This is a genomic window from Candidatus Protochlamydia phocaeensis, assembly GCF_001545115.1.
Lineage (GTDB): Bacteria > Chlamydiota > Chlamydiia > Chlamydiales > Parachlamydiaceae > Protochlamydia_A > Protochlamydia_A phocaeensis.
This window is the reverse complement of sequence record NZ_FCNU01000021.1, coordinates 115,343-164,580: the sequence shown is the minus strand read 5'-3', so window position 1 is coordinate 164,580 and position 49,238 is coordinate 115,343. Positions and strand designations below refer to the sequence as shown.

The 49,238-nt window shown below is 42.4% G+C and carries 38 protein-coding genes and 1 rRNA gene; 18 read left to right on the top strand and 21 right to left on the bottom strand.

All coding sequences use genetic code 11. The annotated features are described in order from the left end of the window. The first annotated feature begins 58 nt into the window (after nucleotides 1-58). Nucleotides 59-173: ribosomal RNA gene (gene rrf / locus BN3769_RS07490) — 5S ribosomal RNA — on the top strand. A gap of 491 nt (nucleotides 174-664) precedes the next feature. On the opposite strand, the gene BN3769_RS07480 is transcribed toward rrf, so the two are convergent. The 7 genes from BN3769_RS07480 to BN3769_RS07450 form a co-directional block, all read right to left on the bottom strand. After that, nucleotides 665-2,263, bottom strand: a complete 1,599-nt coding sequence (locus BN3769_RS07480; protein ID WP_068469141.1) for a coiled-coil domain-containing protein — start codon at nucleotides 2,261-2,263, stop codon at nucleotides 665-667. 262 nt (nucleotides 2,264-2,525) lie between these two features. After that, nucleotides 2,526-2,783: a hypothetical protein gene (locus BN3769_RS07475; RefSeq protein WP_068469139.1), complete on the bottom strand. Its 258-nt coding sequence runs from the start codon at nucleotides 2,781-2,783 to the stop codon at nucleotides 2,526-2,528. 308 nt (nucleotides 2,784-3,091) lie between these two features. After that, nucleotides 3,092-5,293 carry a hypothetical protein gene (locus tag BN3769_RS07470; protein ID WP_068469137.1) on the bottom strand — a complete coding sequence of 734 codons (2,202 nt, stop codon included), beginning with the start codon at nucleotides 5,291-5,293 and terminating at the stop codon, nucleotides 3,092-3,094. Nucleotides 5,294-5,539: 246 nt separating this feature from the next. Further along, nucleotides 5,540-6,244 (bottom strand): hypothetical protein, encoded by a 705-nt coding sequence (locus tag BN3769_RS07465; RefSeq protein WP_068469135.1) that lies wholly within the window; start codon nucleotides 6,242-6,244, stop codon nucleotides 5,540-5,542. An 11-nt stretch (nucleotides 6,245-6,255) separates the two neighbouring features. Next, nucleotides 6,256-6,711: an ExbD/TolR family protein gene (locus BN3769_RS07460; RefSeq protein ID WP_068469133.1), complete on the bottom strand. Its 456-nt coding sequence runs from the start codon at nucleotides 6,709-6,711 to the stop codon at nucleotides 6,256-6,258. Next, nucleotides 6,711-7,373, bottom strand: a complete 663-nt coding sequence (locus tag BN3769_RS07455; RefSeq protein WP_068469131.1) for a MotA/TolQ/ExbB proton channel family protein — start codon at nucleotides 7,371-7,373, stop codon at nucleotides 6,711-6,713. The genes BN3769_RS07460 and BN3769_RS07455 overlap by 1 nt, the downstream gene beginning before the upstream one ends. Then, the gene (locus BN3769_RS07450; protein WP_068469129.1) at nucleotides 7,363-10,083 is read right to left on the bottom strand and encodes a tetratricopeptide repeat protein; all 2,721 of its coding nucleotides are present in this window, start codon (nucleotides 10,081-10,083) and stop codon (nucleotides 7,363-7,365) included. Before BN3769_RS07450 ends, BN3769_RS07455 begins: the two co-directional genes overlap by 11 nt. Before the next feature lie 598 nt (nucleotides 10,084-10,681). Between BN3769_RS07450 and hctA the strand changes: the two genes are divergently transcribed. The 4 genes from hctA to yajC all read left to right on the top strand — a co-directional run bounded on the left by hctA (nucleotide 10,682) and on the right by yajC (nucleotide 14,602). Then, nucleotides 10,682-11,125 (top strand): histone H1-like protein HctA, encoded by a 444-nt coding sequence (hctA, locus tag BN3769_RS07445; RefSeq protein ID WP_068469127.1) that lies wholly within the window; start codon nucleotides 10,682-10,684, stop codon nucleotides 11,123-11,125. A gap of 181 nt (nucleotides 11,126-11,306) precedes the next feature. Then, nucleotides 11,307-12,740, top strand: a complete 1,434-nt coding sequence (gene rlmD / locus BN3769_RS07440; RefSeq protein ID WP_068469125.1) for a 23S rRNA (uracil(1939)-C(5))-methyltransferase RlmD — start codon at nucleotides 11,307-11,309, stop codon at nucleotides 12,738-12,740. Between the two features lie 38 nt (nucleotides 12,741-12,778). After that, complete coding sequence (tgt, locus tag BN3769_RS07435; RefSeq protein ID WP_068469123.1) at nucleotides 12,779-13,888, top strand: tRNA guanosine(34) transglycosylase Tgt; 1,110 nt, start codon at nucleotides 12,779-12,781, stop codon at nucleotides 13,886-13,888. Between the two features lie 321 nt (nucleotides 13,889-14,209). Beyond that, nucleotides 14,210-14,602, top strand: a complete 393-nt coding sequence (gene yajC / locus BN3769_RS07430; RefSeq protein WP_068469121.1) for a preprotein translocase subunit YajC — start codon at nucleotides 14,210-14,212, stop codon at nucleotides 14,600-14,602. A gap of 556 nt (nucleotides 14,603-15,158) precedes the next feature. Here the strand turns inward: yajC and BN3769_RS07425 are convergent. The 4 genes from BN3769_RS07425 to BN3769_RS07410 all read right to left on the bottom strand — a co-directional run bounded on the left by BN3769_RS07425 (nucleotide 15,159) and on the right by BN3769_RS07410 (nucleotide 23,843). Next, complete coding sequence (locus tag BN3769_RS07425; RefSeq protein ID WP_068469119.1) at nucleotides 15,159-17,495, bottom strand: hypothetical protein; 2,337 nt, start codon at nucleotides 17,493-17,495, stop codon at nucleotides 15,159-15,161. A 308-nt stretch (nucleotides 17,496-17,803) separates the two neighbouring features. Next, nucleotides 17,804-18,265: a type III secretion system chaperone family protein gene (locus BN3769_RS07420; protein ID WP_154017855.1), complete on the bottom strand. Its 462-nt coding sequence runs from the start codon at nucleotides 18,263-18,265 to the stop codon at nucleotides 17,804-17,806. 223 nt (nucleotides 18,266-18,488) lie between these two features. Continuing rightward, entirely contained in the window at nucleotides 18,489-21,023 is a 2,535-nt protein-coding gene (locus tag BN3769_RS07415; RefSeq protein WP_068469114.1) for a hypothetical protein, read from the bottom strand. A gap of 180 nt (nucleotides 21,024-21,203) precedes the next feature. Continuing rightward, a complete protein-coding gene (locus BN3769_RS07410; RefSeq protein WP_154017854.1) occupies nucleotides 21,204-23,843 on the bottom strand; it encodes an SUMF1/EgtB/PvdO family nonheme iron enzyme in 2,640 nt (879 codons plus the stop codon). 397 nt (nucleotides 23,844-24,240) lie between these two features. Between BN3769_RS07410 and BN3769_RS14715 the strand changes: the two genes are divergently transcribed. Beyond that, nucleotides 24,241-24,453 (top strand): hypothetical protein, encoded by a 213-nt coding sequence (locus BN3769_RS14715; RefSeq protein ID WP_154017853.1) that lies wholly within the window; start codon nucleotides 24,241-24,243, stop codon nucleotides 24,451-24,453. Nucleotides 24,454-24,758: 305 nt separating this feature from the next. On the opposite strand, the gene BN3769_RS07400 is transcribed toward BN3769_RS14715, so the two are convergent. From BN3769_RS07400 to BN3769_RS07385, 4 genes are all read right to left on the bottom strand, one after another. Continuing rightward, entirely contained in the window at nucleotides 24,759-26,030 is a 1,272-nt protein-coding gene (locus BN3769_RS07400) for a purple acid phosphatase family protein (protein WP_068469109.1), read from the bottom strand. Nucleotides 26,031-26,200: 170 nt separating this feature from the next. Beyond that, on the bottom strand, nucleotides 26,201-26,959 hold the full coding sequence (locus BN3769_RS07395; protein ID WP_068469107.1) for a hypothetical protein: 759 nt from the start codon (nucleotides 26,957-26,959) through the stop codon (nucleotides 26,201-26,203). A 479-nt stretch (nucleotides 26,960-27,438) separates the two neighbouring features. Further along, complete coding sequence (gene htpG / locus BN3769_RS07390) at nucleotides 27,439-29,286, bottom strand: molecular chaperone HtpG (protein ID WP_068469106.1); 1,848 nt, start codon at nucleotides 29,284-29,286, stop codon at nucleotides 27,439-27,441. Nucleotides 29,287-29,349: 63 nt separating this feature from the next. Then, on the bottom strand, nucleotides 29,350-29,742 hold the full coding sequence (locus tag BN3769_RS07385) for a RidA family protein (protein WP_068469105.1): 393 nt from the start codon (nucleotides 29,740-29,742) through the stop codon (nucleotides 29,350-29,352). A 311-nt stretch (nucleotides 29,743-30,053) separates the two neighbouring features. On the opposite strand from BN3769_RS07385, the gene BN3769_RS07380 reads away from it, so the two are divergent. The 4 genes from BN3769_RS07380 (at nucleotide 30,054) to BN3769_RS07365 (ending at nucleotide 34,235) form a co-directional block, all read left to right on the top strand. Then, nucleotides 30,054-30,257: a hypothetical protein gene (locus BN3769_RS07380; RefSeq protein ID WP_068469104.1), complete on the top strand. Its 204-nt coding sequence runs from the start codon at nucleotides 30,054-30,056 to the stop codon at nucleotides 30,255-30,257. A 90-nt stretch (nucleotides 30,258-30,347) separates the two neighbouring features. After that, entirely contained in the window at nucleotides 30,348-31,688 is a 1,341-nt protein-coding gene (gene nqrF, locus BN3769_RS07375) for an NADH:ubiquinone reductase (Na(+)-transporting) subunit F (protein WP_079989465.1), read from the top strand. 234 nt (nucleotides 31,689-31,922) lie between these two features. Then, nucleotides 31,923-33,560, top strand: a complete 1,638-nt coding sequence (locus BN3769_RS07370) for an NAD+ synthase (RefSeq protein WP_068469165.1) — start codon at nucleotides 31,923-31,925, stop codon at nucleotides 33,558-33,560. Between the two features lie 102 nt (nucleotides 33,561-33,662). Then, nucleotides 33,663-34,235 (top strand): DUF2231 domain-containing protein, encoded by a 573-nt coding sequence (locus BN3769_RS07365; protein ID WP_068469103.1) that lies wholly within the window; start codon nucleotides 33,663-33,665, stop codon nucleotides 34,233-34,235. Nucleotides 34,236-34,268: 33 nt separating this feature from the next. On the opposite strand, the gene epmA is transcribed toward BN3769_RS07365, so the two are convergent. From epmA to BN3769_RS07350, 3 genes are all read right to left on the bottom strand, one after another. Beyond that, nucleotides 34,269-35,255 carry an EF-P lysine aminoacylase EpmA gene (gene epmA, locus BN3769_RS07360; protein WP_068469102.1) on the bottom strand — a complete coding sequence of 329 codons (987 nt, stop codon included), beginning with the start codon at nucleotides 35,253-35,255 and terminating at the stop codon, nucleotides 34,269-34,271. Then, entirely contained in the window at nucleotides 35,233-35,808 is a 576-nt protein-coding gene (gene efp, locus BN3769_RS07355) for an elongation factor P (RefSeq protein ID WP_068469101.1), read from the bottom strand. The genes epmA and efp overlap by 23 nt, the downstream gene beginning before the upstream one ends. 217 nt (nucleotides 35,809-36,025) lie before the next feature. Beyond that, on the bottom strand, nucleotides 36,026-36,844 hold the full coding sequence (locus BN3769_RS07350; RefSeq protein WP_068469100.1) for a hypothetical protein: 819 nt from the start codon (nucleotides 36,842-36,844) through the stop codon (nucleotides 36,026-36,028). 707 nt (nucleotides 36,845-37,551) lie between these two features. On the opposite strand from BN3769_RS07350, the gene BN3769_RS07345 reads away from it, so the two are divergent. The 3 genes from BN3769_RS07345 to BN3769_RS07335 all read left to right on the top strand — a co-directional run bounded on the left by BN3769_RS07345 (nucleotide 37,552) and on the right by BN3769_RS07335 (nucleotide 38,876). Then, nucleotides 37,552-37,755, top strand: a complete 204-nt coding sequence (locus BN3769_RS07345) for a hypothetical protein (RefSeq protein ID WP_068469099.1) — start codon at nucleotides 37,552-37,554, stop codon at nucleotides 37,753-37,755. After that, the gene (locus BN3769_RS07340; protein ID WP_068469098.1) at nucleotides 37,748-37,966 is read left to right on the top strand and encodes a hypothetical protein; all 219 of its coding nucleotides are present in this window, start codon (nucleotides 37,748-37,750) and stop codon (nucleotides 37,964-37,966) included. Before BN3769_RS07345 ends, BN3769_RS07340 begins: the two co-directional genes overlap by 8 nt. A 76-nt stretch (nucleotides 37,967-38,042) precedes the next feature. Further along, nucleotides 38,043-38,876 (top strand): AMP nucleosidase, encoded by an 834-nt coding sequence (locus BN3769_RS07335; protein ID WP_195155563.1) that lies wholly within the window; start codon nucleotides 38,043-38,045, stop codon nucleotides 38,874-38,876. Nucleotides 38,877-38,985: 109 nt separating this feature from the next. Here the strand turns inward: BN3769_RS07335 and BN3769_RS07330 are convergent, their stop codons facing one another. Beyond that, the gene (locus tag BN3769_RS07330; protein WP_068469096.1) at nucleotides 38,986-41,160 is read right to left on the bottom strand and encodes a hypothetical protein; all 2,175 of its coding nucleotides are present in this window, start codon (nucleotides 41,158-41,160) and stop codon (nucleotides 38,986-38,988) included. A gap of 36 nt (nucleotides 41,161-41,196) precedes the next feature. Beyond that, nucleotides 41,197-41,760 carry a SycD/LcrH family type III secretion system chaperone gene (locus BN3769_RS07325; protein ID WP_068469095.1) on the bottom strand — a complete coding sequence of 188 codons (564 nt, stop codon included), beginning with the start codon at nucleotides 41,758-41,760 and terminating at the stop codon, nucleotides 41,197-41,199. A gap of 236 nt (nucleotides 41,761-41,996) precedes the next feature. On the opposite strand from BN3769_RS07325, the gene BN3769_RS15135 reads away from it, so the two are divergent. The 5 genes from BN3769_RS15135 (at nucleotide 41,997) to BN3769_RS07305 (ending at nucleotide 45,562) form a co-directional block, all read left to right on the top strand. Then, nucleotides 41,997-42,128 (top strand): hypothetical protein, encoded by a 132-nt coding sequence (locus BN3769_RS15135; protein WP_255354188.1) that lies wholly within the window; start codon nucleotides 41,997-41,999, stop codon nucleotides 42,126-42,128. A 66-nt stretch (nucleotides 42,129-42,194) separates the two neighbouring features. Continuing rightward, nucleotides 42,195-43,328, top strand: a complete 1,134-nt coding sequence (locus BN3769_RS07320; protein WP_079989464.1) for a branched-chain amino acid transport system II carrier protein — start codon at nucleotides 42,195-42,197, stop codon at nucleotides 43,326-43,328. A 12-nt stretch (nucleotides 43,329-43,340) separates the two neighbouring features. Beyond that, on the top strand, nucleotides 43,341-43,673 hold the full coding sequence (locus BN3769_RS07315) for a tRNA-binding protein (protein WP_068469094.1): 333 nt from the start codon (nucleotides 43,341-43,343) through the stop codon (nucleotides 43,671-43,673). 145 nt (nucleotides 43,674-43,818) lie between these two features. Next, nucleotides 43,819-44,292 (top strand): hypothetical protein, encoded by a 474-nt coding sequence (locus BN3769_RS07310; protein ID WP_154017852.1) that lies wholly within the window; start codon nucleotides 43,819-43,821, stop codon nucleotides 44,290-44,292. A 124-nt stretch (nucleotides 44,293-44,416) separates the two neighbouring features. Further along, complete coding sequence (locus BN3769_RS07305; RefSeq protein ID WP_068469091.1) at nucleotides 44,417-45,562, top strand: AI-2E family transporter; 1,146 nt, start codon at nucleotides 44,417-44,419, stop codon at nucleotides 45,560-45,562. A 102-nt stretch (nucleotides 45,563-45,664) separates the two neighbouring features. On the opposite strand, the gene mfd is transcribed toward BN3769_RS07305, so the two are convergent. Beyond that, nucleotides 45,665-48,955 (bottom strand): transcription-repair coupling factor, encoded by a 3,291-nt coding sequence (gene mfd / locus BN3769_RS07300; RefSeq protein ID WP_228840646.1) that lies wholly within the window; start codon nucleotides 48,953-48,955, stop codon nucleotides 45,665-45,667. Nucleotides 48,956-49,238: the final 283 nt, after the last annotated feature.

The window sequence follows — 49,238 nt, the reverse complement described above, 5'->3', positions numbered from 1 at the left end:
CAAGCGCTGATTTTTACACGTGAATTAACGAGATTTACGATTCATTTAAACTTTTTCGCTTGGTGGCATTAGAGAAAGGGAAATACCTGATCCCATCCCGAACTCAGAAGTCAAGCCTTTCATCGCCAATGGTACTGCACACAAGAGTGTGGGAGAGTAGGTCGCCGCCAAGCTTTTTCTTTCATGGCCTTAAAGCATCCGCTTTAAGGCCTTTTTTTTGCCTGCAACCGATTTGCAATTTTCTTGGTTTTTAGCCTTTAAATTTTTTGATTTGCAATTTTCCTGGCCTTCCCGTTCTTGCCCTGCAACGGCTCAGAGAAAAAGACTGGGTACTCAATTCCTTAAAAATCCGTTCTCTTTTTTCTCTGCGTTTTATGCGATAACCGAAGCGAGAGGGATACAGCTTTTGTTCATTCCTTCCCTGCGCTGTCTGCATTCGCTGGCGTTTATTTTTTTAGTTAAGGAGGAAAGCCATACCTCTTTGGATGAGGGTAAATCTTTTTAACCTGAGCTTGGAGTTTTTTTTGCTCTTTCGACAGCATCAAAGCTGCGGAAGTGAAAACTAGCAAGACGGTCCCTATTTTTAAATAGGGATCCTCCTGCCATTTTTGTCTACATGCGCTTTCCTATCCATTCAAAGGGCAAAAACTCCAAATTCAGGTTTTTAAGCAATTTTTTGCAAAAATTCGGAAAATTGCGGCTTATCAAATAATTGACCGATACAGGCAAGCGCCCCATCAAGAGAGGATAGCGGAATATTGTCTTCAATAAACTCGCGTTCTTCCCCCTCCTTCCATGTTCCATCTGTAATAGCCGCTTTGAGTTTGCTCAAATTGCTTCCGCTTTCATTTAGATCTTTGCTTATATCAGCAAATTCCTCTTTAGTAAAAGATTCACGATAAATGGCCTTGTCTCTTATAATTTGGATAAACTCTTCTTTAAGCTGGGGAATATTAGAACCATCGGGATCAATGTTGGCATTAGATAAAAAGTGAGTCAGTTCAGCTGTAATAAATTGAATATGCTTTCCTTTAAACCCTATCGACACCTTGTTATCCCTAAATAGTTGCTCGAGCTCATTAAACCCTGCATACTCTAAATCCCTTATTTTAGGGCGGTCTAATTTATTTAAATCTTCTAAAGTAGCTGTATATTTATTATATGTATGTTTAATCTGCCCAGCTTCAGGCCCTTCTTCTATTATTTCAGGCAGGATGTCTTCTCCGAGTTGAGCTGCCACTTCTTTGCGGACCGAAGATTCACTTGGATCGCGTCTAAATAAGCTTCTCTTATTATCCATTACGCGATCTGTCAGGATGGTTTTGCCTTTAAGGGATTCTCCCTTTAATTCTTCTGCTTTGACCACATGAATATCCATTTCTTCATTAAAAACTAGGCTTTTAAAATTAGCGATCTCACTATATTTTTCTCTTATATAAGCTTTATTTTTCTTGGTAAATTCTCCATCCGTTTCCCTTTCTTCCATAAACTGCTCTCGGATGGGATTTAGCGTCTTCTGTAAGTCCTTTTGGCGCTGTCCAATGTCTTTTGCTGTTTCTTTTGTCGCTTGATTTAATTCTTCTTGTCTTAATTTAAGCGTTTCCAATTCCGATTTTAGATAATTAAGGGCATTTTGCTTACTAGCATCAGGGGTTGCCTTTAATTCTTCTTCCCGCTTTGCTATATGTTGTTCTGTCTCTGTGATTGCCTGATCCAAATTTTGCGAGGAATGTTGGAGTTCTAAAAGGGCGGATTTTAAATACTTTATAGAGGCAAATTTAGTTTGAACGGACGCTGTATTAAGCGCTTTTAAAAATGTTTGTTCAAATTGGGCGCGCACATCCTTTTGTAAAGCTCCGGTTGAGGCTTTTTCAATAATTTGATTGTGAATAGCCTCTTCTTTTTCTTGAGGAATGAAAAAATGCTTGGTAAAACGCTCTATTGAGTTGGAAATTTTTTGAAATAGACGAGATAAGATATTAGCATTTTTCATTTGATGAACTTTAGATTTAGAATGCTCTGCAATTATTCTTAATTCCTCAGAAGAGAGAGACTCCTGATGATCCAAAACAAATTGACGAACGTCCTTAGCCGAAGAAGCCATTTTTGATTTGCGCGTCCATCCAATTTGCTTTGATTCTGAATTGACAACTAAGTATTTCCTGCCATCTCCTGCCTTCTTTGCTTGAGCCGGAAGGGAAGATTGTCCGGGTGAAAATGAATAATTTTCAATAGGACCTTGATCGGAAAGTCGATCGACCATATTCCCTCCTTTAGAGATCATCTTAACCGGGAGTTTTGTTTTTGCTTGAGCAAAGCTCTGTTGGAGATCCAGTCAAGAATAAAAACAAAATTTAGGTTAGATCTTCTAATGTTGATGATAAATATAGTTTGTTTTGTATAATATTAATTATAAACAAACCGGATTTAATTTTGTTTTTTTTAGTTTTTAAATAGTTGTTTGATTTAAAATTTAAATTAAAAATAAACAAATTTTATTTGGGAATAGTCTCATAAAAGAGTAGTTAAAGGGATTTCTTGCGAAGAGTTTGATATTGATTATGCTTATTGTATAAGCCGCATTGCGGGCAACGATTCAGCTGCTTTATGCTTTCTTCTAAGTAGGCGTAATGGCAATATTCGCACACAAATAAATCTTGTTCGCAAGAAAGAATGGTGCGCCTTCGCGTGCGATAATGAGAATAGACCCAGACTCCAAGAACAATGAGCAGGGCTAAGCTTAAATAAAGCATAAGGGCTGTGTTAAAGGTCAATTCAATCATGGCACATCAATTTGTGGAAAAAAGCCAGTTTATCGCAAGTTAGAATTTTATTTGACTGAAAAGGATTTTAAGTCGAATAAACGCTATTTCTTATCGCTTTCACCTAAAAGCTCTCGCAAATGGAAAATGGCCAATAGAGTTTATCTGCCTAAAGCGGAGATGCCTCTTAGGCGTGCGCGATTTAGCCATGAATCCGTCTTCGAATGATTGTCTTTCTTTTCGAGAAAATCATTTCGAATCCGGGCCATTGGCTAATCGGCAATACGCCTAGGCATATAAACGCTAAACTCTTCTAGAGAGCCTGGGCTTTAAAAGAGCAAGCCCAATTGATGAAGCGCGTCTTTATTGGCTCCCGTTTGATTGAGCAGGACTTCGGAGATTTCCCTAGCAGAAACAGTGACCTTATAAGTGCGAGGAATGCCAAAATCGAAATAATAGACTTCTTTTAGTAAAGCTTGCAGGTATTCTTTTCGCAAATTCATATCTAAAGACTCGGGAAGAGTCTCCAAAGCGGCTTGTAATTTTTCTTTTGAGTCAATAGCGGAAAGGATAGCGGCTAAGCATCCAGGCAGATAAGTGTGAAAGCTTCTCTCTAAAGGCCAAAAAGAAGCAAAATTCGCCCGTATATAGTCTATATCATCGCTTGCCAGAATCTTTCTCATCCACCCTTCCCCTAATACTTGGGAGCGGCCATTTAGGGCAAAACAGCTCAGCAAGAGGGGAATATGTTCTTTGTCGCAAACAAGGGCAGGATGCGAAGCATAGGCTTCCTGTTCCCCGGCATCATGAATATAAAAATTACCTAAGACACGTAAAAGATTAGATTTTTTTTCATTTAAATTTGAATGATTTAAGACCTGTAAAGTTTGATAGACGGTCAAATCGACTAATACTTGTTCAAATTTTCCCCTTTCTTTAGATAATTTGGCGGTAACCAGATCTAGGTCATGCGAGGATCCACATGTCAAAGAAATATAAGGCAAACGGTCTTCGGCTGGCAGATTGCTTACGCTTCTCAAAAGAGACAGAAGGCATGAGAAACGCTTGTCTTCATCAGCTATAGAGCGGATTTGTTCACTCAATAACTTCCATTGATCCGGTCTATCTTTAAGACTATTGAGCAAAATGCTGCGTGAATTGTACGATTCGAATAATTGGAAGAAGAGCATTCCATCAGTGGGATTGAGCGCTAATAATTTCGATACGATTAAAAGCGTTCGTGCTTGTCTCGCTTTTTCCTCGCTATACCGCAATCCCTTTATTAGCAAGCTAAGCAAATCACTGGTATTTGAATCGTCCACTAGTTTTTCAAAGCGCTCAAGAGATAAAGAGGAAAAGAAATCATTGCGCATGCGAAGGTAATCTTCCGGATAGTCGACTAAGACGGACGAATAGGCCAGCAATTGCGCTTGATCCATGTTATTGAAAATAGAAAGAAGATTATCAAAGGCTTGCCTAGATCCTGTTTCAAACTTATGCGCATAGCTTATGCCTTCATTAAGCCAATTCTTTATTGTTTCTTTGTCGAATTGCCTAAGAAGCACGTGAAAGAAGTTAAAGCTTTCCTCTTTATTTAAGCGGCCCAATAGTTGAATGCTATCTTCAATCTTGTCTGTCTTGAGGTTAAGCCGATCAGGATGATAGGCTAACAGATAGCGGAAGGCATCAAATAGATTGAGCGGCGATCCCAATTGCTCTACTGGCAACTCGCTTGTTGTCGAAAATCTGCTGAGCATGGGCGGGCAAGGCAGAGTAATAGATTTCAAATTCGGCAGATGGGCTAAAATTTTATCCAAAAAAGCCTTAGGGATAGGAAACTGGAAAAGGCCAAGATCCAGTTCTTCCGCCTGCTGGAATAGGGCTAACGGCGTATCTTCTGCAATCAGCTTTTCTTTCAATGCAATCTCCAGGAACTTATGGCTTTCAAGCGCGGGGATTGAACAGGCTTGAGAGGATGGTGGATTTTGCAAGAGCGTTTTCAAAGCAAGAGCGGATAAGTCGGGAAATGTGCCGGCAGGATAAGGTGGGCGCATAGGAACAGGGGGAGAGGTATCCGAAGAGGAGGGAGGTTCATCCGAAGGCGGAAGGGAAGGAGAAGTGGGAAGAATTGGCAACGGAACAATACCTGTGGACTGGGACGGAGGAGGCGTTGGATTAAACGCATCTGAGAGATCTAAGGGAAGAGTAGGCGGCAGCATTGGGTATGACAGATAACTAGCCAGATCTATCTCGGAGTCATCCTCGTAAACTTTAATACGCTCTTTCCCTGTCCATGCCTGGAACCATAAGGTACGCACAGATTCAAAAAACAAAGCGATGCCAAAAGTAAAAACAGTCCAAGCTATAGCCTGAACAGCTCGGCTAACGCGCCACCAACGATCAGTATGAACGACATGTTGGTAATACCAATTTCGCCCTTCGTTATTCGTTGTTTGAGGAGAAGGGGAAAGGAAATCGCTATTAAAGCTTGAAGTCGAGAGAATCGATTCATTTCTGGGAACAAATGACATGCTTGGCCTATTAATTAGAATAAATTTAAAAAGTAAATAGTTTATTGTAATTTATTAGCTGATTTTCATCAATTTTTAATAATTTGAATTGGTTTTATTGGAAAATGGAGTTTGTGTATTAATTAAAATTAATTATTAATTGTTTGATTTCGGGTTTAAATAAATTTTAAATGAATGCGATATCAGTCTTTGAAAGGGCATATTAAAACCCATCATAATCTGGATAACCTGAGTTTGAGAAATCCTCTAAAAGATAAAATGAAGCATGCCCGTTAAGATAGGGGCTGTAAAGTCTGTTTCAAATTGCAAATCGAGGAGAACGTGTTCGGCTAAGCGATCGAACGCTGGATCACCGCTGCTTTGAAGGCGATCATACCAAAAAATGGTACCTTGTTCTTTTTCTACGCGGACTTGGTAAGTGGCATAAAGGGGGAGTAGAGGGGGTGTTTCTATTTCTTTTTTCAAAAGGGGGCTCTGGTAGAGAAGAGAATGGGCAGCTAAGTCGCCGGATACAAAAAGTCGCATCACCGGTTTTTTTACAACGGGGGGGGGACTCATTAAAGAGGGCCAATAATGCTGCTCTAAGGCAGCAAAGGAAGAGGGGGGCGCGTTTGGCAAATCAAGGGCTTGTTGAGAGGGAAAGGAGGATAGGAGCGGATCGCGGGGCAGCAAAAGAGGTGGGGGCGAGAAATCGAAGGCTTCTTCGTTTGTTTGTTGAAGTAGAAGGGGGGCGGATAAAAGAGGAGATGGCTCCATTTGAACATGCACAGGAGGAAAAACAAAGGTAGAGATGAGTTTAAAAGGTTGAATGTGAAAAAGCAGAAAAGCTCCCACATGGACAAGCAGGGCTAAGGCCAAAGCTTTTACAAACAATAAATTAAATAATCCTTCGCGCTCTCTTAAGCAAACATCGATAGAATCGTGTGGAGAACTTTTTTCTAATTTCAGCATATGAATGTCCTCTAGAAAGATTCTTCCAAAGGCTCTTGGCCGCTCTCTAGCGGTTGATAGACTAGCCTCAGATGGGGGCAGCATTCCTGCGCAATGGCAAACAGCTTGAGAAACAAGCCATATTCGACACGACGGTCGACGCTGAGAACGACAGTCGGGCTATGGCCACCATTTTGTTGGGTCAAGGATTTAATCTCCTTTTCTAAATGGTCTTTTAAAGAACTAAAATCGACAATGGCTTTCTTCGATCCCAAATACATGACATGCTGGGCGTCCATGACGAGCAGGAGCTGGGTTGTTAGGGGGGCCGAATCTTTCGTCAGTTTGGGACTTTCAATATGAAGGGATTTAAGGGGAAGAATATCAGACGTCACGATAAAAAAGATCAGCATTAAAAAAATAACATCGACCAGAGGAGTCAGGTCAATTAGAGACGTAGAGGGTTTCAAGCGCATTTGAAACTTCATTAAAACTCCTCTGCGCGATCAAGCAATAGATCGACAATTTCGGCCGATGTCGTTTGAATTTCTAAAATAAACCCTTCAACCCGGCTTACAATATAATTATAAGCAATGACAGAAGGAATGGCAACGACTAGTCCGGCAGCAGTTGTGACAAGGGCATATTCCATAGCCTCTCCGATGCGTGTAGCTGAAATATCGACCAGGCCGCTGAGCCGCATTTCGGCAAAGGCTTGGATAAATCCCAGGACTGTTCCCAGCAGTCCGATTAAGGGCGCAATATGGGCAATGATAGAGAGGATTTTGGCATTTTTCTCTAAACGGGCAATTTCTACCAAGCCTGCTACTTCCATCGCCGACTCAATTTGTTCTTTTCCGCGGTTATGCTTGATCAAGCCTGCTTTGATAATATTGGCAATTGTTCCGCCTGTTTTTTCACAAAAATGAACCGCTTCAATAATATTGCCGTCCTTAATGGTCTTGCGTATAGCAATAATGAATTGATTGGTATCAATTTCCGATTTATGCAATTGCATCAGGCGTTCAATAAAAATGGTAAAACTGATGATCGAGCATACAATGATAATAAATAAGATAATGTTCCAGTTGGTCCCATAATGAAAGAGGTCAGCTAAGAAAGAGATATCTAAAAGATAATTACAATCCATAATTTTGTTCCAATTCCGTTTTTGCTTTTTTACCCCATTCACCGCCCTTTTTAGAAGTCGCTTCTAATTGCTTGAGGGCCAACTCGGGGCGTCCTTCAAGGGCATAGATTTCGGCGCGGAGATACATGGCTTTAACGCGCTGGCTCGAAAGCGCTTCGTCATTGACAGCCTTTGATAAAAGGCGCATGGCTTCGTCCCATTGTTTAAGCTCTTTATAGCATAATGCCTGTTGGATCCAAAGATCTAGCTTTTGGTCTGGACTTAAAAAAGGCTTAGCCTCAGCAGCCTTCTCCGCTTCAAATAAATGTTGTAAAGCCAAAGCATAGTCTTTTTGCTGCTGGGCGACCATTCCCTTTTCATACCAAACGCGTGAGAGCAGATAGCCGTGTTGGATATGTGCTTGGCGATAGTGATCAAGCATGTGGTTGAACAGGGCATTTGCTTCTTCGCGCTTTTGATGTTTCAGATAGCAGCAGGCAAGCCAGAATTCGCTCTCTTCCAGAATTTTGGGATAAGCTTCTTGTTTTATAAGGCAAGCGTCAACCAAGGGAGAGGGGGAATGAAAGACCCGTTGCAGGTCTTGGAACACGCCTTCTGCATAGTCCAGATAAATTTGCTTTTTTCCTCCTTGGGACGCCTCTGCGATCGCCAGATTTGCTTGCGCTCTCTCTAACATGGAGAGGTAGCGCACCTGCATGAAATAAGCAAGCGAATCAGGGGGAACCTCGTTTTTCTCTGCCAGCTCGTCGAAAGTGGATTCGGCCAGTTGAAAGGCATCGATGGCGGCTATTTCATTTTTGCTGCGCAAGAGAGAGCCTTCTTCAGACAAGTGGTCTTTCATGCAATCAAGTCCGATCAAATAATATGCACTGATTAAAAGAGGGTGGTTTTTGAATAAAGCGGGCATAGCCTGCAAATGTTTAATGGCTCTGCGGTGTCCGCGCATATAGTCTCGATACGAATAAAAATGAAAGTAAGCCGAAGGGGCAAAGGGACTTTGCGGGTCATTTAAGTAGATTTGTTGCAGATCATTTTTTCTTTGCGCCAAATCGCCCAATTTCCCTGCGCATTCGGCTCGCCAGTAGAGCACCTCGCTGCTGTCTAAAGAATGCGGATAATCTTGTAGGAATTGATCGAAGAGGACGCGAGCTTGCGTCCAGTGTTGATGCTGCAAATAGAATTTTCCCATTATCTTCAAAAGACGCTCTTTCCAAACTGACGCGGAAGCAAGCGTTAGGCCTTCTTTTAAAACATTTTCGGTTTGCTGGAGGGCATCTTCGTCTAGAGAATTAATTTCAGCGGCTACCAGTCCAATCAATGCATAGGCTTCTTCTGGTTCTTTAAGTGTCTGCTGCAGAGGCGGAAGAAGAAGCTTTTGCAGGCGTTCTAAAGATTGCTTTTTTTTCTGATCGCTAGGCTGGTGAAAATAAGCAAGGCTTTGCAATTTTAAAGCAAGGGCTGCTTGGGCGGGGGTATGCAGAAGAAAAAGTTGATGAGCATGGGCTAAGGCCTCGCTGGCTTGTTCAAGTAAATGCTCGGATGACTGTAAAAGCAGGGGGTCTTTCTGAAGAGCGAGGCCTTCTTCAAAGTCATTTAATCCTTTATGATACCAAATTTCGCCTTGAAGGACAGAGTCGGCCGGCATCGCGTTTATCAGCTGCTCATAAAGGCGGACTCGCTCTTGATAGGATGGAGCAGCAGCAGCACATTTGAGCTGAGCTTGGCAGCGCCCATGCGGTGTCTGAAAAAGCGAGCGGGCTATTAAATCTTGAATGTGCCGATAAGCATTTTTATCTTGCTGGAAGCGGGCTTGTGTTAAATAAAAATCAGTGAGCAAAAGATACGACGCTTCCTCTTTAGAATCAGCCAAAAGCTCTTCCAAAGCTAAGTAAGCCTTTGAAAAAATAGCGTCTAAAGGTTTGCGCAAGATAAAATTTTGTTCCGCCCATTTCAAATAACTCGTAATTAAGTAAACAAGGGTTGGCTTTTTCCATTTGCAATGAGAACAAGGAAAAGGGGGCAGAGCTTTTTCAAAGGAAGAGGCGGCTTGTTCATATTCTCCCTTGGCAAAGAAAAGCCTTCCTGCCAATTCATGCTTTTCATAATGCAATGAATGGGATTCCGGCAATTTTTCATCTAACAAGGAAAGATGGGTTTGCGCAGATTTGTGGTTTTCTTGAAGAAGAAACATCCTGATAAGGTATAGACGTGATAAGGCGTACAAGTGGGGTTTCTCTGCTTGCCAAGAGATAGATTCTAAATAAGACTGGGCCTCAGTTAGCCTTTGCAGATTAAATAAAGCGACCCCTTTTTCCAACTCCACTTCGCTTGCTTGAGCCGCAAAAGAAGATGGCAAAGCCTCCAAAGCTTTTAACGCTTGGGCATAATCGCCTAATTGCCGGTAGGCCACAGCGGTTAAGTACAGTTGCTCAGGAGAGGAGGGGGGATTGCCAGCTTCTTTGAGAGTCGATAAAGCTTCTTGAGGACGGTTGAGCTCTAAATAGCACAAGGCTTGGCGTAAGAGAAGCAGGTGCAAATGGGAGTCTTCTTGGCCTGTTTGAGAACTGGCTTGCTGATAGCAAGCCAAAGCATCTAAATATAACCCTTCGCTGGCTAGGCTTTCGCCCCATTGGAATACATTTTCTTCCTCGGTTGCGTTTAAAAATACCGTTCCGAGAAAGAAATAAAGAGCGACTTTCCAAGCTTGCATAAATCCTCATGATCAAGCCCATTACGAACCTATGCCCTTAATGGCATCAATTTTGCCGTTTGGACCACTGCGAGAGTCCCCCATAGTTAATTCATTGGCACTTTGATGCGATCAGGATGACAAAGCTCATTTGATAGGGCGCTAGCTAGTCTAGCAAAAGAGGGACAAATTTTCACTACTTCTAATTGCTCAAGCCGTTCTTCTTGATTTTCCATTAAACTAAGCTGGCTTTTGCCTATCTCTTAATAAAAAAAGAATCCATCCTTAAACGGTTTTTTACGTATACGCAGCACAATTATTTTTCCTAATATGAAATAAGTCCTTAGATAAATGAGAGCGGTCCTAAATTTTGTCTGCTTTTGAATCCCTATCCATTTGAAAAGGTATTTTAAGCAGGCCCTATCTATTCAATGTAATTTGAATCTAGGCCATTATGAATGCGACGACAATCTCTAATGGGACATTCAAGAAAAGCGCATTTTTGCTAAAAAATGCATGAAAATTCAAAAACTGTAAGAAAAATGTTGCACAATATATCCAAAGTTAATATTCAGTTAATCGTCAATATATATAACTCTAAATAGGAGGAGTTCTAGGCATGTCATTAAAAGACACTTTTAAACAAATGAGAGAACTTTTAGCTAACATTACACAAGATCTTGAAAAATCTGAAAATGGTAACAAAGCAGCTTCTCAACGCGTTCGTACAGGAACTGTTAAATTAGAAAAAATCGCAAAGTTATTCCGTAAAGAGTCTATTTCATCTGAAAAGAAGAATAAAGGCCAAAAGAAACCAGCCAGATCCGCTTCTGGTGCAGCTTCTTCTAAAGGAAAATCTTCAGCGTCTGCTGGAGCTTCAAAAGCTAAATCTGCTGGCGGTGCTAAATCAAAAGCCGGCGCAGCTTCTAAATCAAAGTCATCTGCAGCTGTTAAAGCAAAGCCAAAAGCAAAGTCTGCTAAGGCAAGCACAAGCTTCAGAGCTCGTCAAATGTCTGTAAAGCGCGCAACAGCTAAGCTTCCAACAAGAAGAGTTGCCAGATAGAATCAGGCTGACTTACAAGCTAAGGGAGGAAAATTCCTCCCTTTTCCCATCAGATCGTTATCCCCTCTCTCTTTCCGTTAAATTCTACCCGCCTTTTAATATTGAAAGATTGTTTGTTAATCCATTATCATAGCTAGCAATAAGCCAATTTTCTAAACTTTAATTTAAAAGCAGCTGTCTCATGTCATCTCGCCACAAATTACGCCTTGCGGATCTATCCATTCAAGAATTCTCAAAAGAAGGTCATGGGATCGGATCCTATGCAATGCAGGATGGGCGGTTGACGGAAGTGGAAGTGCCCTTTTCAATTCCGGGAGATCAAGTGGTCGCTAATTTGCTAAAGCGGCGAAAGGGGATTTATCAAAGCTTTTTGGAAGAGATCAAGGTTCCTTCTTCCGATCGCATCGAACCGCGTTGCATTCACTTTGGAAAATGCGGAGGCTGCCGTTGGCAGCAATTCCCCTATGAACGCCAATTGCAGCAAAAAGAAGCGTGGATCAAGACTTATCTTAAGCCTTATCTGCATGAGGGAGTAAAATGGAATCCCATACTCCCTTGTTCGCCTCCTTGGCAATACCGCAATAAAATGGAGCTGACTTTTTCTAGCGATAAAGCTCAAAATCGCTATTTGGGATTGATTCTATATGGCACAAGGGGGCATGTTTTTGAAATGCAAGAATGCCATTTGGTCAACCCTTGGTTTGTCGAGGCGGTCAAGGCGGTTAGACAATGGTGGGAAGAGTCCGGATTGGATGCTTATCATGCAGGACGCGATACGGGATCTTTGCGAACGTTGACCATTCGGGAAGGCCAACGAACGGGCGATCGTTTAATCATGCTGACGGTGTCTGGCAATCCAAGCTTTGCTTTACAAAAACGCCATTTAGAGAGTTTTGTTGCCGTTTTACGCCAAGCCATTGAACCGGCCGACTCGAGTCAAAGGCTTTCCATTTTCTTGCGCATTCAGCAAATTGGTAAGGGGAGACCGACCAGCTTTTATGAAATGTTGCTTTATGGTCCGGATCATATTCGGGAAATCATCCACTTACAATTGAACGATCAATCGCATGCTTTGCAATTTCGCGTTAGCCCTTCTGCCTTCTTTCAGCCAAATACGCGGCAAGCTGAACAATTATATAATTGTGCGTTGAAAATGGCAGATCTTTCCCCTGATTCGCTGGTTTACGATCTTTATTGTGGAACGGGAACGCTGGGGGTTTGCTGCGCTAAGTGGGCAAAAGAAGTCATCGGCATTGAGCTGAACCCAGAGTCTGTTTTGGATGCCCGGGAGAATATCAAAACAAACGGTCTGAGCAATATGACAGTTCGGTCTGGTGATGTTGGGCATTCATTAGCTGCTCTATTGCAAGAGAAGAAGCAGCGTCCGGATATTGTTTTGGTCGATCCTCCGCGAGTAGGTTTGGATCCAAGAGCTATTCAGCATTTATTAGAACTGCAGGCTCCTAAGCTTATTTACGTTTCTTGCAATCCTGCGACCCAAGCCGCTAATTTAGGTGACTTGCTGGCAGGCGGCTATCGGCTGAAAGAAGTCCAGCCTGTCGACCAGTTTCCGCAAACCGTTCACGTAGAAAATATTATTGTCTTAACACGTTGATGTCTTATATATACAAGTAAATTTACTTGTGTATAGGCATGTCTTCTTTTTGCTTTAATCTTCTTAAGAAGGATGGGACATCCAGGGCCCGCTTGGGATTAATTGAAACGGCGCATGGAAGCATTGAAACGCCGGCTTTTATGCCAGTTGGGACGCGAGGCTCCGTTAAAACGCTCACCCAACGGCATTTACTAGATCTCGAGGCTCCAATTCTCGTCGTAAATGCCTATCATATCATGCTAAGGCCAGGGCTTGCCCTTATTCAAAAAGCAGGAGGCTTGCATGCATTCATGCGCTGGCCAAAGCCCATCTTGACCGATTCGGGCGGATTTCAGGTCGCTTCTCTTTCTCATCTTAATCGCGCAATTGATGAAGGGCTTCTTTTTCAATCTCATATTGATGGGACCCGCTACACGCTTGGACCGCGAGAAAGCATGGAAGCGCAAAAAGTGATGGGAGGGGATATTGTCATGACATTGGATGCCTGTTTGCCTTATCCGAGTTCTTATGAAGAGGCGTTAAAAGCTGTTGAAAGATCTTATCGATGGGCCAAGCAATGTCGGGATTGTCCTCTTCAGCCGCATCAAGGTTTATTTGCCATTATCCACGGGCAAGCTTATGCGGCGCTAAGGCAGGAGGCTGCCCATCAGTTAAGCCGGCTTCCTTTTGAAGGGTTCGCTATCGGAGGATTATCCGTCGGCGTGCCCGCCGAAATAAGAAATGCCATGATCGAAGCAGCAGAGCTCTTTTTGCCAATTGACAAGCCTCGCTATTTAATGGGAGTCGGCACCCCTCGAAATATTATTGAAGCCGTCATGAGAGGCGTAGATTTATTCGATTGCGTTATGCCGACAAGAGCCGCTCGTCATGGAACAGCTTTTACTTGGTCGGGAAAAATTCCCATCAAAGGGGGACGCTATGCTAGAGATTTTGACCCATTAGATGCGGAATTAAAGGGAGAGAATTCTCAGTATAGCAAAGCCTATATCCATCATCTTTTAAATGTAGGGGAAATAACCGGATTGACCTTGGTTTCTTTACAAAATTTGGCATTTTATCTTGATTTCATGCAGCACTTGAGGCAAGCTATTTGCCAAGATGAGCTGCAAAAGTTCTATCAAAGGATCTGTGAAATTTATCCTATTTAATTATATTATTTGTTCACAAAAAGACGAATAAGAAGAGGAAGAGTTCGACTTAAAAGATCTCTAGTTTATAGTGAGCAATATAAGCTTATTCGATAGCCGTCTCTAACAGTGCTTATTCATAAACTCTATTTAGCTGAGAATAGTCTTTAAAGCTGATGCTCTGCCACCTAAGTTTTCCTATTAGAGCTGGTATGAGAGCTCATGAGGCAGAGCATTGGCTTGTTGAGTTTGAAATCGTTTTTTCAAACTTTTTGAAGGAATGGCTAAAGAGTCGCACTTGAACGGACTGATTAAACCATTTAATTGTTAATGAGGAAAATAATGAAAGCAAAATTATATATGCTATTAACCACTTTAACGGTATTGGCAAGCGGGCGATTATTTGCTGAAGGGGATACCCCTCCTCCAGCTGATCAGAGCTTTTGGCAAACTCTGGTCATGATTGGAATAGCCTTTCTATTTTTTTACGTCATTTTATGGCGTCCAGAACAAAAAAGACGCAAAGCTTTAGAAGAGCAGCGTAATACGCTCAAAAAAGGGGATCGCGTTGTTGCAATGGGAATCATTGGAACAGTTGTACGTGTGGGGGATCAAACGGTCATCCTCAAAATGTACGATGGAGCGAAATTGGAATTTTTTAAAGCAGCCATTACGGATCTTTTGCCGGAAGAAGATAGCGGAAAGAAAGTCGAGCTTATCGCCGAAGATCAATAAAAGATGGGTGTTTGAAATAGCTTATGGCCTGGTTTGAGTGTCTTCTCCTTGGAGAAAATCATCTCAAATTAGGGTATTATGCTTTAATAACCTGGATTTGGAGTTTTTTTGCTCTTTCGACTGTGTCAAAGCCTCTGAGATGAATAAATGGCAAGCGCTTTCACATCAATCCAAAGGGCAAAAAAACTCCAAACTCAGGTTAATAAGACCTGATAAGTGGCCAATCCAAGTCGCAAGAGCCGGCAAAGGCTAAAATGAGTGGCTTGCCTTATTCAAAAAATATTCTTTCTGCCTGTTTTTGCCGTTCAGTTTTTTATCAAACAGTTAAATTGTGTGGGACAGGCAGAGGGAGATTCTCCCGTTCCGTCTATCTATGCTTGAAACATTTCAATCTTTGGTTCTAAACAGCTCTCAATTTTTTGAGTTGCTGTGATTATGACTTTTGTCTGAATGGGATGAAACGATTTTGGGAATTAATTTAGCGTTGCTTAGATGGGATGGTTTAACTCCTTTCTTTTACTGAGCAAAAGAAAGGAGTCGATAAGCTGAAATGTAATTAAGCGAGTTGGCCTGATTTTAAGAAAGCGATTCTGTTGGCAAGATAGGACTTGCTTAAGGAAAGCTCGGCTTTCAAAAATAAGCTTTTCAAGCTTGCTTCCGTTTTTGATTTGTTTTCCTCCGTTAAATCAAGGCCAGCATGTTCTTTAAAGGTGTCCAGGATGTCTTGCGGGAAACAATCGAAATCGGATGAGTCTAAGGCAGCGACTAGATTCTTTAGCGGTTCAAAGTCCTCTTCCTCCCCATTAGAAGCTATGATTTTAACAGGGTTGGGCTGAAGCAAAAGCTGCAGATCTGCGAGCTTTAGCTTTTCTATTTGCGCTTCCCATTGCATCATTTTCGCTCTATATTCTAAATTATACTGATTGAGGCGCTGTTTTAAGTCCTGATATTGGCTATCTGTTTCGATCGAGCGATTTTGTCTTCGCAGGATAAAGTTCTCTACAATGCGGATGCGGATCCATAGAAGCATTCTTTTTAAGAGATTGACACATAGATAAAGCTGAGCCATTAAGCGTGAATATTGCATTTTGGCGTTAATCTTATAGCCCTCTAAGCTGTATTCATTGGGCTTATAGTAATAGCCTACACAATGGTGAATGGCCATCATAAACAAATTATCTAACGTCAGGTCGCGATCGCAGCATAAAATGGTCACTAATCCGAGTCCGGGAATAGGAAGTTTATCGACCAACAAGTTAATAAGGTACTTCTCTAAATCTCCTCCCAATCCTGGAAGATAAAAAGCAATTCTGATGCAAGCCAAAGCAATGTTTAAAATTGATTCAATACCTCTAAAGGTCAAAAGTTTCCGCTCTAAAGAAATTTTCTTTAATAGACCGGCCCGCAAACCTTGTTCGGCCAATCTAGCCACTGTTTCCTGATAAGCGGCCCTTTGCTTGGCCAACACGACAATGAAATCTTCTTGTTGAATGCGCTGGATCCACTCGTCTTTGGTCTGAGGTGCGCCTTCTATTTCTTTTAAATGAATATGCTCTTGAGCCAACCACCTTTGGATCTCTTCGAAGCTTAAATCAACGCTTTGGGCAGCGAAAAGTTCAATCTTTTCTTGATTGAAGATCAAAATCTTGGAAGTAAATTGTTGCCTTTTTATTAACAAGGCCTGGATATCGTCTTGATTAGCAAAATAGACGATCCCCTTCCGATATTGATAGGAGCGCAATAAATAATCTTGCATCCTGTCATGCTGCAGCCATTCCTTCCATTCTTCAATATCACTAGGAACGTCCAGATCAATCCGGATATCTTCCAAGATTTTCTTTACGTCTTCAATGGTTTGAGCGTTATTCAAGGATAGAAGAAAAGCTTCCAGCTCGTTTTTAATCTTTTCCTTGGCAGTTAGATCCAATCCTTCATTAATGCGAAGCCGAGGAGCTAAATGATATTGCCACTCTCCTTGATATTTGTAGCCTTGCCAAATTTTGCGGATGTCTTTGATTTCTTTTCCGACATCAGCTGCAATTTTGCATCCCTTGAGAACCTTATTTTGCGATAAACCCGCATACTTAGCTAATTGGGCTGCAATAAAGTGGTTTCCAATTACCTTGGCTCCCTGCTCTGTACTATCGTTGATGGCTTCTTGCTGTTCTTCTTTGATGCGATTCGATAAGCGCTCAAGCCGCCTTTGAATATTTTTAAGTTTATAGTGCTTGCTCTGCTTTTGAATGCCTTTTTGGATGTGATCCAACTCTTTGCGCGCTTGCTGAAGCGCCACGTATTTAACAGCATTCAAAGCCGCCGCACCCAAAGGCTTAAAAACCTTAAGAGGATCATAAATATTGTCTATATTATCGCTAATGTGATCGCATGTATCGGAAGAGATCACTTCTTTTAAGAAGCCCATTAATTCTTCCTTAAAATGGTAAGCATTTTTAACATGCATCCACAAGTCTTTATAACCGGCTAAGTGCTTGTCCGTATCTTTTACAATCTTGTCAAAAATCTTCTCTAAATTCTCTAAACGCTGGATATAATCTTCTTCATAGGCAGAATCGTCAACAGGAGCGTCTTTCTCTTCAACTTTACTTGCTGGCTTTTCGGAATTTGCTTGCTTTTCGGCGGTCTGGGCTTGCGAAAGAGTAGGATAAGACCGAATGGAATAGTTAGAGGCTAAATCCGTAGATAAAGCAGGCAAAGTGGGAAGGGAAGGAGGAAGATAGAGGAAGTCAAGGGCATTAATGTCCAAATCATTTTTGTCGCCAATGTGATCAAAAGACTCCATCGTTGCAGGGGATGCTGAATTTAAACCAAAATCCCAAGCGGGAATATCTCCGGAAGGAGGATCAAGAGGGGAGATCACGAGAGGAGTGGACATAAAGATGCCTTTAACAATAAATAAAGATTTTATAAAGAATACAAGATTTAAATATTAGCAAAAATCAAAAAAAATAGAAATAAAAAATTATCAAAACTTCAACTAATGTTAAATCTAATAAGAAAAACAAGGAATTGTTAGGGCTTGTTATTAACAAGGCCTTAGGTTTTAAAATAAAGAATGAGGAAAGGGCTGGAAGAGGGGATTAACCCCCCTATCAACTAGGAAACCGATATCAGACAGCGGGCAAGAGGGAAGGAATAATTGCTCGCTATCGGATGGGGGCTAGAGAAAAAGAACAGGACGCTTTAAGCTGGCGGAGCAGGACGAATTTGGGAACTAAATTGAAGAATTTGTTCTAGCAATTCATTAAATGTTGCTTGGCTAGTGGCAATATGCTCAATTGTTTCCGTAAACATATCTAGGCAAAGCATTAGATTCCCTATAATGTTGGTAATCAGATATTCATCTAGGGCGGTTTGCTTGATTAGCCAAACATAGCGATAGGACACCCGATTATTTAATTCATTTAATTCAAAACCGGGCCAATCAAGAAGTTGATTAAGAAATAGAATAAGACTGGCGACTTGATTTGAAGCCAATTCTTGGACTTCAAAGGGAAGTTGAATCTGGAATTGGATAAGGAAGTAATGATCGGGAGCCGCTGTTTTCTTAAAGGCCTGATCAAACTGTTGTTCGCGGGCTATGATTTCTACTATTCTTTCTCTTTGCTTATAGTCGAATCCGAGAAAAACAAGAAGGCGATCCATTGGAGCCTTCTCGGTCGCTGGGGCCAAAGAGCAATCGAAATTTGCTTGTTTTAACAGAGATTGAATAGGTTCTAAAATCATAAAAATCCTTAGGATATATGCACAATAGTTGTTCAAATGAATCTAAAATAAAAGACACGCTCCTAGAAGGCGTATTAAAAGCCATAATAACCTCAAATATAGGTCATTAGCGGTTTTAATACCTCCTCGCAGAGAAAGCCTTTTAATCTTGCGCCGCCATTCCAGCTTTAATACGTTCTTTTTGATATTCAAGAAAACTAATAAAAGCAGAATCACCTAAAGTGAAAAATTTGTGCAAAGCTTTTTTTACAGCTTCCGGATCTTTTGAAATAGCCTCTTGTAGAGCTTCTATATCTAAGCCCAGCTGAGATTCAAGTAAGGTTTTGGTTTCAGGGCTTAATAGGCTAAAATCCGCTTGCTGCAGAGCTTCATTAAATGCTTGCAAGCTATCAAAGGCATTGGAGTCTTCATTGACCTTTAAAGAAGCCTGTCTAGCAAAGTCTTGCCACTCAGCTTGTTTAATTTGTTTTTGCAAATTCCTTACTTTTTGATTCCACATGTCGACTTTAGAAAGGCTAATGGCAAAGGCCATTTTGGCAGCTTCGTATTTTTCCAAGGCCTTTTGGTATTCAGGACTTTTCTTGTTTTTGTTAGCTTGATGGAGTTTTTGCAGAATATGGGCAGTTTCCTGCAATTTTCTCTTTTTCGAAGTATGGAAAAAATCCTGGATAGAGGCGCGTAGATTGGCGAAAATTAAAGAGGTATTTACCCCTTTAAGGGCCAAAGCTGTCACAGCCGGTTTTTGACGATAATTATAATATTGGCTAGCCGCAAAAAAGCCCAAGCTTAGGGCTGCAGAGCCGATAGAGAGTCCAAGAAGGATAAAGCCGGCTCCTGCTACAGGTGTTGTGACCAAGCCGACAATAGCTAAGGCTATGCTTAGAGCGCCTGTGATCAAAGTGGCTGTAAAGAGAGCCGTGGACTCAATCGATCTAAATTTTAAAAATTTGCCTTCTACCTCATGCTTTTTATCCACCATTTGCTTTAATGCATTCTTGGTTGTTATTTCAATGGTGGATTGATGGTCGACATAAAAACGCAAAAGGCTATCCGGAGGATGCGCTCCCATCCATGTTTCAAATAGTTCGTTGGATTTCATCTTGAGCAAATTATCAAAGGCATTAACCAAGTGAGATCGATCTCGAAAGTGTTCAATATTAAAAGGAAGGCCTAAGGCAGCGGCTTGGCTTTGTAACTCTTGGACAGAAACGACGGGATCGGTTTGCTTTGCCTCTTTTCTAAATTGAGCGAGGAGAGAATCAAATTGCTTTTTCTTTAAAGCCTGGATTTTGGGAATAATTTCCTTGGAATGGGGTCTAAGCAAAAAGATTTTCTTTTCCGTTTGTGTCTGGCGTTTAACTAGCAGGTTTTGGCTATGCTCAATTAGGTAGTCGAATCGCTCGAGCACACGCTGAAAATCGGCAAAAGGCGTGACTAGGGAGCGCTTAAAATTCGAATCCGTATGCAATTTTTCTACTAGCTGGGTTGTGCTCTCAATGCTCGAGTCAAGCTCAATTCCAAAATCTTTCAGTTTAGTGCGAATCTCTTCGATTGTTCTGTATTTATGAATAAGGCGGAAAAAGCCTTCTTCATAAGTTTTATTGCTTGTCCAAGGCATCTTCTCTATGTCAGAGGCTGACAGAGAGGCTTGAGGCGTTAAAGGAGAAGAGGGAGGTTCGGAAGCCTGCGTCTTATCAACCACCGGTTGATGCTTTTGCTTCCATTCCTGATAGTTTTTTACCCAATTTCTATGGGTGAAGGTATTTTTAATCGAGCGATGTAAATGAAAGCTGGCTAATGCAATTGACAGAGCTGTTGTCGCACAAGAAATTCCCTCTGTAATCGGTTTGACGATCATGGCTATTTCGCTCAAGGGTAGCAAGCGCAGAGCTATTTTAATCGAAGATAAAGCATTTTTTGTCACCTTTATACCGAACTTGGCTTGCTGCGCCGGAAGATGCTTTTCTTCCAACTTGATTTGGATATCCAATTCTTTTAAAGCTTTTTCAAGCTTTTTTAATTCCTTGCGGGGAAGCTGTTTTTCTGCTTGCTTTAAATGCGCCTCCCAGGCTTTAAATTTGATGGCCATTTCCGGGTCAAACGTGGGCGTTTGCTGCTTGTAGCGGGTTTTTAAATTGGATAGAACTGTTCTTGATTTTTTCAAAATTCTCGCCTTCAAAATCAAGGATACTCCACTAGCTCCTGTATCTAAGGCATTTAAAAAGGCTCCGCTTAAGGTCAGTATTTGGCTAATTTCTTCCAATGTTTCTTTGGGCGATCCCTCCAATACTTCCTTCGGCAGAACAGTTTTTAAAAATCCTATTCCTTCCTTCACGGCATCTTTGGTCATATCCGCATATTCATAGGCCCATTTTTCAATGTCCAGGATGCCTTTTATAATTTTTTGGTCTTTGACCGCTTGATTGAGATCCGATAATTCATCATTAATGCGCACTTCCTTCTGCTCTAATACAGCATCCAGCTCTTCCACTAATCGGTCTTCTAAAGTTTTCGTTTTTTCCGCTAACTCCGTTGCCGTCATCGTCGAAGAAAGCGAGGGAAAAGGCAGCGAATCAGGAAGATGGGAAGGAGAGGCTTTATTGCCTGTAAGGGCAATTGGTTCGCTCGGACCATTTGGTATAACGGGATTAATAGGGGGCAATTTTCCATCTATCATGAAAACTCCTAAACAAAAAAACTATAATCTTATAATTAAATTGTAACATTTAATTATATTAATAGTAAATTTTGTTTAAGTTTTATTTATTATTTAATTATTAAATTAAATAAAAATTTTTTCATGCGAAGAAGAAAATGGGAACGGCTCATTTGAAGCGAGGGGAAGGAGCCTGGACATTTAATTTGCATCTTCTTGATTTTCAATGGTTTTTGCTGGGCGAAATCCGGTGTAAATATCCGCATATTCAAGCGGAAGAGACAGCCGCTCAGAGACGCGGACGCCATCGGCCAAACTATCATAGCAGCCGCCTTTAGCGACTTTGTGTGTGTCTGACTTATCTAAATAGTCCCAGCTTGCCACCCATTCCCATACGTTGCCGCTCATGTCATAGGCGCCTATTGAACTTTTGGCATTATGGGTCCGCACTTGTGTGCGATCCTGGGCTGTTAAAGGCAAGACGTGAATGCCATTATAGAAGCCCACGGGAGTAGTCAGAACTTGGGTTGCTCTAAAGGGAGTGTCAGTGGTTTTGTAATTGGCCCAAGAGCGATCGATTGTATCTTGTCCAAATCCATATTTGAAGCGTTTCAGATGACCCTTTTCTGTTGGAAAGGCCATTCCGGCTGCTTTTTCCCATTCGGCCTCAGTGGGCAACCGGTAGCCTTTGTCGCGGCAATAGGCATTGGCTCCATACCACGTGACTTCAATCACGGGATAGTTTTCCTTACCGGGAATGGGGCTGAAAGTATTCCCATTGATTTGAATTTGAGAAAGAGGATTGCCTTCCATTGTTCGACATAAAAGACTGCCTTCCAGATCCATGACATGTCCGGGCTGCTGAGGATCTAGAGAGATTTTTTGGTTTTGAAGCGCATCCGTTAGCCAATGGGCATATTGAGAGTTTGTGACTTCATAGGCAGCAATGGCGAATGCAGGCAGGGAAATGTCTTTGACAGGATCTTCATTTTGATGGTTATCGGCAAAGGGATCTCCGATAAGGGCAGGTCCTGCGGGAACGATTAAAAAGGTTTCTTCGGGCTGATAAATCACTTGTACCTGCGAATGCTCTCCGGCCGCGCGTTGGATTGTGAGGGGAGCAGGCGTTTGATAATTAGGACGGGAAGCAAAAGTTATTTTAAAATGGCCGCTTTGCTCTAAGGGAATAAAAAGAGTTTTACCTTTGAACTGAAAATGCTTTTTCTCGGCGGGTTGGTCTAAATTTTCTAATATTAGCTGGCCATTCATGACATTGCTTGTCATTTCAATGCCGCTCTGCCCATTTTCAGCTTGTCTATCTTTTGTGGAATGAAGCTCTTCTTTAGGCAGGGAAGGATAGGACAAGAAAATGTTTTGAGGAGAAATGGTCTTAATGGTGACTTCTATTGGTTTTAAGGGAGCTTCCCCTTTTGTCAAAGGGTCGTAAGTAATCAGGTATTTTCCTTCCGGAAGATAGAGGGATTTCGAGCGGGTATTAATCTCTTCCGTAAAAGCTTCTTTTTTGCTTTCTTTTGGTTGAATAGTCACCGTAAAATGATCAACATTGCTGCTAATAGTCAAGCGGCCGGCCTTAAGATAATTGACTTTTACTTGGGCTTTTTGATTAGCGGCAATAAATAATTTTTGAGAGGAAGGCGGATTGAAGGTTTGAGGGTCCGTGCTCGAAAATTGCAAAACATAATAACCTGGATCTATATTAGGGAAAGTGTAGTTATATCCTTGTCCCGTCGCAATTTCTTGGCCGTTTTCATCCAGCAGGGTAAAAATGGCCTGAGAAATATCTGTTAATACCTGCAAATTGCCTTTTTGAGAAAATTGAGGGACCAAGACTACATGCTGCCCTTTTTTTACAAGGATGTGCTGATTGATAAGAGGAACGAAGTTGTTTGGGAGTTGATAGGAGACTGTATAATCTCCCGTTGGCAAAGGCCCGCTTTGCCAGTTTACACGGCCATTAATGGCTCTTAAATTAACTTGCAAGGGCGCTTGTTGCGTGTCTGAAGGAGAAAGAACCAAAGTTAGGCTATCTTGCTCAGCGGGAAGAGACGCATTTAAATCAATATAGCCCGTATCTCTTTGATATAATAATTCAACTCGCGCATTTTGATCGGGCTCAAGATCGATGGGATTTTGCGGAGACATATACAGCGTATATCCTGGAATATCTTCTGCTATAATATAATAACCGAAGCCTGGAGGAACGGTTAAATTAGAGACCGAACTGGAGGATCCATAAATGATCTGGCCTCCTCTCATGAGCTTCCACGGAGCAGGCCGATTAATGATAAGCGAAAAATTTGCAGGAGGAGCGGGAAGGGGGGCTAAACGAGGAGTCAGAAGCGGCGGAGGAAGCGGTGTGAAAGGATCAAGGGGCGAAGGATAGTTGGTAATAATGAGGGCCAGTTCTTTTTTCTCTTGCCCTTCGGGGTGAAGATGAATGGTTTGATCGACTTTGGCAACAGACCCAGGAGTGAGAAGAATTTCTCGCTTGGGAACCGGTTCAAAGAGTTGATCCGTATTAGGGACAATAAATTCAATTTCATATCGTCCAGCAGGTAAATGCGAAATGACAACAGTTCTCTCTACGCTTGAGTGGTTATTGGCTACAAATTCATCTTTTTTGGGATAAAGGGTTCTTTCTTGCCTTTCATTTGTCAGCCAAAATCGAACTCTATCCAGCCGTTTTCCCTCCTGATCAGTTTGATAGGTCACAATGATAATTCCCATGTTGGGAGAAAGTAATTGCGCGTTTCCTTTGATTAAAAGGCTCAAAAAAATCGTCAGGAATAACATCAAAAATGGCTTAAAGGGCTTTTTCACTGTTATGACCTCGTATTAAGAGTAAGGAACGATTGTCGAATTCATCATGGCCTAGATTCAAATTCTTTTCCTCCTAGGAGAAAATAACCTCAACTATCGATTAGTAGGGGCTTAATACACCCAAAGTATTTCTTTAATGATTAAATAAAAATTTTACTTTATCTATAACAGATAGATAAATTAGAAGAATAAAATTTCCGCTCCTATTGGGAGAAATGAGAATAACAGGCATAACGCGTAAAATCGGGTTTTTATTGATGTTTTTAGAGATCAAGCATCCCACTGGATTTTCAAAAGACGTATTCAATCGGTTATTTCCTTAAACGAATTGGTGATTGACTCTTCATTTGCTGCAACTTCCCCTCTTTGCTTTAGTAGGACAAGCTTTTTTGTTCTTATGCATCCTATCAAAACGCCATCCGCTTGGTGTGCCGGATTACTGCGTGGCTGTTTATCGTCTATTATGCAGCTCGATTCAATCGCTGGGATTGGCTTGGGAGTATGGATGCGTCAGGTGCAGGGCTGGAGCCCAGAAGAGCAAGCGCCGATTGCACAAGCGGCCCATTGTATTTTAACGATCCCTTATTTGACGGCATCCCTTCTTATTTGAACCAGTTCGCTTCTTTGACTTGGCTAGTCGCAGCTTGGGCTGCCGTCATCGTCTTTTATCAGGTTGGCAAACCCATTTAGACATGGGTTTTTTTGGCTTTGTCAGGCCTATTCTTATGGTCTGCTTGCCTTTCTTTGTCTTTTGATTTCTTATCCTGGTGTAGAATTTTCTTCTAAGGGAGCGTATGAAAACCCTCATGACCTATCTTTGAGATTAGGGATACGCCCTAGGGAAAAGAACGCGAATCTAGGCCATTAGCGGGTTTAATAACCTGAGTTAATGCCCTTTCTAAGGAGTTTTTATCCTTAGCTTTGCATGGGCATCAGTAAGGCCTCTTTCTTTTCGGCCGACTCGTCTTTAAGCAAGAGCGGTTGTGTATATTCATCAATCATTTGCCCTTGATTGTCCAAACACATGAAATGCCTTTGATTAGAATAAAGGGTCACGACGATCACATGGCGTGTAGAAGCAAATTTGGCTAAATAATACGGTTTGCGATTGCTGCGGAGTTGGCGAGCCTTTTCAACGCCCCAGGCGCCATCCCCCAGATAAAGGACACCTTGAGGATGAATTTTATTCTTTAAAAGAGGAAAAGTGCGCTTATAGGCGTGATCATGATGTTCAAAGGCAGCGTGCAGATTTTCGCTTTCAAACAAGGGAACCCAAAAGCGTCGAATAGCGCTACTTTGGCGATTATCAAAGGAACGCACAGAAGGATAAGCGGGGACGTGATAGATGGCAAAGCGGTGAAGACTGTTTTGCCTAGACTCAAGGGCCGCTTGGAGCCAGCTGGTCTGAGCGCCCCCAATTGAATTGGCATGTCCAGAGTCTAAAATAAGTAAGCTGAGATAAGAGCCAAAATCCAACGCATTGTAGATTTGCTCTCCGGGCATGGGAAATAAAGAGCTAAAAATTTTCGCTTGCAAGGGGGTTTGATCGTATTGTCCTGACAAGTCATGATTGCCGATTGCAGCCAGAACGGGAATAAGCCTGCCTTCTGGAGTGACCATGTATTGATGCCACATTTTTACCCAATCGATCCATCTCTCGATCTTTTGAAAAGGGATATTCAGCGATCCAACCGCATAGGCAATATCTCCTCCCACTAAAGCAAAAGAGGGATTGGCTTTAGCCGCCTGCTTGGACATTTCAATTACCAGATTCATTCCATCATGATACATATCCCCTCCCACCACGAAGCGTAAAGGACGATGCAGGTGGATGGGCATCGTTCGGAAGCGATAGATGTCTTCAGTAGAGGGAAATTTAAAAAGATAGTCAGTGTCCGGCTCTAATTGAGTCAGCTCTACTCGATGGATCAGATATTGCCTAGCTTGCGGGAATTTAAAGCAGGCGCCTTGCTGTTCTATCCATTCGACGCTGCCTTCCGGTTTATAAGCAATTAGAGAGGTTTTATCTTCGGGTTGGCTAAGCCATTGAATGGTCATTGTCGTAGTGGGATCTCGCTGCCAAGTCAGATAAAGGGTATCTGAGGGGAGAGCTGCCGGGCAGGGAAGGGAAAGAAAGCCAAAAGCAAAAAATAAAAAAGCTTTAAATAAGCGCGTAAAGATAGGCATAAACTCATCCGACTATTTCGAATCAGATGAGTTTAACAGATCTATTCATTTAATCTAAAGGGAATCCATTTACTCTGTAGATGACAAGTAGCTCTTGAATGAATCGCAATTAAATCAAGAAAAAGACATGTCTCCCTTAGCCAGTCAGGCTGGCTCACGTCTGTCCTGCGCTAAGCGGTCGCTAATTCACCTAGAATAGTGAACATATTGATACTATTTCTACCCGCTCTATTTACTCGTTTAATGTCTTCAAACCGTTGGTAGGCTCTGGCTGGATCCTCTTCGATTTTGTTTAACAAATTAAGAAAAGCTTCACGGACTGTGACTTCCATATTTAAATCATTTAAGCTGCTTTTAGCTTTTTGAATAAAATCCAGATATTCCTCTCTTCTCTCTCGTTGAATACTGTCTAAAGAAGAAAGAATATAGCCCATTAGCTTTAATGTTTGTATAGAGGCGTTTTGGCTATTGGCATAATCTCTTTTCTCTTGTGGCGACAATTTCCCTATGCCGGCAAGAAATGTCCTGCGTTCTTTAAATCCGGATTGAATAAGCTTCACATGGTTCATTAAAGATTTCCCTGTACTTTGGCTTTTGTTTACCCCATGTTCGTAAAAATCCAAAAACTTTATATGAGTAGAAAATCCCAAAACGCGCTCACGGATCAATTCAGTAGAGGTTGCTATTATAGCCACTATAGGAGTCGCTATAAGAAACCAAGGCGACACAGTAAACGTTAGCGCTATAGAGGCGACGAACGTGATATAACATGCATTTTCAATAATTTTCAGGCTCACTTCTTGAACCTTGCGTTGAGTACTTTCATTTATCCAGCTGAGACGGCGTGCTTCAAGTTCTCCCCACTCATTTTGAAGAGATCTAATGGATGCTTGAATCGAGCTGGAAAAGAGAACATAATTAGGAATCATTGCTAGACCTTTATGGATAGAAAAAAAGAGTTTAAGATAAATTAATTGATTTTTATTTGTCAATTTTATTGTTAATAGTTATTTTGTTACTTGTTTTGCGGGGATGTTTTTTTATTAATTTAGTTGTGTTTGTTGTTGTAATTACTCAATCTAAAAATTAAATAAAAAATCTATTAACCTGAGTTTGAGGTTTTTTGTCCTTTGGACTGACGTGGAAGCTCTTGCAGATGAAAAATAGCAAGAGGGTTCATCTTTTTAATATGGACCGCCTTGCCATTTGTTCATCTCCGACGCTTTGACGCGGTCGAAAGAGCAAAAAGACTCCAAACTCGGATTATTAAGGGACTGTCGTCGCCTTGCAAATTGTCAGATTTGAGAGGAGTAGGGGACATGCGTCTTTTTACATGCATGCTTGGCTTTGCAGCCCTTCGAAGAGGGGGAAGGGCTGCAAAAAGAGAGGCAATTGCTATAAATATAGATTAAATGCCTTTGACTGCTTCTTTTGTCAAGGTCTCTAAGATGCGCATGCTTCGGCTGATAAATTCGCTTAAAGCATGGGGTTCCATTTCCCGCTGCGATAAAAGGGCTAGTTCATAAACCTCTTGCATGAGATCCTTGGCCAGATCGGGCTTGGAGTTATCAAGCTTCTGAATGGCTGTCATCAAAGGACTGTTGGTATTGACGACAAATGTTCTCTTGCTCAAAAAAGGCATTTGTTTGCCTCTTTCTTCCGGATCGAGCCGCATCAGGTAATCGCGCATGCGCCTTTGCTTTTCATCTAGTACAATGATGCCCGGCAAGTCATCGGTTGCCAGGCTTTTGGCCTGCACGTCAATGAGGTCGTCTCCCAATTTAGCCCGGACAAAATCAGCCAATCGAGCTGCTTCTGTTTTCCCTTCGGCATCCAAAATGGTTTTCTCTCGTGATTTATCGACGAGGTTTTCATGCACTTCCGCGTCAATGCGTTGAAAGGTTACAGGGCTGAGCTTGTTCTCTAAAAACTGCATGAGATAGGGGTCAAGCGGACTATTGGCGCATAAGATTTCGGCTCCTTGCTGGCGATAAATGGTCAACATGTGGCCGGCATGTTTTTCATCAATGGTATAGAGAATTTTATCTCCGGTCTTTTCTCTATTGCGCTCCAAGTATTCATTGACGGTTGTCCATTGCTTATCCGTATCTTGCCAGATAAGGAACTCTTTTGCTCGCTCGTAGAATTTCTCATCTTCTAAGATTCCCAATTTGGCAATCATAGAGACATCTTGCCAGGCGCGGATAAAGCGTTCCCGATCTGTTTTGTATAAAGCCGATAAGCTGTCTGCCACTTTCTTAGAAATATGGTTGGCCAATTGACGCACAGTTCTATCCATCTGCAGATAGCTTCGAGACACATTCAAAGGAATATCCGGGCTGTCAATGATGCCTTTTAAAACTGTCAAATAATTAGGAATAAGGTCTTTGCAGTTATCGGATACAAAGACGCGATTGCAGTAAAGGCTGACTCCGCTTTTGTTGATATCAAAATCGCGTTTGATTTTTGGAAAATATAAAATGCCCTTTAAATTAAAGGGATAATCGACATTGAGATGCACCCAGAAAAGGGGATCTTCTTCGAAGGGATACAAATAGCGGTAAAATTGGAGATAATCCTCTTGCGTGCATTCCGATGCAGGTTTAGTCCAAAGAGGCTCGTGGTCATTAATGCGCTTGCCGTCCAAGTAAATGGGGTAGGGGAGAAAAGAGCAGTAGTGCCTGAGCGTCTTCTCCATATGGCCTTTATCGAGGCATTCCTCGTGGTCCTCGCCTATAAAGAGCGTAATCTCAGTTCCCCGTGTTTGCCTTGTTCCACGATCTATTTCATAATCAGAGGAGCCGTCGCAGATCCAAAGCACGGGTTCGGCTCCCGCCTTATAGGAAAGCGTGTTGATTTCTACCTGATCGGCAACCATATAAGCAGAATAGAAGCCTAGGCCGAAGTGACCAATGAATTGGTCTGCCTCTTTATTCGATTGATACTTGCTGAGAAATTCTTCAGCTCCCGAGAAGGCGATTTGAGCGATGTACTTTTTGACTTCCTCGGCATCCATTCCGATTCCGTTATCAATAAATTTTAACGTCCGATTTTGCGTGTCGATTTGAATATCGATGCGAAAATCTTCGTCCTTAGCTTCAATTTGCCCTTCATCGCGTAAAATCTTGACTTTTTGAATGGCATCGCAGGCATTAGAGACTAATTCCCTTACAAAAATATCCTTATCTGAGTAGAGCCATTTCTTAATGATGGGCAAAATGTTTTCGCTGTGGATTTGAAGCGATCCTTTTTCCATGCTTAACACCTTGGTAAAGAGTTGATTTGAATCTTTAAATTTTCAGTCTATTTTCAATTTGTGTCAAGGAACGATAGCAATACACGAAATTTCGATTAAGGCATCAAGTGGCAGACGGGCGACTTGGATTGTCTGCCTTGCAGGCGGGTGCGCATGCGTAAAGCGTTTGCCATATTCTTCATTGACGAGGCTAAAGTCATTGAGGTCTTTGAGAAAGACATCGCAGCGGACGACATCTTTAAATGTACAGCCTGCTGCTTTTAAAATGGCTTCTAAATTGTTTAATACCCGATTGGCTTGAAAGCTGACATTTGATTCGACCAGTTTACCGGTCGCTGGATCTATCGGCAGCTGGCCAGAAATGAATAACAGTTTTTGATTCGCTAAAATTGCCTGAGAATACGGACCAATTGCTTTAGGAGCATGCGAAGTCTCAATTTTTGTTAAAGCTGTCATATTTATTGTTCCTAGTTAATAAATAGGTGAAGGAAGCCGAAATGAATTTAATTCGGTATAAATACTTAAAATAGAAGATTATACTAAAAAGTGCAAAGAGATAGGCAAAATATGCACAAAAAAATGAAAAGATTGCATACAGTAGGGAATTTAGATAAAAAAATATTTGACAAATTCTAGAGCGTGTCGTCAATTAGACAAGAAACCACTATTCGAATTCTTTTCTTCTGGGAAGAAAATCACTTTGAATCCGGGCTATTGTCTAATTGATGATATGTCCTAAGTTTCACAGTTATTGTAAGGAGAAGAAAATGGCAAATGGTGAAGGCGTTGGAAGTACAGCTATTGTGGCAATCGTTGTATTGGTCATTATTGCAATTATTGCCTTATTTTATTTCTTTGCGGAGAAAAGCGCAGAAAATGGAGAGAACGTGAAAATAGCGCCTAAGATAGAGGCTCCTGGTCGAACAGGCTCTTCGGGGACTTCCCAGTCTTCGGAATCTTCTAGACATTAAGAGTGTTTTTCTTGAAGGGAAAAAAAACGCAAGTTATACCTGGATCAATTAATTTCTAAATAAAATTGCCGATCTTCATTCGAGAAAATTATGACTGTTCATGCCTTTTTATCCCTCATTGTACTAGGTGCTTTGGGGAGCATTGACCCTTTGTTGAGCTTATACGCGATTACAGCCTTTGTCGTGATCGGCGTTGGATTGACGGCTCTAATCCTTTTTACAAAGGCTAAATTCGTCAGTTCGGACATGTGCACCATTAAAATTAACGAGGATGAAGCGTTAACCATTCACACACCTGGCGGAGGAACGCTTTTATCTGCCCTGACATCGCATGGCATTCCCATTCCTTCCCCTTGTGGTGGAAAAGCCACTTGCAAGCAGTGCAAAGTCCAAATCCTGGAAGGCGCAAGCGTTCCCTTGCAAACGGATATTGATACCTTTTCTAAAGGGCAGCTGCAAAAGGGGTGGCGATTGTCTTGCCAATGCAAGCTAAAAGGCGATTTGCATGTTCATATCGATGAGCATGCCCTAGGTGTGAAAGAATGGAAGGCGCAAGTAATCAGCAATGAAAATGTGGCCACTTTTATTAAGGAGCTAATTGTCGAAATTCCTAAAGGGGAAGAAGTTCCCTATCGCTCGGGCGGTTATTTGCAGTTCCACGTTCCACCCTTTAAGACCCATACGGATGAATGGAAATCGACAATGGATCCCAAGTTTTATGGAGATTGGGAAAAATTTGGCCTATTTGGCAAGACGCTTGATTTTAACAATCTTTCCGGTCCGCCGAATGAAATTATTCGCGCCTATTCGATGGCGTCTTATCCCGCTGAGGGACGTACCCTAAGGTTCAATATCCGCATTGCGACACCTCCGTTTGTGAATGGCAAATTGCAAGAAAATGTTCCTTGGGGGATTTGCTCTAGCTATACGTTTTCTCTAAAGCCCGGCGATCAAATTCGCTTATCCGGTCCTTATGGAGAATCTTTTATGATAAACGATGGCCGAGAGCTTGTTTTTCTCATCGGGGGAGCCGGCTCATCATTTGGCCGCAGCCATATCCTGCATCTATTTAATACGGAAGAGACTAAGCGTAAAGTGACAATGTGGTACGGAGCGCGTTCTTTAAAAGAAAATATCTACCAAAAAGAGTATGAGGAATTGGAAAAAAAGCATCCTAACTTTAGCTATCGGCTTGTTTTATCTGAGCCCTTGCCTGAAGATTTGGCTGCCGGATGGCCTGCTAAAGATCCTATTAAGACCAATTATTTGTTTAAAGCATTTGAGGAAGGTCAGCTTAAGGAAATGGAATCTCCTGAAGAATGCCTATTTTATGTTTGCGGACCTCCTATGCATAATAAAAGTGTGTTGAAGCTATTGGATGAGTACGGCGTTCCTCGCGAAAATATTGTTCTCGACGATTTTGGCAGCTAATTGCCCTTTAAGTCCAATTAAAGGCTTTAGCTATCCGGAAGAATAAGGGCACGCTATTCTTCCGGATGGTTAAAGTTTATCCATCCTATTTATTAACTCAGGTTATTCAGTCCGCCTAGCCATTTTGCCCCTATTCCCCGCTCTCTTTGAAAATGCCATCGAAGGCTTTACCCTTTCCCTGTCATCCGCTATACTTAACCCGAGTGAAGGAATCAATTTAATACGATGGCAGCTATGCGCATTTTACTAGCTCAGATTAATCCCATAATTGGCGACTTGGCGGGGAACACCGCACGTATTTTACAAAGCATTGAGAGAGGGAAGACGGGAGGAGCAGACATTGTTCTTTTGCCCGAGTTGGCTTTAAGCGGCTATCCGCCCGAAGATTTTCTATTGCTTCCTTCTTTTATGGAAGCTGTTTGGCAACATCTCAATCAAATCGTGCAAGCCACTCAAGGAATTTGTGCGATTGTCGGACTGCCCCGCGGCAATCCTGATTGTTTGGAAAAGGCTTTATACAATAGCGCCGCCATTATTCAAGATGGACAAATTTTAGGATTTGTCAATAAGACATTATTGCCGACTTATGATGTGTTCGATGAGAGACGGTATTTCGAACCAGGCGGTCCAACCAGGGTCTGGTCTATTAAAGGGGAATCGGTTGCCGTCACAATCTGTGAAGATTTATGGCAGCATAGCGGACGGATTCAATCTACTCATTATAAGCGTGATCCTGTTTTAGAGCTTAAAGACCATCATCCGTCCGTCCTGCTCAATTTATCGGCCTCTCCCTATAGCGTTTCTAAATTCAACACGCGCTTGCAAGTCTGCTTAGCGGCAGCCAAAACGCTGAAATGCCCGATTGTTTTGTGCAATCAAGTAGGAGGAAACGATAGCTTAATTTTTGATGGCTATAGCTTGGTTGTCAATGAGTCAGGATTAATTCAGTGCGCCAAAGGATTTAAGGAAGATGATCTATGGATTGATCTTGCCAAGCAGGGCTCTCTTTCTTCCGGAGGAGAAAGACATGTCATGGAAGATCTCTATCAAGCGCTTGTTTTAGGCGTCCATGACTATTTCCATAAGCTAGGGTTTAAGAGAGCTTGCTTAGGCTTGTCAGGAGGCATTGATTCCGCTCTGGTTGCCTGCATTGCGGCTGAAGCGCTTGGCCCTGAAAATGTCTTGGCAATCAATATGCCCTCTCGTTTTTCGTCGCCCGAAAGCGCGAGAGACTCGGCTCAGCTAGCTAAGCGTTTGGGAATGGACTATAAGGAAATTTCAATAGAGGCTCCCTTTGAGAGCTATCTCACTCTTTTAGCTCCCTATTTTGCTGAGCGCCCGCCCGATATTACAGAAGAAAATTTACAAGCCCGCATCCGAGGCATGTTGTTGATGGCTTTTTCCAATAAATTTGGCTATATTGTACTTAGCACCGGCAATAAAAGCGAATTGGCCATGGGGTATGCGACTTTATATGGAGATATGTGCGGCGGGCTTGGAGTCATTAACGATTTGACTAAACAGCAAGTGTATGCGTTATCTGAATGGATCAATCGCCATGGAGAAATCATCCCCTGGAATACCATCCGCCGCCCCCCTTCTGCCGAGCTCCGCCCCAATCAAAAAGATTCCGATTCGCTTCCCGATTATCAAATTTTAGACCGCGTATTGCAAGCTTATGTGGAAGAGCATCATTCGGCAGAATGGATTGCTGCTCACTACAATTACCCGCTGCCTCTTGTGCAAGACTTAATTAAACGCATCCATCAAAATGAATATAAGCGCCGCCAAGCGCCTCCCGGCCTGCGTGTCTCAGAAAAAGCCTTTTCTATTGGCCGGCGCTTTCCGATTGTCCAAAGATGGGTACGCTAGCCGGCTATTAACCGGGGTTTATTGATTGCCAATGATTTGTTCCACACTTGCCTCGGATTGTCAAATATTTTAAAGTTAAATCTTTATGCTAAGGAGGCTAAAATGGTGTGTCTATTGAAGTTGTTTTGCATCTTTTTCCCCTTTCTTGCCCTTCAGGCACATGAGGGGCATCACACAGCTCAAAATTCCGCTCATGAGCAGCCTTTCCTCGAAACGGAGGAAGAAGATGCTGAAGCGGCTTTGCAAAGCGGCGGCCTGGCTGCCTGGATTCGCGGCATAGGTGAATTGCACCTCATCTTTTTGCACTTTCCCATCGCCTTGATCATCATGACAGCCGCCGCTGAAATTTTATCAAAATGGTATGCCAATCCGCTTTTTGACCATGCAGCACGCTTTATGCTGATATCCTCAGCTATTTTGTCCATTCCAACTGTTCTGTGCGGATTTGCTTTGGGCTACGGACAAGTCTATGAAGGAACGCTTGCCGATTTGTATGCTTGGCATCGCTTTTTTGGCGTTACTACTTTGATTTTGGCCTTTTGGGCGACAAGTTTGCGGGAAAGGGCTGTGCGTTTGAGCCAAAATCTGTTTTCTTACTACACTTGCCTGTTCTTTTTATTTTTAAGCGTCAATATAACAGGACTGTTCGGAGGGGGGCTTGCTTTCGGCTGGTAAGCGGCGTAGAAGAGCGGCTTATCGCATGGGAGATTAAGCTTGATCCCATCCCCAGGCAATGACATCGGCAATCTGCGCTTGGGGATGACGCAGCATCATTAAACGGTCAAAGCCGACAGCCACGCCGCAACAATCAGGAAGGCCCTTCTCCAGTGCTTTTAAGAAATGACCATCAATCGGAAGGGGATTTTTGCCCAATGAATGGCGCTGTTCATTGGCTTCTATAAAGCGCTGATGCTGCTCGACTGCATCCGTTAATTCATGATAACCATTGGCCAGTTCAATGCCCTTATAATACACTTCAAAACGTTCGGCAACAGGTTCCTGTCCATGCCAGCGCTTGCGGGCAAGAGCGGCTTGGCTTGCAGGATAATAGGCAAGCACGCATAACTTGTCTTGACCCAATCGCGGCTCGATTTGCGAGCCTAAGATGAGATTTAACAGGGCATCCTTGCCCTCTTCCACCACCGAAGCATAAAAAGGAATGTGGTTGGCTTGAATATAGGAAAAAAGGTCTTGTTCGCTAGCTGTATAATAATCGAGACCCGTCTCTTGTAAAAAGAGATCCCGATAGCTGATCACTTGATAGGGAAGATCGCCTACAAATAAGCGGATAAATTGGACGGTCTCTTCCATCATTTCTTCTAAGCTCAAGCCCATGCGATACCATTCCGCCATGGTAAATTCGGGATTGTGCTTGAAGCTATGCTCTCCATCGCGGAAAACGTGAGATAGTTGATAGATATCTCCCATCCCCTCTGCTAAAAGGCGTTTCATGCCGTATTCGGGGGAAGAATGCAGATAAGCTGTCTTCTGCCCGTGATAAGTCGCGGGAATTAAATCAATATGCGCATCGACGGAGGCGCGGACGCTGAGGATGGGACAATCGACTTCTAAGACTTGGCGTTCATCAAAAAAGGCTCGTGCTCGTTTGAGCATTAGCGCGCGGTCTTGCAGCCGCGCGACTTTTAAAGAGGGAAGGGCCTGATCGGCTGAATTAGCTGGACACGCGAGAAACATATTCACCTGTGCGCGTATCAACCTTAATTTTCTCGCCTTGTTCGATAAAGATAGGCACTTGGATTTTGGCTCCGCTTTCCAAAGTAGCCGGTTTCATGACGCGGCCAGAAGCCGTATCTCCGCGGACGCCGGGCGAGGTTTCCGTAATGGCCATTTCCATAAATGTCGGAGGCTCAACGTTGACAGGAGCGCCATTATAGAAAATGACGTCGTAGACATGATCGTCCATCAACCATTGAACAGTATCGCCAATATTTTCGAAAGGAATCTTGATTTGTTCAAAAGTCTTCTCATCCATAAAGACAATCCCATCGGTCTCTTTATAGAGCATACGCATGAGCTCTTCCGCGACGTCTGCGACATCTAACTTTTCGCCTGACTTAAATGTGCGTTCGATGACGCGGCCGGATAGCAAGTGTTTCATTTTAATGCGGTTGAAGGCTTGTCCCTTACCAGGCTTGACAAATTCATTGCTGATGATGGTATAAGGCTGTCCTTCTACCTCAACTTTCATTCCGCCTCTAATTTCATTGGTACTGACTTGTTGTGCCATTGGAATATCCTTTTTCTTAACTTAAGACTAAAGGATCTAACTATAGCGCAAAAATAGAGATAAGTCCAGCAATTCTAAAGGCGTGAAATAAGGGGAGCTTGGTCTGAAAAAAAGAAAGGCACGCAAAGCAAGAAAAAAACTTTATTAACGGATCAGGGATGGTTAAGTCCTGATCCGCACATAAATCTGATTGGGAGGGGAGTAAAACTTCGGCGATTTAGTAAGCCGAGAGGCCGAGTTTATATCTTGGATGGATCCCTTGAACGATTTCTTTTAAGGTTTTTGCCATCTCCTCTTTATTGCTAAATTGAAAATCTCTTTGCACCCTGAAGTTATAGGCGACGTGGGATTCATCATTTTCTTTAAGATAGCCCGTTCTATCTTCGCCTTTTTCTGCGTAAATCGTAGAGTTCCACTGATCTGTCTTCTCTCCGCTGATCGCCTTTTCTCTATCAATCGCACTTTCAGAATAGTGCTGTCCAATTGTCCATCGAATAATATGCCGCTCGTTTTTATTGCGCTCTTGCTCGGTTTTGTCCACTAATGTCATCCCCAGTGCAATGCGCCCCCAGCGATCTTCTCCTTGGATTAAATGGCTGTCATGGAACAGATGCGTATGAAGAATAAAGGAAAAAGGCTCTTGCTCGCTTGGGCTAAAGTGTTCCATCGTATCTTTGTTTATCACTGGGATGGCTTGGCAAGCTCCCTGGCCGCCCAAGGCTTCCGTCATGATTTTTCGGGCTTGAATTCTCTCTTCTAGCGTCGCCTTTATTGCCTTGCGCTCTAATTTTTCTTTATAAAGAGCCACATAGCAGTCGTAGCCGCTAGGCAAGCTGGAATTAAAATTTACCTTGAAAGGAAGGACGATGAGAGAGGCAAAAAGCTGCTTAATCAGGTGAATGGGATTCCATGAATGGAGAGAAGAGACTTGCTTTTCCCATTTAACAAGTTTGTAGGCCCATTTACTGGCTGGCTGAAGATGGGTTTGCTCCAAGCGATAAGGACGAGAAGGACCATTTATCAAGGGAATAGACATGCATACCTCGGAATATATTAATTTAAATTGTTTAGTAGTTATTTATTGTAATGAATAATGTATTTAAAATAAATGATTTAAATTGGTTTATTTATTAAATGTTTCTGTAAGTTGTTATGTTATGGTAATCTTTAGAACTGTTAAATAAATTATAATAGTTTGCACTTGAGATTTTTTTTCTTATAGGAACTCTTGCTCCTTAGGGGAAAAGAACTCGAATTCAAGCCATTAGAAGGTTTTTTAACAGGCTATCAATGAATCTATCTTAATAAAATTTGGATCCAATTAAGAATAAAAGCACAATTTAGAAATCCAAGCCAAGTGGTTTGCTATCTCTCAAGCATAAGTCTCCGGAATTTACGTTTAAAATGAGCAAAAGCTTGTTCGATTTTCCCTTTCATGCATAACCCTATTTTATTCTTTTTCCTCTTTGCAAGGGAGCTTGCCAATTCATCAATTGCTCTACTTCCTCTCCCACCGCTTATCTTCTAATTTCTCAAAATCTCTTGTCATCTCTCTCTTTACCTCTTTAAAGGTAAAGTTTTATCATATTCTAAATTCATGGATAGGTTCATCTATATTCATTGATAGGTTCATCTATTAAACAAAAAACGCTTTTGATAAAATTATTAATAATAATTTGAGCATACCCATGCTTTCAGATTAGAGAATTTGAAAACAAGCGGCATCCAAATAAAGGAGGTTGTATGTGGTTCAAGGAATATCGGGATTATAAAATAGATAAGCCCCTTATTAAGGAAAAAGTTGAGCCTGGCCATGGCATTATTGGATGTGAAATGCATGATTTAAATGGATGGGGGATCGAAAATCATCGCATGAGGCCAAAAAAAAGGGGATTTTTTGCAGCTTTATTGGCCCAATTATTCGGAGATAAGCGCGGTCATGGATGATCCAAGACAAAGACATGGCAATCATACATGGGACATTGTCATTCATTATTATCGTTGTCCTAAATGCGGATATATTATAGAAAATCGCGATAAATATGAATATCGGCTAGGACAGCTGGAAAAAGATTTGACATGCGGACGCTGTCAAGAGCACTTCATGGTAGTGAAGGAATCTCAGCCTACATTTGGTCCCTTATTCAATTCGGATTAAGAACAGCTCTATAATCAAAAAGAAACTGCTCATGAAAAAGAGTAGACTATCAGGTTAAGGAATTTCTATGAATGATATAGACCAGCAATTGGAAGAATATCTTCTACAAGAAAAGATTGCTCACGATACATTAGAGCGTTATTCAGGATCGCCCGTCGCTGATTTTCAGCCCTATCTTCTATTGACCAATTTTTCTAGATATGTCCATTATTTTGCCGAAAGCCGGGGCGTATCTGTCATTGAAGGATCTACGTTTAAAGTGGCCCATTCGCCAACTGAACAGGTCAGTATTTTGGATTTTAAAATAGGGTCTCCGGCAGCCGCTCTTGTTGTGGATTTGTGTGCTTTCTTACCCATTCGGGCCGCCTTGCTGCTCGGCATGTGCGGAGGGTTGAGAAGGAATTATGAAGTTGGAGAGTATTTTGTGCCCATCGCAAGTATTAGAGGGGAAGGAACATCTGATTTTTATTTTCCTGCCGAAGTGCCTTCATTGGCAAATTTTTTAGTGCAAAAAATTGTCACAAATGTTCTGGATGAAGAAAAAACGTCCTACCATATTGGGATTACGCATACGACTAACAAGCGGTTCTGGGAATTCGACCAGGACTTTCGCACCCGATTGAAGGCGACGCGCCCGCAGTCTATTGAAATGGAATGCGCAACGCTGTTCATGGCTGGATATAGCCATAAATTGCCTGTCGGGGCACTTCTTCTTATCTCGGATTTGCCCCTGAATAGAGAAGGAATTAAGACAAAAAAGAGCTCAGAAAATGTCTTTAATACCTATACAGGCGAGCATGTCGAAAAAGGAGTGAAAGTCATGAATGCATTGGATATTGCCCTTAAAAATGAAGCCAAAGGAATTTTTAGAGGCAGCCGCAAACGATTCGAAAAGACGCTGATCGAATAAGGGCCTTCCTTTTCACTGGTTTTATAAAAAAATGGCGCTCTCAGCAAAGAGTGAAAAATACGCTCTCAGCTGAAAAGCGCCATCGCTATTTTGTGCTACGCCTAGAAGGCTAACCTTGAATAATAAAGGTTGTGTTTCCGCCGCTTCCTTGTCCATCCGAGCCGCTAGGATCGGGGCCGCCTTGTTGAGGCGAGCCAAGCAAGCCTTGTAAAAGTTTTTTCATCATCGCCATCAACAGGGCCTCCAATAGGCGAATATCTTCCAATTGGTCTTGGTCTTGTCCCACTTTGTCTGCCAATCTCTTGACAATTTCTCTAACGGCACTTTCGGGGTTGGGACGCTGGCTGCCTGTAAGCAGAGACAAGCCAATTGCCGTATAGAAAGCCAAGTCTGGCCGCTGCTCTGCCACACTTTGTAAAATATCGCTGAGAGTATTAAAAGAAGCGGAATTGTGATTGCTCAACGTAATTAAAACAGCAAAAGAAATCAGGCTGTCCTTCATCATTTCCCGTTCAAAGAGAGAGGTGCTTGGAAATCCCATCAAATCTTCTACCATGGAATTGATCATGGCAGAGGCAACAAGATTATCCAATGTTTGAATGGCAAAGGAAGGCGGATCAAAAGGATTGCCAAGTTCTAGTGCGAGGGAAAAAGCAAGCGATTGATTAAGGATGACTTTGGTCAATAAATCATTGACGACTTGATCGGCGCTCCTAAATCCCAGTTTCACCATAAAGCCCTCCATTGGATCAACTTCGGCAATCAGATCGCCAAGCATGTTATTAATGGCGGGATTAAAGCGGCCGAATATATCGGTGGCAGGAGAGAAGATATCATCAAAAGAAGAGCCGAAGCCGCCAAAACCAAAAGCGGGAGAGAAGAACATTCCATTCCATGGAGCGTCAAATCGATTTTCTGATAAAAAGTTAGGGGCAAAATTATTGGATAAGGAATTGATCTGGTTGTCTAATTGATTGAGGACATTATCCAATTCCGAAGAAGACAGTTCTTCCCAGCCTGTAGGAAGAGAGTTGGCCATGGTTTGATAAATGGGATTATCGTAAGGGGGATTTCCGTTAGCAGCCTCTGTGCGGGCCATGCCATCATAAGGGCCACCCCCATTCATAGGAGGATAGATGCCGGCATTTGCCAGCTGCAACATTAAATCGGGACGCTCACCTAAAATGAAGCGTTCGCCCGAGCTGATATTGCGCGGCCCCTGCTCTTTAAAATCTTCCAGCTGCTGACGCAGCAGCATCAATTGGATGAGCTTGCTGTCGGAACTGAGATGCATAATGTTAAAAATTCCCAAAGAGCTTTCAAGGGAAGTTCTCATAAGGAAGGATCCCAGTCCGCTTCCTCCGATCATATTGGCAACCATGTCTTTTGCAATTGATGATTTGAGTTTATTGATCACTTGATCAAGCTCTGAACCAGACAATTCTTCCCATCCTCCGGGAAGAGCCTGAGCCATTCCTTGATAAATGGGATTGTCATAAGGAGGAGTATTATTATTGGCATAAGCCTGGGCCATACCGTCATAAGGGCCTCCGCCTGCTGTGGGAGGCATAATACCATATGAGGCAAGCTGCAGCATGAGGTCCGGATGTTCGCCTAAGATGTAACGCTCGCCCGTGCTAATCTGCTGCGCCCCATTTTGCCTTAGATCTTCCAATTTATTCAGCAAGTCTAACTTTCCTCCTGTTCCATTGCCATGCAGCTTAGATAAAGTTTCTAGGGCATGGGCCAAGGCACGCGTATCCGTCGCTTCCTGCTGTTCAATTTTGTGCTCAAGCTGCCTTAAATCTGTTAAAGCCTTGCCCAGAACAGTCAAAAATTTCAGCATGGAATCATTTGATAAGCCGGTATTTGCCTGACTGCCATCCGGTGCAGTAGCGCCGTCGGCTGTTTGGCTCTGACCTGCTGCAACGCCAGGCATTTGGGATTGATTGGCTGCAACACCAGGGGCTGGATTGGGATTTAAGATATCTAAAGCTTCCTGAATCATTTGCGTAGCAGAATTTAAAATCGTCACAAGCTGGACTAAAGAATTGGTATTCGTCGCAATATTAATTTCATCAGGAGGAGTTAAAATAGGATGGTTTAAAGAGGGATTGAGATTAAATGCTACATCCGCTTGGCTAAGCGTCGATTTAATTTGAAAAGATAGGGATAGGTTGGGCGATTGAGATTGAACAGTTGGATCCCCGTTATTTCCATTTGGAAGAAGAGGATTATTAAATGAATCGGAACGCTGCCAACTGCTTGAATAGTCAGTCTCCATAAACACCTCGTATTGAGAATGTTGTGTAATAAAAAATTAAGGAGTTGATCCTTGTGTTTTGGATTGCATTTCTTCTGTTTTTGTCTGAGATAAAGCGCCTAATATCAATTGAGCGCGTTGCTTGAGTTCTGCATATTCGGATTTTTCATTTGCCCGCTTGACGACCATGCGCAAAGCCACACAAGCAGAGGCTAAATCGCTTTGATGTAAAAAACAATCGGCGGCATAGAAATAGGGAAGGGGATTGGCCGGATCCAATGAGCCGCATTGAAGATAGCTATTGGCAGCCAATTCATACTCTTTTAACATGAAACAGCAAGTCGCAAATCCATAAATAAAATTCACATCTGATTGATTGAATACTAATAAGACAGCAAATAAAGCCTTGGCATCTTTGTACTTTCCGGCCGAGTATAACTGATACGCCCGCTCGTACAGCTTTTTCAGGTGTTCTTTTGTTAAATTCAATGTCTGTTGACTGATAATTCCCTGTTCGATGAGATGGTTAATCAAGCGCTTTTTATTTGATTGCAGAGAAGCATTAAGATTAGATGCCTGTCCATCGCTCTCTCTTAAAGAAGTTTTTTTAACTTTAGCCATAATAAACCTAATTATTTAGGTGGTTTAATTAAATAAAATCTGTTCTCTTGTTTTATATATTATAAACTAAAATAAATTAATTGTGTTGCTGTTTTAAAATATTTTTTTTATTTCGAATGAAATGGGACTTAATTAATTAAATTTTAATCGATTTGAGGTTTTGATTTATTTTGACCTTGTCAGAAAAAATGGATTTAATTATACTTATTTTAAGTTACAAAAAAGTACCCTATTTTATGAACCCGATGAGCGCTCCCCTTTCCTTTCTATCTGCGTTTGAGAGCGCATCTGCCTGCTCATTTTTTGTAGGTGGAATTGTCGAGCGTTTAGCCGTCGTTAAAGTCGTCTCCGTCGTCGTGCGCGCTTAGCGCACTATTTCTGTTTTCCCCTTTATTTCATGCCTTAAATAATTTTAATACAAGCGATGGAGCTTTATGTCATCTTTTAAACGACTTGATTTATACGCCTTAGGATTGGCGATCTTTTCGATGTTTTTCGGGGCGGGAAATATTATATTCCCTCTTGCTTTGGGCAAGCACGCTCTTGACCAAACACCTTATGCCATTGCCGGTTTGCTCTTAACGGCTGTTGCCATTCCTTTTTGCGGATTGTTGGCCATGTTTTTATATGAAGGGAATATCAAGGCTTTTTTTGGCCGTTTAGGACGGATTCCCGGTCTTTTGCTGGCATTCGCCATTATTGCCCTTTTAGGGCCTTTGGGTTCAACGCCTCGCTGCATTGCCTTGGCTTATTCGACTTTTCAGCTGTCTTTTCCAGGGATATCTTCTACTGTATTTAGTGCAATTTCTTGTGTCATTATCTTTTTTCTGGCTTATAAAAAGAATCGGCTTTTAGACATTTTAGGCTATATTTTAACCCCCTTACTTGTTGCTCTGTTGGCTGCTATTGTCTTTCTGGGAATTCTAAATGCTCCTTCCGAAAATCAGGCGTGGCAAGCGGGCGGATTGGAATTATTTTGGCACGGTTTGAAAGAGGGCTATAATACAATGGATCTATTGGCTGCCTTCTTTTTTGCTCCTGTGATTATTGCTTTTATGCAAAAGAAAACGGCTTCCTTCTCGTCTGCTTCTGAGCGGTTGGGATTTATTTTGAAGGCAAGCGGTATAGGAGCGTTGCTTCTTTCTGTCGTATACATTGGCTTTAGTTGTATTGCAGCCTCTTATGCAGATTACTTAGATTCTCTGCCTTCCGATCAGCTGCTTGCCGCCCTTGCCTTTAAAATCTTGGGACCTCAGGCAGGATTGATTGTTTGCTTGACTGTCGTATTGGCCTGCCTGACGACGGCAATTGCCTTGATTGCTGCTTTTGCAGACTTTATGCAAAAAGAGATATTAAAGGAGAAAGTCAGCTATCCTCTCGTTTTATTGGGCTCCCTGATTTTGACTTTTAATATTGCGATTTTTGAATTCCAGGGCATCTCTCAATTTTTAGGCCCCATCTTGGAAATTTTTTATCCGGCTTTGATTGGACTCACAGCAATTAATTTTGGACAAAGCGTTTATCAATTGTATAGTTCGAAGTCAAATCTGCAATTTAAAGCTGAATAGAGAGGAATAAAAATGATTAGTTACGATGAATTTGCCAAAGTGGATATTCGCATTGGAACGATTGTGCAAGCGAAGGCTTTTCCTCAGGCCAAAAAACCTGCTTATCAGCTGCATATCAATTTTGGAGAAGAGATTGGGGTCAAGCGTTCTTCTGCTCAAATTACCAAGCACTATCATCCCGATTCTTTGATTGGCAAGCAGGTGCTTGCCGTCGTGAATTTTCCGCCAAAGCAAATCGGGCCTTTTCTATCAGAGGTCCTTGTATTGGGCTTAAGCGATGAATATCAGGAGATCATTTTGGTCTCTCCTGATCAGTCCGTTCCTAATGGAGGAAAGCTGCATTGATTAGTCAGCAAGCGAACTTCAGAAAGCTCGCATTGAAATTCGCTTGTTTATAATCTTATGGAAGATTAGATGGAGATAAGCAAGGTTTACCAAGCTTTGACGCTTGCTTTCTTGAAAGGAATATAACGTGAGGCAGAAGGAGGCGATGATGACAATTGATGGACCCAATCTGTGGAATAGCTATTTTAACGAGTGGGAAAGAATTGAAAAAGAAATTCTTTTACTCTTAAGGGATGAATCAGATAATGAAAAAGGGAATTTGTCTGTATTTCCTAATTCTGAATGCCAAGAAGGCGGCTGTCCGGTAGGTTTGACTCAAGCGGATGAGAAATTTGATAGGCGGCAAGCAGATCAAAATCTCGCGCATTTTGCTTCTCGCTTGGAGGTTGAAAATAAGGCTCTAATGCGCAAAACCAAATCCTCCTTTTCTATACCTATAGCGACAGATTCCCGTCTTTATCCCATTTTTTGCTATCAGTTAGATCTTTCGCGTCTGTCGGCTTCCGAATCGTCAAGCCCTATCTCTCAGACATCGACTGCTTTTTTCAATTCCCCTTCTGAACAAAAAGGAGAGAAAGATAATCACGACTCCTACTTTTCTAGGAATTTATTTCATTAATCCCCTTTAGGGGATAGACAATGGAAGGCAAGCTTTTGCCGAATCTCTTGCTATTAAGCTTTTCCATTCTTTTTTTTTAAAGGTTTTGCTATGAAAGGGAAAAGGACAAGGAAAGAGCGCTTGTATGGAAGAAAAAAAAGCTAAAGCCAATACGGTCATCAGGCATGCCATTTCTCCTTGGTATTATAATACATTTTTTAAATATGCCGTTGGGACGCTGCTCGTCCTGTCGATTATTCTCATTTTCTATCACGTCGCTTTTTTATTGACTCCGGTTTTCAATTTTGCTTCTTCGCTATTCATTCCCATTGTCGTTTCTTTCTTGCTTTACTATTTGCTAAGGCCGGCTATTTATGTTTTAGAGTATTTTAGGCTTCCGCGCTTTATTAGCATTTTGATTGTCTATGTCATTATTGCCATCCTTTTAGTCATTTTCTTTGCCTATATTGGCCCTCTTTTGGGCGAACAGGTTTCCGCTATTGCCAATACGTCCGTTGAAACGTTGGAGAAAATTAAAAAAAGCTCGCAATCCATTATTAGTACGGGAATGAGCGCCAATCTAGAGCATGAAATTGAAGTGCGCGTATTGGGATTGATCCAGCAAGCGACAGCTTTGCTCAGTCAAAATATCTTAGATATTGTGGGGTTTATTACCCGGGTTGCGACCATTTTAGCGGTTATTCCCTTCATCGTCTTTTATCTGCTCAAAGATGATCATGAAATAGCAGCAGGATTTTTGAAATATACTCCGAGCCATTTTGACAAAGAGATGCGCAAGATTTTAAAAAATATCGATGACACTTTGTCCAGCTACATCAATGGTTTAGTCATGGTTTCTTTTAGCATTGGGAGCATGCTTTTTATCGGCTATTTGATCATTGGCCTGAACTATGCGCTTGTCTTATCCGTCTTCGCCTTTATTTTTACGACCATTCCTTTCGTTGGGTCTTTCTTAGCTATCGCTCCTGCCATTCTAGTCGGATTGTCGATGAGCCCGTTGATGACTCTAAACGTGATTATTGTATTCGTGATCGTTCAGCAGATTGAATCCAATATTATTTCTCCCCAAATTATCGGGCACCGCCTCAATATTCGCCCGCTGACTTTAATCTTGCTTTTATTGGCAGCCGGATCTTTATACGGATTACTTGGCCTGCTTTTTGCCACCCCTTTTTATGCCATTTTCAAGGTGCTGGCAGAGAATCTCTATAAAATCTATCTTCTGCGCTATCAAAAGATCCAGGCCAAATTGTCCGCACCTGCAGAATAAAGTTAAGAGCAGATTAACCTGAGTTGGGAATTTTTGCCCTTTCGACTGCGTCAAAGCCTCTGAGATCAACGAATGGCAAGGCGGTCAATTTATTAACACCTTCTAAACGGTTTTCTCCAATTCTGCAACGATCCTTTTTTCCATTTCCTGTGGATTTTTGAACTTGGGCATGAGAATTTTTCTTGTCAACATGTCCTTGCCTTTGCGTTTTTCAATGAGCAATGACAATTTCTCTTGTTTAACAAGAGCGAATCCCTGCCGAGAAGCAAATACGCGGACGCGCGTTAAGTGATAAAGCCAAAGCGCCGGCTCAGGAGGTGGTCCAAAGCGGTCTTGCAGTTCTTCCCAAATGGCGTCCACTTCTTCCCATGAAAGCGCCTCTCCCAAGCGCTGATAAATCTCCATGCGCAAGCTGACTTCATTGACATAGTCTTCCGGAAGCCGGGCATCGACGGCAAATTCAACTTTAGTGTCTGCAATGGTACTGGGAACTTTGCCTTGCAAGGTCTGGATGGTGCGCTTGAGCATTTTACAGTAAAGATGAAAGCCTATAGAGGTCACATGGCCCGATTGTTCGGTGCCCAAAATGTCTCCCGCCCCTCTAATTTCCAGGTCTCTCATGGCAACTTTCATGCCTCCTCCATATCCTCCCGCTTCGGCCAAGGCTTGCAGCCTTTTGCGTGCCAATTCAGGCATGACTCTCAGATTGGGGACGAGGAAATAGGCATAGGCGCGCCGGTTCCAGCGTCCAACGCGGCCGCGCAGCTGATACAAGGCAGCCAGGCCGAAATGATCTGCCCGATCGATGAGGATGGTATTGGCATTGGGAATGTCTACGCCGTTCTCTACAATCGTTGTGGCAATCAGAATATCCGCTTGCCCATTTTTAAAGGCGTGAAAGGTAGCGTCAATTTCATCAGCATGCATTTGCCCGTGGGCCACCAGCACACGCGCTTGCGGCAAAAGCGCTTTGATACGTGCACTGACGGAATAAATAGACTCTACGCGATTGTGAATGATGAAGGCTTGCCCATCTCGTGCCAGTTCGCGCAAAAGGGCGTTTTTGATGACCTGATCGCTAGGCTCTGTGATAACGGTCTTGATAGGAAGGCGGTCTTGAGGAGGAGTGTTGATGACTGACATGTCGCGCGCGCCGATCAATGACATGTACAGCGTGCGCGGGATAGGCGTCGCGGATAGGGTCAAACAGTCAACGCCGAGCTTAAGCTTTTTTAAGTGCTCTTTCGCCTTCACGCCAAAACGCTGCTCTTCATCAATGATGACAAGGCCTAACTCTTTGAATTTGACATCTTCGCTGATCATGCGGTGCGTTCCAATGACAATGTCAATGGAACCATTGGCAACTCCTGTCAGCGTCTCTTTAATCTGCTTGGGAGAGCGGAAGCGCGAGAGGACGCCGATGTTGATGGGAAAGCTGCTCATGCGTTCGATAAAATTGTCGTAATGCTGCATGGCAAGGACTGTGGTCGGAACGAGGACGGCAACTTGCTTGCGCCCGTCTACAACAGCTTTAAAAGCGGCGCGCATGGCCACTTCTGTCTTTCCATAGCCGACATCGCCGCAAATCAGCCGGTCCATCGCTTTGTTGGTCATCATATCTTGCTTGATGCTGGCAATAGCTGCCAATTGATCTTCTGTTTCTGAGAAGGGAAATTCTTCCTCGAAAGCCAAAATATCCGGACTGTCGGCAGGGTAAGTAAAGCCTTCTTTGATCGCCCGCTGCGCATAGGCTTGCAAAAGCTCGGAGGCATAGCCCATGATTGCACGCTCTGTCTGCTCCCGCGTTTTTTTCCAGCGGCCGCTTCCCAATGCATGCAATTTGGGAATGTCTTCATTGGCGCCAATGTATTTTGTGATTAAATGCGCTTGATTGAGGGGAACGAAAAGCTTGGCATTGTCTGCATACTCAATGGTGAAAAATTCGCTTGGAATGCCTAAATGATTGGGCTTTTTCTCCATGCCCAAATAACGCCCAATGCCGTTATTGAGATGGACAACAGTTTCTCCGGGAGCTAAATCATAGGTCTCTGAAGGGGAAGTATGATAGGTGCTGCGCAGCTTTTGACGGCGGATCTTATAGCGGTGCGTAATTTCTGTGAGCGGCAAAACAACATATTGCATGTCTGGAATCACAAAGCCGCTTGAAAGATAGCCAATATGAAAATGCGTATGCTTGGGAAGGCGGACACCTGCATTGGCCAGGCGCTCATGCAAGTTTGCCTCTTCTAATTCGCTGGCGCACAAAAAATGCAGCCGGCCTGTTTCATAAGGAAGCGAAGAAAGCCGGCACAGCAATTCATCGCCTGTCGGCTCGCCCTCTTCTGAAGAAAAAAGATGGCCGCTAATGGTATTAAAAGGTGGGCGCCAGCGTTTGACTTGCCATTCGCGGTTAAACATTTGAAAAGATAAATGGTGGAAAATCGTCTGCTGCGAATAATAGCCGCCCGTTTTAGCATCTAAATGTCGAACATCGCTGAGTTCTTCAATCGGCTTTTGCGTCCAAAAAATTTTCTGCAAGGGCAGGACTTGATCAAGAAGCTGCTCGATTGAGCTGAAAAATTGATGATGTCCTCCCATGCTAATCAATGAGGCATAGCGATCTTCCAGAGCCAAAAGATCATCGAAAATGACAAGGGTATTGGGTCCCAGATACTCCAAAATGGATGCCTGTTGAGTCGATTGATTGAGCAGCTCCAGTTCTAAACCAGGCGGAATATCAGCTTGATCGACAGGGCGGATGGACTTTTGTCCAATGGGATCGTAAATGCGCAATGATTCTAATTCATCCCCCCAAAACTCTAGGCGATAAGGATCCGGGGAAGAAACGGGAAAAATATCAATGATGCCTCCCCGGACGGCAAATTCTCCCTTGTCGGATGCCACTGCTTTCCGTTGATAACCCATGGCCAATAATTTTTGGATCAAGTGATCAAAAGAAGGACTTTGGCCGGGCTTTAAAGTCAAGTAAAGGTCTTGAAAAATAGAAGGCGGAATAAGACGCTGAAGGCAAGCCTGCAAGCTTGTGAGAATAATATGCGGCTCGTTTGAGGCCTGAATTTCCTTTAAAACCTTATAGCGCTCGCCAACAATATCGGGGCTGGGGGGAATGCTTTCGGAAGGAAGAGTCTCCCAAGAGGGGAAATCAACGATTGGACGATTAGTGAATAAGGCGAAATCGTGGAAAAGGCGGACCTCTTCTTGACTGCTTCCCGTTAAAAGAAGCACATGCTTGCCAGTGGCCTGTTGAGCTAAAGCTGCAACGAGCGCTTTGGGGGCATTCCACAGCTCTTCGACTAAAATTGTGTCGGGATGCTGCAAAGCCTCTTGTAAAGCGAGGATATGTTCGCTTTCTAGAATTCCTTGTAGAATCATTTGTTTGAATCAAAATTAAGCTAAAGATGATAAGAAAAAAAGTATGTGTAATAGTAATAATACACTGTTTTAGAATTTAATAGGATGTTTATTAAACGCTATTCCAAGTAAATTCACTAAATAAAGAGAAGGGTTTGAGAATTTTGGAATTTAAATAAATAAATCTCTTTTAGAGGAAGTATTAAAACTCCTAATAACCTAGATTTGAAAACACCTTCTAAGAAAAAGAATCCGAATTTAGGGCATTAACAGCTTAATCGATCTTTTATTCAACTTGATTCCC

Excerpts from the sequence above, each read along its gene's own strand:
- BN3769_RS07320 (WP_079989464.1), top strand. The coding sequence starts at position 42,195 with ATGTCATCTTTTAAACGACTTGATTTATACGCCTTAGGATTGGCGATC.
- BN3769_RS07420 (WP_154017855.1), bottom strand. The coding sequence starts at position 18,265 with ATGGATCGCCTTCTTGTTTTTCTCGGATTCGACTATAAGCAAAGAGAA.
- BN3769_RS07450 (WP_068469129.1), bottom strand. The coding sequence starts at position 10,083 with ATGCAAGCTTGGAAAGTCGCTCTTTATTTCTTTCTCGGAACGGTATTT.
- BN3769_RS07455 (WP_068469131.1), bottom strand. The coding sequence starts at position 7,373 with ATGGATTGTAATTATCTTTTAGATATCTCTTTCTTAGCTGACCTCTTT.
- BN3769_RS07415 (WP_068469114.1), bottom strand. The coding sequence starts at position 21,023 with ATGATAGATGGAAAATTGCCCCCTATTAATCCCGTTATACCAAATGGT.
- yajC (WP_068469121.1), top strand. The coding sequence starts at position 14,210 with ATGAAAGCAAAATTATATATGCTATTAACCACTTTAACGGTATTGGCA.
- htpG (WP_068469106.1), bottom strand. The coding sequence starts at position 29,286 with ATGGAAAAAGGATCGCTTCAAATCCACAGCGAAAACATTTTGCCCATC.
- BN3769_RS07305 (WP_068469091.1), top strand. The coding sequence starts at position 44,417 with ATGGAAGAAAAAAAAGCTAAAGCCAATACGGTCATCAGGCATGCCATT.
- BN3769_RS07395 (WP_068469107.1), bottom strand. The coding sequence starts at position 26,959 with ATGATTCCTAATTATGTTCTCTTTTCCAGCTCGATTCAAGCATCCATT.
- BN3769_RS07345 (WP_068469099.1), top strand. The coding sequence starts at position 37,552 with ATGTGGTTCAAGGAATATCGGGATTATAAAATAGATAAGCCCCTTATT.
- BN3769_RS14715 (WP_154017853.1), top strand. The coding sequence starts at position 24,241 with ATGCATCCTATCAAAACGCCATCCGCTTGGTGTGCCGGATTACTGCGT.
- BN3769_RS07325 (WP_068469095.1), bottom strand. The coding sequence starts at position 41,760 with ATGGCTAAAGTTAAAAAAACTTCTTTAAGAGAGAGCGATGGACAGGCA.
- BN3769_RS07310 (WP_154017852.1), top strand. The coding sequence starts at position 43,819 with ATGATGACAATTGATGGACCCAATCTGTGGAATAGCTATTTTAACGAG.
- BN3769_RS15135 (WP_255354188.1), top strand. The coding sequence starts at position 41,997 with ATGAACCCGATGAGCGCTCCCCTTTCCTTTCTATCTGCGTTTGAGAGC.
- BN3769_RS07370 (WP_068469165.1), top strand. The coding sequence starts at position 31,923 with ATGCGCATTTTACTAGCTCAGATTAATCCCATAATTGGCGACTTGGCG.
- BN3769_RS07365 (WP_068469103.1), top strand. The coding sequence starts at position 33,663 with ATGGTGTGTCTATTGAAGTTGTTTTGCATCTTTTTCCCCTTTCTTGCC.
- BN3769_RS07330 (WP_068469096.1), bottom strand. The coding sequence starts at position 41,160 with ATGGAGACTGACTATTCAAGCAGTTGGCAGCGTTCCGATTCATTTAAT.
- epmA (WP_068469102.1), bottom strand. The coding sequence starts at position 35,255 with ATGTTTCTCGCGTGTCCAGCTAATTCAGCCGATCAGGCCCTTCCCTCT.
- mfd (WP_228840646.1), bottom strand. The coding sequence starts at position 48,955 with ATGATTCTACAAGGAATTCTAGAAAGCGAACATATCCTCGCTTTACAA.
- nqrF (WP_079989465.1), top strand. The coding sequence starts at position 30,348 with ATGACTGTTCATGCCTTTTTATCCCTCATTGTACTAGGTGCTTTGGGG.
- BN3769_RS07425 (WP_068469119.1), bottom strand. The coding sequence starts at position 17,495 with ATGTCCACTCCTCTCGTGATCTCCCCTCTTGATCCTCCTTCCGGAGAT.
- efp (WP_068469101.1), bottom strand. The coding sequence starts at position 35,808 with ATGGCACAACAAGTCAGTACCAATGAAATTAGAGGCGGAATGAAAGTT.
- BN3769_RS07470 (WP_068469137.1), bottom strand. The coding sequence starts at position 5,293 with ATGTCATTTGTTCCCAGAAATGAATCGATTCTCTCGACTTCAAGCTTT.
- BN3769_RS07480 (WP_068469141.1), bottom strand. The coding sequence starts at position 2,263 with ATGGTCGATCGACTTTCCGATCAAGGTCCTATTGAAAATTATTCATTT.
- BN3769_RS07385 (WP_068469105.1), bottom strand. The coding sequence starts at position 29,742 with ATGACAGCTTTAACAAAAATTGAGACTTCGCATGCTCCTAAAGCAATT.
- BN3769_RS07460 (WP_068469133.1), bottom strand. The coding sequence starts at position 6,711 with ATGAAGTTTCAAATGCGCTTGAAACCCTCTACGTCTCTAATTGACCTG.
- BN3769_RS07400 (WP_068469109.1), bottom strand. The coding sequence starts at position 26,030 with ATGCCTATCTTTACGCGCTTATTTAAAGCTTTTTTATTTTTTGCTTTT.
- BN3769_RS07380 (WP_068469104.1), top strand. The coding sequence starts at position 30,054 with ATGGCAAATGGTGAAGGCGTTGGAAGTACAGCTATTGTGGCAATCGTT.
- rlmD (WP_068469125.1), top strand. The coding sequence starts at position 11,307 with ATGTCATCTCGCCACAAATTACGCCTTGCGGATCTATCCATTCAAGAA.
- BN3769_RS07475 (WP_068469139.1), bottom strand. The coding sequence starts at position 2,783 with ATGATTGAATTGACCTTTAACACAGCCCTTATGCTTTATTTAAGCTTA.
- hctA (WP_068469127.1), top strand. The coding sequence starts at position 10,682 with ATGTCATTAAAAGACACTTTTAAACAAATGAGAGAACTTTTAGCTAAC.
- BN3769_RS07340 (WP_068469098.1), top strand. The coding sequence starts at position 37,748 with ATGGATGATCCAAGACAAAGACATGGCAATCATACATGGGACATTGTC.
- BN3769_RS07350 (WP_068469100.1), bottom strand. The coding sequence starts at position 36,844 with ATGTCTATTCCCTTGATAAATGGTCCTTCTCGTCCTTATCGCTTGGAG.
- tgt (WP_068469123.1), top strand. The coding sequence starts at position 12,779 with ATGTCTTCTTTTTGCTTTAATCTTCTTAAGAAGGATGGGACATCCAGG.
- BN3769_RS07315 (WP_068469094.1), top strand. The coding sequence starts at position 43,341 with ATGATTAGTTACGATGAATTTGCCAAAGTGGATATTCGCATTGGAACG.
- BN3769_RS07465 (WP_068469135.1), bottom strand. The coding sequence starts at position 6,244 with ATGCTGAAATTAGAAAAAAGTTCTCCACACGATTCTATCGATGTTTGC.